This window comes from Paenibacillus farraposensis (assembly GCF_020736845.1).
Taxonomy (GTDB): Bacteria; Bacillota; Bacilli; order Paenibacillales; family Paenibacillaceae; genus Paenibacillus; species Paenibacillus farraposensis.
This window is the reverse complement of the sequence record NZ_JAFFQR010000015.1, coordinates 66,240-123,910: the sequence shown is the minus strand read 5'-3', so window position 1 is coordinate 123,910 and position 57,671 is coordinate 66,240. Positions and strand designations below refer to the sequence as shown.

53 protein-coding genes, 3 pseudogenes and 2 riboswitches are annotated in these 57,671 nt (G+C 47.1%); of the genes and pseudogenes, 17 read left to right on the top strand and 39 right to left on the bottom strand.

The annotated features are described in order from the left end of the window. Nucleotides 1-222 precede the first annotated feature (222 nt). Nucleotides 223-1,083 carry a methyl-accepting chemotaxis protein gene (locus JO375_RS24695; protein ID WP_322098689.1) on the top strand — a complete coding sequence of 287 codons (861 nt, stop codon included), beginning with the start codon at nt 223-225 and terminating at the stop codon, nt 1,081-1,083. Between the two features lie 187 nt (nt 1,084-1,270). Next, entirely contained in the window at nt 1,271-2,569 is a 1,299-nt protein-coding gene (locus tag JO375_RS03505) for an aminotransferase class I/II-fold pyridoxal phosphate-dependent enzyme (protein ID WP_229523155.1), read from the top strand. Nucleotides 2,570-2,659: 90 nt separating this feature from the next. On the opposite strand, the gene JO375_RS03500 is transcribed toward JO375_RS03505, so the two are convergent. The 6 genes from JO375_RS03500 to JO375_RS03475 form a co-directional block, all read right to left on the bottom strand. Continuing rightward, nucleotides 2,660-3,943, bottom strand: coding sequence for an ATP-binding protein (locus JO375_RS03500; protein ID WP_322098693.1), 1,284 nt, complete (start codon nt 3,941-3,943; stop codon nt 2,660-2,662). 194 nt (nt 3,944-4,137) lie between these two features. Then, entirely contained in the window at nt 4,138-5,361 is a 1,224-nt protein-coding gene (locus JO375_RS03495; protein ID WP_229523153.1) for an ABC transporter permease, read from the bottom strand. A 2-nt stretch (nt 5,362-5,363) separates the two neighbouring features. Continuing rightward, complete coding sequence (locus tag JO375_RS03490; RefSeq protein WP_229523152.1) at nt 5,364-6,110, bottom strand: ABC transporter ATP-binding protein; 747 nt, start codon at nt 6,108-6,110, stop codon at nt 5,364-5,366. A gap of 18 nt (nt 6,111-6,128) precedes the next feature. Continuing rightward, nucleotides 6,129-7,514: a DEAD/DEAH box helicase gene (locus JO375_RS03485; protein ID WP_229523151.1), complete on the bottom strand. Its 1,386-nt coding sequence runs from the start codon at nt 7,512-7,514 to the stop codon at nt 6,129-6,131. 121 nt (nt 7,515-7,635) lie between these two features. Then, nucleotides 7,636-8,415, bottom strand: coding sequence for an SDR family NAD(P)-dependent oxidoreductase (locus JO375_RS03480; RefSeq protein ID WP_229523150.1), 780 nt, complete (start codon nt 8,413-8,415; stop codon nt 7,636-7,638). Between the two features lie 40 nt (nt 8,416-8,455). After that, nucleotides 8,456-8,914 carry a chemotaxis protein CheX gene (locus JO375_RS03475; RefSeq protein WP_229523149.1) on the bottom strand — a complete coding sequence of 153 codons (459 nt, stop codon included), beginning with the start codon at nt 8,912-8,914 and terminating at the stop codon, nt 8,456-8,458. Between the two features lie 429 nt (nt 8,915-9,343). Here JO375_RS03475 and JO375_RS03470 point away from each other — a divergent pair, with 429 nt between their 5' ends. Both JO375_RS03470 and JO375_RS03465 read left to right on the top strand, forming a co-directional pair. Further along, on the top strand, nt 9,344-10,246 hold the full coding sequence (locus JO375_RS03470; protein WP_229523148.1) for a LysR family transcriptional regulator: 903 nt from the start codon (nt 9,344-9,346) through the stop codon (nt 10,244-10,246). Nucleotides 10,247-10,307: 61 nt separating this feature from the next. After that, nucleotides 10,308-11,117, top strand: coding sequence for a histidinol-phosphatase (locus JO375_RS03465; protein ID WP_229523147.1), 810 nt, complete (start codon nt 10,308-10,310; stop codon nt 11,115-11,117). A gap of 346 nt (nt 11,118-11,463) precedes the next feature. On the opposite strand, the gene JO375_RS03460 is transcribed toward JO375_RS03465, so the two are convergent. The 9 genes from JO375_RS03460 to JO375_RS03420 form a co-directional block, all read right to left on the bottom strand. Next, entirely contained in the window at nt 11,464-12,273 is an 810-nt protein-coding gene (locus JO375_RS03460; RefSeq protein ID WP_229523146.1) for a Cof-type HAD-IIB family hydrolase, read from the bottom strand. A 1-nt stretch (nt 12,274) separates the two neighbouring features. Then, nucleotides 12,275-13,075 carry a DeoR/GlpR family DNA-binding transcription regulator gene (locus JO375_RS03455; protein ID WP_267497662.1) on the bottom strand — a complete coding sequence of 267 codons (801 nt, stop codon included), beginning with the start codon at nt 13,073-13,075 and terminating at the stop codon, nt 12,275-12,277. Nucleotides 13,076-13,493: 418 nt separating this feature from the next. Continuing rightward, entirely contained in the window at nt 13,494-14,114 is a 621-nt protein-coding gene (locus JO375_RS03450) for a GNAT family N-acetyltransferase (protein WP_229523145.1), read from the bottom strand. Between the two features lie 51 nt (nt 14,115-14,165). Further along, nucleotides 14,166-14,909 (bottom strand): metallophosphoesterase family protein, encoded by a 744-nt coding sequence (locus tag JO375_RS03445; protein WP_229523144.1) that lies wholly within the window; start codon nt 14,907-14,909, stop codon nt 14,166-14,168. Nucleotides 14,910-15,013: 104 nt separating this feature from the next. Continuing rightward, entirely contained in the window at nt 15,014-15,958 is a 945-nt protein-coding gene (locus tag JO375_RS03440; RefSeq protein WP_229523143.1) for a metallophosphoesterase, read from the bottom strand. Between the two features lie 65 nt (nt 15,959-16,023). Then, the gene (locus JO375_RS03435; protein ID WP_229523142.1) at nt 16,024-16,833 is read right to left on the bottom strand and encodes an aminoglycoside N(3)-acetyltransferase; all 810 of its coding nucleotides are present in this window, start codon (nt 16,831-16,833) and stop codon (nt 16,024-16,026) included. A 175-nt stretch (nt 16,834-17,008) separates the two neighbouring features. Next, nucleotides 17,009-17,776 (bottom strand): succinate dehydrogenase iron-sulfur subunit, encoded by a 768-nt coding sequence (gene sdhB, locus JO375_RS03430; RefSeq protein WP_229523141.1) that lies wholly within the window; start codon nt 17,774-17,776, stop codon nt 17,009-17,011. An 18-nt stretch (nt 17,777-17,794) separates the two neighbouring features. Further along, on the bottom strand, nt 17,795-19,540 hold the full coding sequence (gene sdhA, locus JO375_RS03425; protein ID WP_229523140.1) for a succinate dehydrogenase flavoprotein subunit: 1,746 nt from the start codon (nt 19,538-19,540) through the stop codon (nt 17,795-17,797). A gap of 89 nt (nt 19,541-19,629) precedes the next feature. Further along, nucleotides 19,630-20,304, bottom strand: a complete 675-nt coding sequence (locus tag JO375_RS03420; protein ID WP_229523139.1) for a succinate dehydrogenase cytochrome b558 subunit — start codon at nt 20,302-20,304, stop codon at nt 19,630-19,632. A 331-nt stretch (nt 20,305-20,635) separates the two neighbouring features. On the opposite strand from JO375_RS03420, the gene JO375_RS03415 reads away from it, so the two are divergent. Then, nucleotides 20,636-21,541: a LysR family transcriptional regulator gene (locus JO375_RS03415; protein ID WP_229523138.1), complete on the top strand. Its 906-nt coding sequence runs from the start codon at nt 20,636-20,638 to the stop codon at nt 21,539-21,541. A 6-nt stretch (nt 21,542-21,547) separates the two neighbouring features. Here JO375_RS03415 and JO375_RS03410 read toward each other — a convergent pair. Beyond that, nucleotides 21,548-21,770 (bottom strand): annotated as a pseudogene (locus tag JO375_RS03410) (TrkA family potassium uptake protein); the annotation flags it as partial. An 88-nt stretch (nt 21,771-21,858) separates the two neighbouring features. Next, nucleotides 21,859-23,199, bottom strand: a complete 1,341-nt coding sequence (locus tag JO375_RS03405; protein WP_229523137.1) for a TrkH family potassium uptake protein — start codon at nt 23,197-23,199, stop codon at nt 21,859-21,861. Between the two features lie 51 nt (nt 23,200-23,250). Between JO375_RS03405 and JO375_RS03400 the strand changes: the two genes are divergently transcribed. After that, nucleotides 23,251-23,508, top strand: a complete 258-nt coding sequence (locus JO375_RS03400) for a hypothetical protein (RefSeq protein WP_229523136.1) — start codon at nt 23,251-23,253, stop codon at nt 23,506-23,508. Between the two features lie 25 nt (nt 23,509-23,533). Beyond that, nucleotides 23,534-23,680: riboswitch (cyclic di-AMP (ydaO/yuaA leader) on the bottom strand. A gap of 262 nt (nt 23,681-23,942) precedes the next feature. Continuing rightward, the gene (locus JO375_RS03395; RefSeq protein ID WP_229523135.1) at nt 23,943-25,670 is read left to right on the top strand and encodes a CPBP family intramembrane glutamic endopeptidase; all 1,728 of its coding nucleotides are present in this window, start codon (nt 23,943-23,945) and stop codon (nt 25,668-25,670) included. An 86-nt stretch (nt 25,671-25,756) separates the two neighbouring features. Here the strand turns inward: JO375_RS03395 and uvrC are convergent, their stop codons facing one another. The 4 genes from uvrC to JO375_RS03375 form a co-directional block, all read right to left on the bottom strand. Further along, complete coding sequence (gene uvrC, locus JO375_RS03390) at nt 25,757-27,769, bottom strand: excinuclease ABC subunit UvrC (protein WP_229523134.1); 2,013 nt, start codon at nt 27,767-27,769, stop codon at nt 25,757-25,759. A gap of 162 nt (nt 27,770-27,931) precedes the next feature. Further along, nucleotides 27,932-28,249, bottom strand: a complete 318-nt coding sequence (gene trxA / locus JO375_RS03385) for a thioredoxin (protein ID WP_229523133.1) — start codon at nt 28,247-28,249, stop codon at nt 27,932-27,934. 121 nt (nt 28,250-28,370) lie between these two features. Then, nucleotides 28,371-29,318, bottom strand: a complete 948-nt coding sequence (gene dnaI, locus JO375_RS03380) for a primosomal protein DnaI (RefSeq protein WP_229523132.1) — start codon at nt 29,316-29,318, stop codon at nt 28,371-28,373. 266 nt (nt 29,319-29,584) lie between these two features. Continuing rightward, entirely contained in the window at nt 29,585-31,102 is a 1,518-nt protein-coding gene (locus JO375_RS03375) for a replication initiation and membrane attachment family protein (RefSeq protein ID WP_229523131.1), read from the bottom strand. A 347-nt stretch (nt 31,103-31,449) separates the two neighbouring features. Here JO375_RS03375 and hemQ point away from each other — a divergent pair, with 347 nt between their 5' ends. After that, nucleotides 31,450-32,229, top strand: a complete 780-nt coding sequence (gene hemQ, locus JO375_RS03370; protein ID WP_229523130.1) for a hydrogen peroxide-dependent heme synthase — start codon at nt 31,450-31,452, stop codon at nt 32,227-32,229. 119 nt (nt 32,230-32,348) lie between these two features. Here the strand turns inward: hemQ and JO375_RS03365 are convergent, their stop codons facing one another. The 4 genes from JO375_RS03365 to JO375_RS03350 form a co-directional block, all read right to left on the bottom strand. Then, nucleotides 32,349-33,515 (bottom strand): ABC transporter permease, encoded by a 1,167-nt coding sequence (locus tag JO375_RS03365; protein ID WP_229523129.1) that lies wholly within the window; start codon nt 33,513-33,515, stop codon nt 32,349-32,351. Continuing rightward, nucleotides 33,512-34,849 carry an HlyD family secretion protein gene (locus JO375_RS03360; RefSeq protein WP_229523128.1) on the bottom strand — a complete coding sequence of 446 codons (1,338 nt, stop codon included), beginning with the start codon at nt 34,847-34,849 and terminating at the stop codon, nt 33,512-33,514. Before JO375_RS03360 ends, JO375_RS03365 begins: the two co-directional genes overlap by 4 nt. A 117-nt stretch (nt 34,850-34,966) precedes the next feature. Further along, the gene (locus JO375_RS03355; RefSeq protein WP_377532079.1) at nt 34,967-35,425 is read right to left on the bottom strand and encodes a MarR family winged helix-turn-helix transcriptional regulator; all 459 of its coding nucleotides are present in this window, start codon (nt 35,423-35,425) and stop codon (nt 34,967-34,969) included. 180 nt (nt 35,426-35,605) lie between these two features. Continuing rightward, entirely contained in the window at nt 35,606-36,796 is a 1,191-nt protein-coding gene (locus JO375_RS03350) for an NAD(P)/FAD-dependent oxidoreductase (RefSeq protein ID WP_229523126.1), read from the bottom strand. A 234-nt stretch (nt 36,797-37,030) separates the two neighbouring features. Between JO375_RS03350 and JO375_RS03345 the strand changes: the two genes are divergently transcribed. Further along, a complete protein-coding gene (locus JO375_RS03345; protein WP_229523125.1) occupies nt 37,031-38,035 on the top strand; it encodes an NAD(P)/FAD-dependent oxidoreductase in 1,005 nt (334 codons plus the stop codon). A 160-nt stretch (nt 38,036-38,195) separates the two neighbouring features. Here the strand turns inward: JO375_RS03345 and sda are convergent, their stop codons facing one another. Both sda and JO375_RS03335 read right to left on the bottom strand, forming a co-directional pair. Continuing rightward, nucleotides 38,196-38,339: a sporulation histidine kinase inhibitor Sda gene (gene sda, locus JO375_RS03340; protein ID WP_023990158.1), complete on the bottom strand. Its 144-nt coding sequence runs from the start codon at nt 38,337-38,339 to the stop codon at nt 38,196-38,198. A 282-nt stretch (nt 38,340-38,621) separates the two neighbouring features. Then, nucleotides 38,622-39,278, bottom strand: a complete 657-nt coding sequence (locus tag JO375_RS03335; protein WP_229523124.1) for a YheC/YheD family protein — start codon at nt 39,276-39,278, stop codon at nt 38,622-38,624. A gap of 222 nt (nt 39,279-39,500) precedes the next feature. Between JO375_RS03335 and JO375_RS03330 the strand changes: the two genes are divergently transcribed. Next, nucleotides 39,501-41,033, top strand: coding sequence for a Ppx/GppA phosphatase family protein (locus tag JO375_RS03330; RefSeq protein WP_229523123.1), 1,533 nt, complete (start codon nt 39,501-39,503; stop codon nt 41,031-41,033). Here JO375_RS03330 and ppk1 read toward each other — a convergent pair. Beyond that, nucleotides 40,993-43,101: a polyphosphate kinase 1 gene (gene ppk1, locus JO375_RS03325; RefSeq protein WP_229523122.1), complete on the bottom strand. Its 2,109-nt coding sequence runs from the start codon at nt 43,099-43,101 to the stop codon at nt 40,993-40,995. The genes JO375_RS03330 and ppk1 overlap by 41 nt on opposite strands. A gap of 236 nt (nt 43,102-43,337) precedes the next feature. On the opposite strand from ppk1, the gene JO375_RS03320 reads away from it, so the two are divergent. The 3 genes from JO375_RS03320 to JO375_RS03310 all read left to right on the top strand — a co-directional run bounded on the left by JO375_RS03320 (nt 43,338) and on the right by JO375_RS03310 (nt 45,317). Next, nucleotides 43,338-43,583 (top strand): hypothetical protein, encoded by a 246-nt coding sequence (locus tag JO375_RS03320; protein WP_229523121.1) that lies wholly within the window; start codon nt 43,338-43,340, stop codon nt 43,581-43,583. 219 nt (nt 43,584-43,802) lie between these two features. After that, entirely contained in the window at nt 43,803-44,462 is a 660-nt protein-coding gene (locus tag JO375_RS03315; protein WP_229523120.1) for a futalosine hydrolase, read from the top strand. Beyond that, complete coding sequence (locus tag JO375_RS03310) at nt 44,463-45,317, top strand: 1,4-dihydroxy-6-naphthoate synthase (RefSeq protein ID WP_229523119.1); 855 nt, start codon at nt 44,463-44,465, stop codon at nt 45,315-45,317. It begins immediately after the preceding gene. Between the two features lie 174 nt (nt 45,318-45,491). Here JO375_RS03310 and JO375_RS03305 read toward each other — a convergent pair whose 3' ends face one another. From JO375_RS03305 to JO375_RS03295, 3 genes and pseudogenes are all read right to left on the bottom strand, one after another. Beyond that, a complete protein-coding gene (locus JO375_RS03305) occupies nt 45,492-45,812 on the bottom strand; it encodes a hypothetical protein (protein WP_229523118.1) in 321 nt (106 codons plus the stop codon). A gap of 326 nt (nt 45,813-46,138) precedes the next feature. Next, nucleotides 46,139-46,599 (bottom strand): annotated as a pseudogene (locus tag JO375_RS03300) (IS30 family transposase); the annotation flags it as partial. 16 nt (nt 46,600-46,615) lie between these two features. Next, entirely contained in the window at nt 46,616-46,870 is a 255-nt protein-coding gene (locus tag JO375_RS03295; protein WP_229523117.1) for a hypothetical protein, read from the bottom strand. 656 nt (nt 46,871-47,526) lie between these two features. On the opposite strand from JO375_RS03295, the gene JO375_RS03290 reads away from it, so the two are divergent. After that, entirely contained in the window at nt 47,527-48,375 is an 849-nt protein-coding gene (locus JO375_RS03290; protein WP_229523116.1) for a lytic polysaccharide monooxygenase, read from the top strand. Between the two features lie 307 nt (nt 48,376-48,682). On the opposite strand, the gene JO375_RS03285 is transcribed toward JO375_RS03290, so the two are convergent. Continuing rightward, nucleotides 48,683-49,042, bottom strand: coding sequence for a HesB/IscA family protein (locus JO375_RS03285; protein ID WP_007431955.1), 360 nt, complete (start codon nt 49,040-49,042; stop codon nt 48,683-48,685). A gap of 378 nt (nt 49,043-49,420) precedes the next feature. Here JO375_RS03285 and mqnE point away from each other — a divergent pair, with 378 nt between their 5' ends. Together mqnE and JO375_RS03275 are read left to right on the top strand one after the other, a co-directional pair. Beyond that, nucleotides 49,421-50,527 (top strand): aminofutalosine synthase MqnE, encoded by a 1,107-nt coding sequence (gene mqnE / locus JO375_RS03280; RefSeq protein ID WP_229523115.1) that lies wholly within the window; start codon nt 49,421-49,423, stop codon nt 50,525-50,527. A gap of 288 nt (nt 50,528-50,815) precedes the next feature. Further along, nucleotides 50,816-51,883 carry an NAD(P)/FAD-dependent oxidoreductase gene (locus JO375_RS03275; protein ID WP_229523114.1) on the top strand — a complete coding sequence of 356 codons (1,068 nt, stop codon included), beginning with the start codon at nt 50,816-50,818 and terminating at the stop codon, nt 51,881-51,883. A gap of 106 nt (nt 51,884-51,989) precedes the next feature. Here JO375_RS03275 and JO375_RS03270 read toward each other — a convergent pair whose 3' ends face one another. Beyond that, nucleotides 51,990-52,247: a YuzB family protein gene (locus JO375_RS03270; protein ID WP_229523113.1), complete on the bottom strand. Its 258-nt coding sequence runs from the start codon at nt 52,245-52,247 to the stop codon at nt 51,990-51,992. A gap of 86 nt (nt 52,248-52,333) precedes the next feature. Here JO375_RS03270 and JO375_RS03265 point away from each other — a divergent pair, with 86 nt between their 5' ends. After that, entirely contained in the window at nt 52,334-52,579 is a 246-nt protein-coding gene (locus JO375_RS03265) for a NifU family protein (RefSeq protein ID WP_229523112.1), read from the top strand. 87 nt (nt 52,580-52,666) lie between these two features. Here the strand turns inward: JO375_RS03265 and JO375_RS03260 are convergent, their stop codons facing one another. The 6 genes and pseudogenes from JO375_RS03260 to JO375_RS03235 form a co-directional block, all read right to left on the bottom strand. Next, entirely contained in the window at nt 52,667-53,431 is a 765-nt protein-coding gene (locus JO375_RS03260; RefSeq protein ID WP_229523111.1) for an SDR family oxidoreductase, read from the bottom strand. Nucleotides 53,432-53,574: 143 nt separating this feature from the next. Next, a complete protein-coding gene (locus JO375_RS03255) occupies nt 53,575-54,414 on the bottom strand; it encodes a MetQ/NlpA family ABC transporter substrate-binding protein (protein WP_229523110.1) in 840 nt (279 codons plus the stop codon). Nucleotides 54,415-54,489: 75 nt separating this feature from the next. Then, the gene (locus tag JO375_RS03250; protein ID WP_229523109.1) at nt 54,490-55,158 is read right to left on the bottom strand and encodes a methionine ABC transporter permease; all 669 of its coding nucleotides are present in this window, start codon (nt 55,156-55,158) and stop codon (nt 54,490-54,492) included. Then, the gene (locus JO375_RS03245; RefSeq protein ID WP_229523108.1) at nt 55,155-56,177 is read right to left on the bottom strand and encodes a methionine ABC transporter ATP-binding protein; all 1,023 of its coding nucleotides are present in this window, start codon (nt 56,175-56,177) and stop codon (nt 55,155-55,157) included. The genes JO375_RS03250 and JO375_RS03245 overlap by 4 nt, the downstream gene beginning before the upstream one ends. Before the next feature lie 151 nt (nt 56,178-56,328). After that, nucleotides 56,329-56,468, bottom strand: a riboswitch (SAM riboswitch). A 142-nt stretch (nt 56,469-56,610) separates the two neighbouring features. Continuing rightward, nucleotides 56,611-57,315, bottom strand: coding sequence for a Cthe_2314 family HEPN domain-containing protein (locus tag JO375_RS03240; protein ID WP_229523107.1), 705 nt, complete (start codon nt 57,313-57,315; stop codon nt 56,611-56,613). 50 nt (nt 57,316-57,365) lie between these two features. Further along, a pseudogene (locus JO375_RS03235) lies at nt 57,366-57,671 on the bottom strand (4-hydroxybenzoate decarboxylase); the annotation flags it as partial.

Genomic DNA, 57,671 nt, shown 5'->3' with positions numbered 1-57,671 from the left:
GATAGACATTAGCTGTACAAAAGGGACTTGCCGAACTGTAGGAGGACTTGGTAAAATATAACGGTCGTAAATGCTTTTTAAATAAACACAGCATCCTTTACGCCTCCCCGAAGCAGACGTGAAGAAGCGATTTGTTCAAAGTTGTCATCAAAAAAGAATAATTCGCAGACAAAATTGGTTATCAATATCGGGTACTGGTACCTCAAGGAGAGTGTGGTATTCATGCTAGACAAAGACACAACTGATCAACGATTAGCTGTTTTATCAACCATTCAAAACAATTTAGGTATGATCATGTTTGACAAGCAAGGACAAGTCACCTGGTCCAATGAACTTTTCGCTAATACAATGGGATATAAGGTTGATGAAATCGTTGGTATTCATCATAGGAAGCTTTGCTTGCATGAATTTGTATCCAGTCAAGCGTATGTCGACTTATGGGATAGTTTGCGTCAAGGAAAGGCCTTTCAAGATAAAATTGTACGGGTTACAAAGGATGGAAGAAAGTTGACACTAGAAGCGACTTATATGCCTATCCTTAAAGAAGATCATGTCCAAGCAATTATCAAAATAGCAACCGACATCACGAAACGCGAAACCATTCTTCAAGAAAGTACGGTGGAGCTGATGACCATGGTGGAAGAGATGACTGCTAACACAGATGTCGTATTGGAAGCTTCGAAGCTGATTGCACATCATATGACGAAGTTGAATACGGAATCTGCAGTAGTTAGAGACCAGCTCAAAATTATCCAGACAGTCACTACGGTTGTCAAGGATATTGCTTCTCAATCTCATTTGCTAGGTTTGAATGCCGCCATTGAAGCTGCCCGTGCCGGTGAACATGGACGTGGCTTTGAAGTGGTTGCCAATGAAGTTAGAAAAATGGCGGCCTCCAGTAAACAATCTGCAGAAGACATCTTCATCCAGATTAATGAAATAGCCAAAGCAATGTCGTCGATGATGCAAAAAATTGAAGATATCACGGATCGGATTTCGAACAATTCGAATGCTATGAGTGAATTAAAAAAAGCCTATGACCATATCGCTTCTACCACAGAAAATTTGACATCCTCAATTTAAGTCGGTGTGTCCAGAAGAAGCACTTGCAGGGGAATGCAGGAGCTTCTTTTTTTTGTAAGAAGTTCTCCATGACCTTAACGGTAGGAACCTCCCGGTTGTTTTACATTCCTTTAATGCTTTTACGTGACGCTTACCGTGTGTAATGCTATAATATGTAATCAAAATGACTTGGAAGGATGAAACGGGAATGAATCCACTGGTAGCGCAGTTAAACCAAAATATTCAGACAGGCAACGAGCATGTATATCAAATGTTATCCCTTTTAGGTAAAGAAATATATTTTCCAAAAGAGGGGATTTTGAGCCAATCTGCCGAAGCCGGAAAACTGGCCAAAAAATATAATGCGACGATCGGTATTGCTACTGAAGGCAGTGGTCCTATGCATTTGCAGGTTATTCAGGAGAAGTTGTCTGCTTACAGTCCCAAGGACTTATACCCTTATGCTCCCCCTGCGGGCAAGCCAGAACTACGCAGCGTATGGCGTGAAAAGATGCTGAGGGAAAATCCTTCACTGGCTGGAAAAGGCTTCGGACTACCTGTAGTTACGAACGCGCTGACCCACGGTTTGAGCATCGTGGCCGACCTGTTTACAGATGAAGGCGATGCTGTTATTTACCCGGACAAAAACTGGGAAAATTATGAGCTGACATTCGGCATTCGCCGTCATGGACGCTTGGTGAATTACCCGTTGTTCACGAAGGACCACCGTTTTAATAGCGAGGGGCTGCGTGAGGCGCTGCTCGCGCAAAAAGAATACGGCAAAGCGATCGTTGTCCTGAATTTCCCGAACAATCCAACTGGCTATACACCGGACGTCGAAGAGGGGAAAGCGATTGTGGCAGCCATCCAGGAAGCTGCAGAGGCAGGCATCAATGTCGTCGTGGTGACGGACGATGCTTATTTTGGCCTGTTCTTCGAAGACTCCTTGCATGAATCGCTGTTTGGTCAGTTAGCCGGACTTCATCCGAGAATTTTACCAGTCAAAGTTGACGGAGCTACCAAAGAAGAGTACGTTTGGGGCTTCCGTGTCGGATTTATTACCTTTGCTTCCGAGAGTCAGGATGTGCTGAGCGCACTGGAACAAAAAACGTTGGGAATTATCCGGGCTACGATTTCGAGCGGCCCTCACCCATCCCAAACCTTCGTACTGGATGCCCTCAAATCACCGGATTTTGAGCAGCAGAAAAAAGAAAAGTTCCAAATTATGAAAGGGCGGGCTAATAAGGTCAAAGCATTGCTGGATAGCGGAAAATACGGAGATGTATGGAGCTATTACCCGTTCAACTCCGGCTATTTCATGTGTCTCAAGCTGAACGGCTTGTCCGCCGAGCGGCTGCGTACACATTTGCTGGAGCAATATGGAGTTGGGACGATTGCACTCGGTGAGCATGATCTTCGAGTCGCGTTCTCCTGCATTGAGGAAGAATATCTGGAAGACTTGTATGATATTATTTACCGCGGTGCACAAGATCTGTTGAACGCCTAACCGTATTCAATGTCATAAAACGGTATGCCGAATGTTGCGGCATACCGTTTTTTGTGGGCTGAGTGCTCGTCAAACACACTTTCGGACAAATTATCCTTCAGCAGTAAGCAACGATTCCTGTGCCAGCGGCAGCAGGATGATAACCACGGTTCCGACTCCCGGTTCACTCTCATAACGTATACTCCCGTTCATTGCTTCAATGATTCGAAAGGAGACAGCTGTTCCCAGTCCCGTTCCTACCTCCTTGGTCGAAAAAAACAGAGTGCCCACTCGATCTAGATGCTCCCGGCTCATGCCTTTCCCATTATCCCTAATACTCAGGCATGCCTTTTGTTCATGAATTATCAGCGTTATGTATACCCTGCCTCCATCCTCGGCTGCCTCAATCGCATTTTTCGTCACATGTACTAACGCCTGCAGCAGTTGGTTACGATCTGTATATACGTATATTTCATTTTTTAGCTCTGTATATAGTCTTACACCTTGCTTGGTCGCCATCGGATTCAGAAGCAGAACAATCTGCTCCACCATACCCGATAAATCCATCAGCTCTGTTTTGCCAATTTGCGGTCTCGACAAGCTCAGATAGTCGCTAATAATTCTTTCAGCCCGATCTGTCTCTGCCAGCGCCAAAGCAATATACCTGTGATTTTTCCCTTCCAGCTCTGACTGAACCATTTGCAGGAACCCTTTAACGACAGTCAACGGATTCCGTACTTCATGGGCCATAGAGGCAGCCAGTTCGCCCAATGTGTTGATACGCTCCGCCTGTCGAATCTTATTCCTCATTTCTTCCCGTTCCAGACTGAACTCCATCCAGAATGAAGACGCCCCAACACTTAGGAATTGGATCATACCAAACCCGATAATGATCTTGATCAGTTCGATTTCCTCCTTATCCAGTCTGCCATTAGCATTAGCCCAGGAATGTATTAAAAGCATACTCAGCATAACCAAGCTGGCCCATATACTCATCAGCATATTGATGCCCGCCCGGAAAAACATGCCTTTGAGCTGCATAAACGTTCTTCTCACCAGGAAAGGGCCCAGATAACACAAGATCATGCTGAGAAGCCCGACATCTATGGAGTCCGGACCTATATACATACGAGCTAACACCATCACTGTTATATTCAGCAATCCTGCCTTCGGGCCAAAATACAGCACGGATAAAATCAAAGGAACATAGCGGAGATCCCAGTATAAGCCATACCAAATGTACGAAAAAGCAATGCACAGAACAGAAGACACACCCAGTACCCCTCCCATAAGCAGTTGGGTATGTTTCATATATCGGTGATCCGACAAAGCGCTATACACCAGTAATGGCACAAACACAAGAAATATGTTCACGAGCAGCTTATCGACCAGCATCTCGTCTTTCCCACTTTCCAATTGATAATGGTTACATACTTTTATTCTCGACATTGGGTGCTTTTCCCTTTCCAAACTTCCATATTAATAAAAAATATAAGGTGATCTGGCAGCAACCGCACAAAAAAGGCTAACCCTGCAAACAGCCCCTGCTGCTTGTGGATTAGCCTATTCTTTATCCATTTAAATTCAGATTACACTTCTTCCTCATCTTGTCCATCCGAACGCCATTTTTTGGCCTGTGTTCCCCGGATCATAAACACCCCAAGAATTCCACCGGCCAGCGTGAGCAGCGTAGACAGTAAATCCTCACTGCCTTTGGTCAGGAAAGGCAGCCACAAGACTACGGCAGCAGGCAACGTCATTCGAACGACAAAGTCGAGAAAAGATGCACGGCGGCTTTGTGCAGGAATCGGATATAGCTGAAGCCACAGCGAATCCTTGTGATACTGCCTGAGCGAAGTTATCTGCACACCTATGAGGAATATAAAAAATAAATATACCGCAATGCCAATCCAGCTCGTATGGGTGATATATATAATCAACAGACCCAGTAACCCTAGCCGAATGACAATACCCGCGGGTTCTGTACGCAAAAACGTCTTAAACAGCAGATAGCGATACGCTCCCTTTCTGTCCCACGGGATGTTCCCTCCCAGCCAGGAGAGCCAGCGGCGAGGAGTCACTCTCTGCGTAAGAGCAGGTACATCGACGAACCAGCCCAAAGTGCGCATCACCCGAGCGGCTTGCATGCTTTCTGTCCGGATCAGCCTTTCCCAAGCTACTAACAGCTTGACCGGAAAACGCAGGACAAGCACGTAGACGACACTGACCAGTACCATAAACGGCAAGCTGCGCAGCGGAGGCTGCCACAGCCATGCGGCCACCATCATTACTGCCAGCACCCATCGAAGCAGCCGATAGCCTAAGCTTGCGCCAGCCGATACCATGCGAAGCTCCTGCCAGCCGCCATAGCTGAACAGCAGCTTCAACAGGACAAATAGCAGCAGGGTTAACAGCAGCGGCTTAGGCGCGGCATCGCTACGAATATACAGCGGCCACGCGATAATAGACAGCAGCAGCAGACCAAATATTTTATACACCACGCCCCGAATGCGGCTGGCCTTAAAATAATGCTGCATCGCATATTCCTGCGGACGCAGGAACACAATGTCCGCTGTATTCAAATACGTACGAAAGCTTGCATGAGCAATCGGAATAGCTGTAATCAGCATGATCCAGCGGATGGGCAAATCCGGCGGAGTATGCATCAGCAGCGACGTGTACCATGCAGCAAAGGCAATCAGCGCAAAGCCGAAGACCACTGCCAGGCCGCTCTGAATGACATAGCCCAGATAGGGTAGTACTTGTCCCCAGAACGCAACACGTCTTTCTTTATGTAAACGCTGCAAGTCCATGCTCATTCCCTGCCTTGTACCAGCTCATAAAATGCATCTTCCAGCGGCATGCCCGGCTTACCCGCCTGTGCTGTTATTTTGTCCAGCGTCCCCTGGGCAATAACAGTACCCTGATGAAGCACAATAAAGCGATCACAATAATTTTCAATCGTGGACAAGATGTGGGAACTGAGCAGAATGGATGAACCTGAACGCTTCATTTCCAGCATAAAGTCCAGCAGAGATCGAATACCTAGCGGGTCCAGGCCCAAAAAAGGCTCATCAATGACATACAACGGTGGTCCCGCGAGAAATGCACACATAATCATGACTTTCTGACGCATCCCTTTGGAAAGATGCATCGACATGCTTCCGCTCTTGTCCCGCATGCGGAACAGGTCCAGCATCTGATTGCTGCGCGTGCGGAAATCCGCTTCACTGACTCCGTACGCCCTGGCAGTGAATTCCATATGCTCCATCACTGTCATTTCAGGATACAGCTCTGGAGATTCGGGTACAAAAGCAATCGCTCCCTGATATTGCTCGGGATTTTCATCCTGCTTATGCCCTTGCACGAGAATTTCTCCGGCCTGCGGTGTCATCAGACCCAAAATATGCTTCATCGTCGTACTTTTCCCGGCCCCGTTCAGACCGATCAATCCCACCATTTCACCCGGCTTCACATCGAGCGAAATCTGATGCAGCACCGGACGCTTGGCACTGTATCCGCCGGTCAGTCCGTTAATTTGCAATACAGGCTGTTGTTCCATAGCTTCCCCTCTTCTCCCTTATCCGTTCGGTTTTGATCCTTTTTCCTTCAGCCATCTTGGCGCACCCTTGTTTTTGCGATCACGCTCGCGATCCGCTTTTCCTGCTTTGGACAAGGCTGCTCCTTTCTTCTTGCCTGGAGCCGAACCGGCCGCAGCCGTTCTGCCGGGACGTCCGTTCTCATTACGCACAGGCGCCTTGCCGTTTTCCGCTCCGTCAGAAGCCGGTCTGGCCTCGGATGGCCTTACAGGCGCACGTTTGGCATCCCCCGGCCTAGGCACGACAACACGCCCCCCGTGCAACGTACGCTCCGTGATATGGATGCCCAGTTCACGAGAGAACTTTCTCATAATGAACGTTTCACGCTCGGTAACAACCGACACCACCAATCCTTTACGTCCCATCCGCCCTGTTCGACCTGCACGGTGAACATAGGCCTGGCTATCCGTAGCCGGATCAAAATGGATGACCATTTCCAGCCCTTCAATGTCTAAGCCACGGGCTGCCACATCGGAAGCGACCAGCACCTTGAGCTTGTCCTCGCGGAATCGCGCCAGTACGTTGCTGCGTGTGACCTTATCCGCTTCCCCATATAAGGAGGCTGTAGTCAGCCCGATATGATTAAGCTTGGCTTCAATTTCTCCGATGGCATTAATGGTATTTACGAATACCAGCGCTTTTCTCGGATTAAAATGACGCACCAGCCGGCGCAGCATATCTACCTTATCCCGCTCCTCGGCTACAAAGTAGTAGTGCTCCAATCCACTGGCCGTCTTCTGATCCGGATCAATCCCGATTTCCGCGTAATCATTCATCTCACGCTTCGCCAGTGCTTGAATCTCGTCATTCAGCGTTGCAGACAAGAATACCAATTGACGATCACGCTGCGCGGCGCTCAATATATTCTTCACATCACCTGCTCCGCCGAGTTGGAACATCTGATCCACCTCATCGATGACGATGGTTGTAATATTGTGCATCTTCAGCTTTCTCGCAGCAATAAGCTCCCGTACACGTCCTGGAGTGCCGACAACAAGCTGCGGATGATCCTTCAGCTTCTCAATCTGGCGTTTGATGGCTGCTCCGCCAATCAGGCCAAGCACGCGGATTCCGCGATGCTCCCCGTAACGCTGACCCTCGCGGACAATTTGCATGGCCAGCTCCTGGCTTGGGGCCAGTATCATCTTTTGAACAGCCTTTTTCTGGGGGGCAATCGCCTGCAACAGCGGCAGCAAATAGGCCAGTGTCTTCCCTGTGCCCGTCTGTGAACGCGCCATTACATGCCTTCCTTTAAGGATTTCGGGTATAGCCTGTGCCTGCACCGGCGAAGGCTGTGTAATTTCATGCTCAGCCAGCTTGGTCAGCAAATCTTGTTCAACGCCGAGCGATTCAAAGTTCAATGTCATGAAAAGGTCCAACCCCTATACGTAAATTCGTTACTCTTCATTATATGCGAAAACAGCCTCGTTACCAAATCACAAAAATAAAAGATGCCCCTCACCATACCCATGGCTTTTGGGACATCTTCTATTTCTTGTTTATGATACCGTGGCCCAGCCTGTCGGTCAGTCTGGGAGCCAATTGATACAGCTTGAGGAAAGGAGATACCCACCGCGGCAGATTCACCTCTTCCCGGCGAAGCTCTATCGCTCTCACAATGTGCTGTGCTACCTTTTCCGGCTTTAGCATAAACCAACCTACATTACGAACATATCCACCTGAAGGATCTGCAAGATCAAAAAAAGGCGTATCAATCGGTCCTGGGTTAATCGTCGTTACAGTCACTCCGCTCCCGCGCAGCTCTTGCCGAAGCGCGTTGCTGAAACCGAGCAGTGCATGCTTGGTCGCTGTGTAGGAAGTCGATTTGGCTGTCCCGATTTTCCCGGCCATAGACGCTACATTGACAATCTGCCCGCTGCGCCGCTCTGTCATTTGCGGCAGGAACGCCTTAATACAGCGAACAGCTCCCATATAATTTACGTCCATCATTCGTTCAAACTCCGTCAGGTTTGTTTCATGAAAATACTCAAACTTTCCGTAACCCGCATTGTTGAGCAAGATATCGACCCGTCCGTACTGCTCCAATACCCGGGTAGCAACGGCCTCTATTTGCTTCTGACGGGTGACATCCAGTGGAATCAACTCATGTCTGCCGCTGATTCCCGCAGACACTTGCTCCAGCCGCTCCTGCGAGCGAGCGGTTAAAATGGGGATGGCACCCTTTTCGCTTAATAACCGTGCACAGAGGGCACCGATCCCGCTGGATGCACCTGTAATTACAACTATCTTGTCTTGTAATACACTCACCGTCATCCCTCCATACTAAAGAAAAACTGCTTCTTTAATATTAAGAGATCATGACCTGAATATCCAGTTCTCCGATTCCTTCCATGGTAAGCGGAATAGAAAGGGCACGCTGAGGCACAAAAGTAGTCAGGTTTGCTGTTTTCATCACCTGCGGAGGAGTGATGTCGACGACGATTCCCTGACTGGACAATATCGTGCTGGCATTTCCGCTAATCATATTGCCCAATTCGGAAATTGCACTTTTTCCCATCTCGTCAATTTCAGTCAAAACAAATCCGCCCATCATTGCTGATACCATACGTAGCGCCACCTGTTCATTGAGGCCGAACACAATATTTCCACTAATCTGCCCGGTCATGCCGATCATGATCCAGATATAGTCATCTACCAGCTCGACATTTTTCATACCGAGACTACCGGGTGAGGGGGAGACTTGGATCAATTGTTCAATGACCCGTCGCGCCGACTCCAAAAAAGGATTTATCACTTCTGCCTTCACGATCATTGCGCCCCTTTGCGATGGGCTTTTAGACACACAACAAAAGTCCCATTTTGATTAGAATTTTAAATTCAAATGATGATCCCAGCGAAATCCATTCTCAACAAAATGCTCTCTTTATCACTTATCGACAGCATCCCGGCAATTATTTATAGCTAAATCACAAAAAAATGTGAAAAATGTCCTATATCCCACTTCCTAATTGAAGTTTAACGGATCATTTTTGATGCATATCAGGACTTTAGTCTCTATTTTCCATTATACCATACTTTACAGTGCTCTGCTTCGGTTCATTGCCCTTCGTGCCCGAATCACCTATAATTTAATGAAATAATTCATAACGACGGTTTTACATATGAAATGGGAATTGGTTAAAAATACTCAGTCTATACCGCTGCGACAGGATGAAGATAAGAAAGGAGGAACTTCATGAACATCAGTCAACTCGAAACGCTTATCATGATTTCCAAAACCATGAGTTTCCGAAAAGCCGGAGAACTTCTCAATTTGACGCAGCCTGCGGTGTCCGCCCAAATCAAAAGTCTTGAGGACGAGTTCAAGACCATTTTGATTGACCGCAACCAACCCGTCACTCTGACCGACCGTGGGGCTGTTTTTTTGGAGCACGCCGAGCGCATACTGGAGGTTGTGGAGGAATTACGGCAGAGATTGTACGATTTAAATGAAACCCCTCAGGGGCATATTGCGCTGGGTACCACCACATCCATCGCCATTCAGATTTTACCGCGCGTGCTTTCCTACTTCCAGGATCAGTTCCCGCTCATCAAAACCTCCATTCAATCCATGGCCTCCTCCATGATCTATCAGCAGGTGGAGAACGGACTTATTGATGTTGGCATCGGCTATCTGATCGAGCGAAATCCGAATTTGAGCACTTCAGTTCTGTATTATGATTTCTTTGAGCTTGTCGTATCTCCTACTCATCCACTGGCCTCCCAACCGCATGCTACCATTGAAGCCCTTCGGGAAATTCCGCTCATCCTGCTCTCTCCCGATACGGTAGGACGAAAATTCGTGGACGATGTATTTAAAAAGCACCAGATCGTGCCGCATGTCGTGATTGAGCTGTCCAGCAGTGAGGAAGTCAAACGGATGGTTGAAATTAATCTGGGTGCTGCCATTATCTCCAGATTGTCGGTCACTTCCGAGCTGCGTACAGGCACATTAAAATTGATCCATATTCCCGAACTGGAGGTAAGTCATCCGGTAGGAGTGATTTATAAATCCGGTCGATATCTTAACTCGGCTATGCAGCAATTTTTAAGTGATCTGAAAGGGATGCCGGAAACGAATTTTACCAGTTCTGAATAATGTAATTGGCGATGAACACCATATGGAATTATGAACCTTGATTACGAAAGGAAGAAAGGCTATGAAATTTGATTTGCACACCCATCATTTCCGTTGCGGTCATGCGGACGGCAACATTCGAGATTATATTGAAGCAGGCATTCAGTCGGGCTTGCAAGCGATTGGCATTTCGGACCACTCCCCTTTCCTGGGCAGCGAGCAGGATCAAGCTTTTCCGAAAATTTATATGGCCAAATCCCAGCTTGCCGAGTACGTCGAAGAGGTTCAACAGCTAAAAAAAGAATACGAAGGCCGCATCGACGTCCTGCTCGGACTGGAAACCGATTATTTTCCTGATTATGCGGAGCTGTATCGTTCTACACTCGCCCCTTATCCGTTTGATTACCTGATCGGGTCGGTTCACAACGTTGAAGGGGACAGCATTTTTAATCGTAACCGTTGGAAAAAATTAAGTGACGCTCGCAAAATCGAGGTCAAACGTGCTTACTATTCACTCATTCAGGAGTCTGCGCGCAGCGGGATGTTCCAAATTTTGGGCCATATTGATGCGATGAAGGGGAATTTCCCGGCTTTTTCAGACATTCCTGCCAATGAGACGATTGATAAAACCTTGCGGGTCATCGCGGAATGCGGTGTGGCTATTGAAATTAACACTTCAGGTAAAACCAAGCTGAGTGGCGGATGGTACCCGTCCGCATCTATTTTAGAAAGAGCTCATCATTTTGGTGTAGAGGTCACATTTGGGTCAGATGCCCACAAGCCTTCACGTGTAGGCGATGATTGGGATGAAGTGAAGGCAATGCTGAAGGATATTGGCTTCCGTGAATGGGTTTATTTTAAAGAAAAACGCAAAATTCCGGTGACGCTTTAAATTGTTTGATATCTTTGGGTGAGGAGAATTACATATGCATGTAGAAGATTCTATAGACAATCTCAAAAAGCTAAAGCATGACATCACGCGCTTTATGCTAATTCTATAAATTCGCACTCGACGAAATGGAAACGAAGATTGAAATATAAAGCAGGAGTTTTGATTAGGCGGTAATCGACTGCTATACGGATGATAAAATCTTATGATGGCTGTTGCAAGGGGATTCTCTGGATTGTATAAGCTCTTTAACAAGTGGAATCCCATTGCAAAGGCGAACGCTCGTGCTTCTTCAGATTCAAATCCTCTGACATCAGTCACCTTTCATACTTATCAACCTCTTTCCGAATTATCTGAAGACGTTCTTTTCTAAACTCAAACTTAATCCCTCTTCATCATTGCCGTATGTGACTTGGTTCGCATGCTTTTTAACTTCGTCAGGCGCATTCCCCATTGCAATGCCCAGCCCCGCAAATTTCAGCATGTCAATATCATTGAAATTGTCACCGATGGCCATAACTTCTTCCTTCTTGAAATGATATTGGTTAAGAATCTGCTGAATCGCTTTGGATTTCGAAGCATCTCCAGGCATAATCTCCAAATACGTATCTTTTGATTTGTAGATGTTTAGAGCGGCGTTATCTTTTTTTAATACTTTTTCAAGCTTGTCGATTTCCTTAGCCGGACCCATACAAAGGATTTTATGCACTTCCGGGCTTGTATTGATGAAGCTTTTAAAGTTGGCCTGAACTGGCTGAGCACCGGTGATATCTTGCTCTTGAACAACCCATTCATCTTGTGGATTTTCGACAACCCATTGATCATGGCTGTAGATGCTCATATGAATATTGGAGAATTTACTTTTTACGGTCTCATGAATGCCAATCACGTTCTCTTGAGGCAAGCCTTTGCTAAAAATAGTTGTGTTGCTCCTGCAGTCTATGACCAGGGAACCACTATAGCAAATAATTGGTGACTCGATTTGCAATTCCCTTTGGAGCGGCAAGATTCCACTTGGCATTCTAGCAGAAACAAGAACAAATGGTACACCCAGGCTTGTTGCTTTTTGGACCGCAAGCTTTGTTTTTTCGGTTATCATGTGACTGGAATTGATCAGAGTCCCGTCTATATCACTGAAAACTGCTTTTATTTTCGTCATGTTAACCCTCCGAGAAATAATCTTTTACTTCCTTCCCTTCATGAATAAGCTTGATTTCAACATTATTTTCCTCAACTATTTTTCTAAAGTTATCTGGTGGCTTTTCATTGGTAATGATTGTATCAATATCACTAAAATCAACCCCCTTATAGGAGCTGAGTTGGTTAAATTTCTGTGAATCCGCCAACAGAATAACCTCTTTTGATCGTTTTGCCACTACATTTTTTATGATTGCATCTTCAATGTTTGAATAATAGATGCCATCTTTTAGAATACCCGCTGCACCAAGGAAAACTTTATCAAAGTAAATATTATTTAACTGAGATGCCATAGTAGCGTCGAAAAAAAATCGATTTTCTTGATTCAACTTTCCTCCTAGCAGGTATACATCCACCTTTTTGTTATTAGACAGTGCTGCTGCATTATCGAGGGAATGCGTATAAACTATAGAACTGGTGTGGAGTTGATCACAGAGAAATTTTACTGTTGTCGAGACGTCCAGAAAGCAAAGGTCACCTTTGCTGATATAAGAAGCAGCTATTTTTCCAATGATATATTTATCTTCAGAAGAAGCATGGATCCTTTCCTTATATGCTTTGATTTTGTCATTAAACTGGGGCAGAGCAATACCTCCATGAGTTCTTATCGCAGCACCTTCATCCACTAATTTAATGAAATCCCGCCGGGCAGTGTCTCTGGAAATACCCAACATATCGCATATTCTCTGATTTGAAACCATCTTTTCCTGATGAAGCTTCTCCAGAATTTTGACTAACCTTTCTTCTTGATAAATAAGGATCACCTCCACATATAATTATAAGTATTATTGCACGATTTGTTAAGTAGTTTTAAGTATTATTCTTTAAGTAAATGTACTTAAGACATACAGTCAGAGGGATAATCGTTTCTTTCTCTCCATGAATGGCTTCCCGAACTGATAGATCGCCTGTACCGCTCTTATTGAATCATAGGTGTGTCTGTAATCGTAGAGAGGGCCAACTGCTATAAAAAAGAGGGACCCGAAGCTTCGGGTCCCTAACATGAAAAATGCCCTGATATCATCGAACAGACTGGCCTCAAAAAAAAAGAAGACCCGAAGCTCCGGGTCTCAGCAACATATATTATTCAAAAGGGGGTCATGTCTGTATTGTACCCGTCCTGTGTTAGAGTTGTTTTGCAGTTATATTTCATCTTTGTAACAAAATATTCCTCTTCGAATTCTATGCATAATCCCCTTGGGTAATTGAGAACACCAATACATTCGGTACCTCGCCTGAATGATCATAGGAACGAATGATGCGGAGCAGCCGCATCCTGTTTTTGACAAGCACACGCACGGAAGCATGATTATCCTCTTGGCAGCGACCTTCAATTCGTCGAAGCTTCAAGGAGCCAAAGCCAAATTTCAGCATCACGTCCACGACCTCCGTAGCCAGCCCCTGCCCCCAGAAGGGTCGATCTAAAATATACCCCAGTTGCGCCTCGCCCGTGCCCTCATTCCATTGCTGAAAAGAAGCAATGCCAAGCAGCTTTGAAGGCAAAAGTTCCCTGGCTTCCTCGTTGAGTTCATCCGTTCCGTTGCCTTGATCTGTATCTGCTTCGCGCCATTCCACTGCAAAATGCAGGGAATCCATGGAAGCAGCAGCTACTTTGATTTGGGCAACCAGACGCTGCATTCGCGCATGGACGGGCTTGCGAATTCGATTCACGTAGCGGATGACTAACGGATCGGACAGCATCCGCTCTAGCGAAGGATAATCCTCCGCTTTTAGCTGGCGCAATCGAACACGCGGGGCATACAGCGCCGGGAGCCCTGAACGAAGCATTTGTTTCGTCAGCACGATGATCCCTCCTGCGGATGGATTGGCTTGTTGAATTGAATGCTCATGATATTAATCCAGATCCTGAATTCCCCGGTAAATGCCTGTGCGCAGCTCCCGAATATAATAGGACAAAGAGGGGACATCTGCTTCTTCTGCTTGCTTCACCGCCAGTTCTATATCGTAAGGCACACGTACAAAATGAATGGAAAAAGGGGCTGCTTGCTCCTCTCCCATGCTTCCTTCCAGAATACAGTAAGAAGCCTGGGTGATATCCAGCGGGTTGCCAACACTCCCGACATTAAAAAGCGTCTTTCCTTGGAAATGCTGAATAAAGGCATTATGTACATCTCCATAGCCTACCACATCCGGGGAAAAAGCGTCTTTTCCGTGCTCCTCAGCTAACGGATCAAACATCGCTAATCTTTTTTCCGGCTCATCCCAAGGTTGTACGCGGTGATGCACACTTTGGGGAGAGGCATGCACCAGACGGATACGACGACCGCTCATTTTAAAATCATAATGAAACGGCAACTGTGCCAGATACTGTACTCGCTCTGTGCCCAAGCGCTCGGCTTGCCAGCTAAAATTGAGCTCATCGGCAATGCTGACCACCAGTTCATCCCAATTCCCCCGCACAACAACCCCACAATGTTGACGGATAGCATCCAGAACCTCGCATGGGCTCGGCCCTTTGCCGATCAGATCCCCCAAACAAAATACATGGCTAATGCCTCGGGAAGCAATATCCTCCAGCACCGCCTCACAGGCTGGCCAATTGCCATGAATATCTGAAATGACAGCAATACGATCCATCAAAACCTCACTCCTTTGTCCGAAACAGCTACATCCCTACACTATATTCAAGCCTTCTTTATGCAGCTCTAGGCGCATGCTGGTGAAGATAAAAATATTATGGCCTATTGGCCAGATTTTAGTGTAATAACACTAAGCTCTGGTCTGCACAGCATACGAATCGGCAGATGTGTCATGCCAATCCCGCGACTGACATAAAGCGGCATCCGGTTTGCCCCTATATGAAACAGCCCCTGAATGTATTTGCGTCCGCCCGGAGGCGGCATCGGTGCTCCAATGACAGGCAAACGTATCTGTCCTCCATGCGTATGCCCCGACAGTTGAAGATCAAAGGACATTCGCGCCGCCACATCCGCATAATCCGGCTCATGCATCAGTAATAGCTTGCACATCTCCTCGGGGAGGCCATGAATGGCACGGCGCGGATTGGGCTTCCCCATAATAGGATCCTCTAAACCAACAATCGCCACACGCTGTCCCGCCCGCTCCACAATGGCATGCTCGTTCCTCAGCAACGTAAATCCGGTCTTCGGGTATAATTCCTGAACTCCGGCCGGTAAGCCCCTATAATCATGATTGCCCAGAATGGCGAATTTGCCAAGCGGCGCGTGCATGGAAGCCATAACCGGAACCGCAGCCTTCATGGATATCGCAAAGTCATCCACAATATCACCTGTAAAACAGAGCAAATCCGGCTCCAGGCCGGCAATCCGGTCCGCAAGCCCACGCAGATCCTGCTCATCCATGTAAAAACCCAGGTGCACATCACTGAAATGTACGACCTTGATCCCGTCAAAAGCAACCGGTAGACGGGGCAGAGATAAGGTGAAGCGTGTAATCTCCAAATGGTTAGGCTCCCATAAGGAAGCGTATCCGCCAGTCAACAGCACAGTTCCCGCTGTGGCTAAAACCGCTTTTTTCAAAAAACGGCGACGGGAAGGGTTCGCTGGGACGTTTGAAGCGGAACGCCGCGAAGATCCAGGTGGGATTGCGGTCTCATTGTTCAGACCATCCTGATTCTCGCGGCGGGTTTGCGGCGTCTTCTCCATATGCCTGCCCCCTTGATATCTATTTCTCAGTTCGCTCTTCGGAAATTCTCACTCTCTCGAAAATTCTAGCGATTGGCAGGCAGCCATTGCACCGCATAGTCTACCAAATTACGTTGTCTTGCCAAAAAGCACGAAGCCTCTCCGATATTGACACGAGTAAAGCAACTAGGACAATCCCGTTCAAAATCATGTCCTAACTGCTCGAAATCATCCGAGTTAATATTAAAATCTTGGAAAGATACCCATACTTTGGACCCATCTACCATCATAGGCGCTTGATGTGTGATTTTTTCACGTCCGTTATACGTCGTTCGATATTCGGCCAGATGCAAAGACGTATTGCTGTCATGTCCGCAGCCCAGCAGCAGCACATAGGCATCTATCTCGTACAGCTTCGCCAGTGGAGAATGTTCCCCCAGTCCAAAGTCGAGCGGATGATCTTCCAGCAAGCCTGAAGCAGCAGGCCCGCGTGCCGCCAGCGACACGTGCGGATGCCCGCTGCGCTCTGTTCCCGGCAGACCGCGGAATGTTTCTACAATGACCCCCATCCCCCCGGTCAGCGTCCAGGCAGGGTCATAAGCGGGCATTTCCTCGCGGACAAGCTCCCACCAAGACTCATCCAAAGGTGGATTCATCCAGTTCGACGGATCGGTCAAGTCATGTGACTGTGTCGGCATGACCAGCGTTCCTTTCGGGCCAATCGCTTCTGTTAATGCCGCAAGAATGGCAGAGGCCCCGCCCAGAACAAAACGTCCGAAGCTGCGCATCGAGGAGTGAACAAGCAGCGTCATTCCGTTCCGAACTCCCAGCTCCTCTAGTCCTTTTATTACATCCGACCTAGTGACAGGCCGATGCGTTATCGGTTGTACAGTCACCTGTCCAGCCTCCTTTTTCTCCAAAAACGATATACAATATCATAATTATACCATAAGTGCTATACGACTCTCTTCCATGCTGCCTTCATCTCCTGTGAACGCAAAAAACAGGCTGTTTCCGATTGGGAAAAAGCCTGTTTTGATATAACATGTCCGCTGGCTGCTGCTAGAGAGGCTAGACAGTCAACCAACGCTTGAACATATGCTTGGTCGTTTGCTTGTTCATTTCGGCGATAGAGGTAGTTAACGGAATTCCTTTTGGGCAAGAGCGTACGCAGTTTTGCGAATTGCCGCAGCCCTCCAGTCCGTCATCCTGCATCAGGGCGTCCAATCGTTCTTCCTGGTTCATCTCTCCTGTCGGATGGCTGTTAAATAGACGAACCTGAGAGATCGCCGCAGGTCCAATGAACGTCGTCTTCTCGTTGACATTCGGGCAAGCTTCCAGGCAGACACCGCAGGTCATGCACTTGGACAGCTCATACGCCATTTGACGCTTTTTCTCCGCCATTCTGGGGCCAGGACCCAGATCATAGGTGCCGTCAATCGGAATCCATGCCTTGACCTTCTTCAGCGCATTAAACATCCGGCTACGGTCGATGACCAAATCCCGCACAACCGGGAAGGTGCTCATCGGCTCAATCGTAATCGGCTGCTCCAGCTTATCAACCAGCGCGGCACATGCCTGACGCGGCTTGCCGTTAATCACCATAGAGCAGGCTCCGCATACTTCCTCTAGACAGTTTGACTCCCAGCAGACCGGTGCCGTTTCTTTACCGTGACTGTCCACCGGGTTGCGCTGAATTTCCATGAGGGCGCTGATGACATTCATCCCTGGCCGATATGGCAATTCGAATTCTTCTTTATATGGAGTGGCATTCGGCTCATCCTGACGCGTCACAATGAACTTCACCGTTTTATCCGATTTCACTGCTTGCTCCGACATCTACATACACTCCTTTCATTATTTGCTTTTGGAATAATCCCGTACGCGCGGCTTGATCAGCGAAACGTCGACTGCTTCATATGAAATTTGCGGTCCTTCCGGTGTCCAGTCTGCAATGGTTGTTTTCAGAAACTCCTCATCGTTGCGATCCGGGAAGTCCGGCTTGTAATGGGCCCCGCGGCTTTCGTTGCGCAGCAGCGCCCCCTTGGTCATCGCTTCAGCCAGCTCCATCATATTCCACAGCTGGCGTGTAAACGCCGCACCGGCATTGTTCCAGCGTGAAGCATCATTAATGTTAATGTTGGCATAACGCTCCTTCAGCTCTTTGATTTTGTCGATCGTAGCTTCCAGTTTGTCATTATACCGAACGACGGTCATATTGTTCGTCATCCACTCGCCCAGCTCTTTATGAAGTACATAGGCATTTTCTTTGCCGTTCATGTGCAAAATACGCTCATACTTCTCTGTTTGCTGTTTTACCGCTGCATCGAACACGGAGGAAGCTACATCCTGTGCTGATTTTTTGATCCCCTTAATGTATTCCACAGCCTTCGGTCCAGCCACCATTCCGCCATAAATAGCTGATAGAAGCGAGTTCGCACCCAGACGGTTCGCTCCATGATACTGGAATTCACATTCCCCGGCAGCGAACAGCCCCGGTATATTCGTCATCTGATTGTAATCCACCCACATGCCGCCCATTGAATAATGGACAGCCGGGAAAATTTTCATCGGAATTTTACGCGGATCATCACCTACAAATTTTTCATAGATTTCAATAATCCCGCCCAGCTTTACATCCAGCTCTTTCGGGTCCTTGTGGGACAGATCAAGGTACACCATGTTCTCACCGTTAATGCCAAGCCCTTCATCGACGCATACACTGAATATTTCACGTGTCGCAATATCGCGCGGGACCAAATTTCCGTAAGCAGGATACTTTTCCTCGAGGAAATACCACGGCTTGCCGTCCTTGTACGTCCAAATCCGGCCCCCCTCGCCCCGTGCCGACTCGGACATGAGACGCAGCTTATCATCACCTGGTATAGCCGTCGGGTGAATCTGGATAAACTCACCATTCGCATAGCGTACGCCTTGCTGATAAACTGCACCGGCAGCAGTACCGGTATTAATAACGGAATTTGTCGTTTTGCCGAAAATAATGCCAGGACCGCCCGTTGCCAAAATAACGGCATCCGCTACAAACGTTTTCACTTCCATTGTACGTAAATCCTGCCCGCAGATCCCACGACAGATGCCTTCCTCATCCAGCACCGCCTGTAAAAACTCCCAGTTTTCGTATTTGGTCACCAAACCATCGGATTCCCAGCGCCGAACCTGCTCATCCAAAGCATACAGGAGCTGCTGTCCTGTGGTCGCTCCAGCAAAGGCTGTCCGATGATGCTGGGTACCCCCAAACCGGCGGAAATCCAGCAATCCTTCCGGTGTCCGGTTAAACATAACCCCCATGCGGTCCATGAGATGGATAATTCCTGGAGCTGCTTCGCACATTGCTTTTACCGGGGGTTGATTGGCCAGAAAGTCCCCGCCATAAACCGAATCATCAAAGTGAATCCAAGGCGAGTCTCCTTCACCCTTGGTGTTTACCGCACCGTTGATGCCGCCTTGAGCACAAACGGAGTGGGATCTTTTTACCGGAACCAAAGAAAATAAATGAACGTGAACCCCTGCTTCTGCTGCCTTGATCGTAGCCATCAAGCCCGCCAGACCGCCGCCCACGACAATAATGTTGGATGCTGCCATTTCTGCTCACTCCTTTTTTCCAGGATTTATAAAATCCTCTTGTCCGTTGGATATAAAATTTAAAAGCGATATTATCGTATGAATTACGTTTACAGTAGCTGCTGAATCGCGCTGCATTGTATCATTGCGGTAGCCGTTTCCTGGAATTCCGCGCCGCGGAATGCAATCAAAGAAGCGATAAAGCCCAAGGACACCACCACGAACAGGGTCATGCAGATATAAGAGGATACCTTTTGTGCACGCGGTCCCACGGTAATGCCCCAGCTGACCATAAATGCCCATAGTCCGTTGGCAAAGTGGAAAGAAGCCGATACTACGCTGATTAAATACAGAATAAAATAGACTGGATTCGTCACAATCCCGTGCATTACACCGCCCAGTTCCTCATGCGTTACATTACCCAGAGCAACCTGAATGCGCGTGTCAAAGACGTGCCAAATAATGAACACGAACGTAATGACGCCGGTAATGCGTTGGAACAGAAAGCGCCAGTTGCGCGAATAGCCGAACCTTTTGACATTCGGATCAGCCTGATAAGCAATATACAAGCCATAGATTCCATGGAACAGCAATGGCAAGTAAATGAACAGCGTTTCAAGTACAATCACCAACGGCAAACCATTCAGAAAGGCTACGCTGCGATTGAATCCTTCCTTCCCACCCTCTACTGCAGTGAAGTTGGTCACCAAATGCTCAACAAAAAATAGAGCCAGCGGGATGACGCCAAGAAGCGAATGCAGCTTTCTGGAGTAAAATCCTTTCATATAAATAATGCCCCCTTCTCCTAATAATAGCGTTTTCAATAGTAATATAAAATATGAGAAAAACGTCTATCGACGTACTTTCACAGAAGCCAGACCGTATTTAGCGGAAGTTTTTCTTGCGATTATAGAATGGCTCAGCTTCACTAAATATTCTATAATCTTGAAATGGCGCTTTCACAGAAAATGTCCAACAAGGTATCCCTTAAAGGGAAAAACAAAAGTGTGAACATCTTGTGTCGCTTTTATGTTACTCCTTTTCGACTTATAATGGAATTGCAATATACGTATTAATTATTATGTTTTTTTTGCATATAGAAAGGAAGTGGATGATTTGTTTGAGGATTTAAACGCCTTTGCTGTTATTGTCGAGCAATCGAGCCTGAATAAAGCCTCCAAGCTGCTGAATCTGTCCCAACCTGCCTTGTCCCGCAAAATCGCCAAGCTGGAGGAAGAACTAGGTGTACATCTCTTTGATCGGCGGGGCAAGCGGCTTGAAATCACGTCAACAGGGCGATTTGTATATACTTTCGCGCTGGAGCAGCGGCAACGACAGGTCCGCTTTTTACAGAAGCTGTCCCAGCACAAAAACGAAGCCCAAAGCATGCTCACGCTGGGCGCAAGTCTCACGACACTACAAACGACGCTGCCTACCCTTGTCGAAGCCTTTATGGGCAAGCATCCTCAAACTGAGTTAAAACTACTCACAGGCAAAACCCATGAAATCGTCGCCTTTGTACGCGACAAAAAAGCAGACGCCGGTGTTGTCGGATCTGCCATTCATGAGGCTGGATTGCGCTGCATTCCGTTATTTGACGATCATTTGGAGCTGGTCGTTCCGATCGGACATGAATTGACGGTCAAAGCAGGGACCGCCTCCATGAAAGACCTGCAAGGGCTGCCCATGATTATTTTCTCCAAAGGAACCTGGTATCGCAGCTTGACGGATGACTTGTTCCAGCGTAGCGGTATTATGCCGGATATCCGCATGGAAATCGACTCCTTCGAAGCGATTGTACGTCTGCTTACGATCTGCAAGGCCTCGGCACTACTGCCCAAATCCTATTTGCGCAGCGAGCTGTTGCGGGATAATGGACTTACTGCGCTGTACTTGCCTGATCTGAAGGAGACACGCCGAACGACCTCTCTTATTTATTCGGAGACGGCTGATCTCAGCCCGACCGCTCGCCAGTGGATTAGTGAGACACGGGCTTCTTTTGCAGGCTATCGTATGGTGTAGTAGAGGTCAGCCTTCTTGATTAATGTTCACAACCTCATGCTCGAAGCGGGCGATATTGTCATTGGAGCCGATAATAACCATGATATCGTCCGCTTTTAGCCGATCCATAGCCGTTGGTGCAATCAGAATACGGTACATTTAGTTCCACAATACTGTATTCTTTGGATAGCTCCAAATAGTCGAGCAAATTAGGTGTGACCAGTTGATGAGCCACCCGTATGCCCATATCCATCAATTGCAAAGCAGGCTTGAGCCAAATCGCCCCAATCCAATAACTACAAACTGCTGCTGCGTTTTCATATCTACCGAAAGCTCCCCTACCCTATAATCATCTTACCTTCAGGATACCGATATAATTCCTTCCCCTTTTTGGGACCCAGAGCATAAGCGAGCGTGAGCGGACCCAGTCTGCCTGCAAACATCGTCAAGGTAATTACCAGCTTGCCAACGACTGTCAAATCAGGTGTAAGCCCCATCGATAGTCCGACTGTCCCAAAGGCGGACACCGTTTCGAACAAGATCATCAGAAAATGATGATCCTCGATTGCCGACAAGATCATCGTTACCCCGATTACGAATAACAATCCCAGCAGTGTAATGGTCAGAGCCTTGTAAATTCGTCCTTGTGCAAGCCGATATTTGAACAGTACAATGTCTTCCCGGCCTCGCAGCATTGACATCACCGCTCCAATGAGCAGCGCGAATGTGGTTGTTTTAATTCCGCCTCCAGTAGAACCGGGGGAAGCCCCTATGAACATCAATATAATGATAAAAAATTGTGTTGCCTGCCGTAAACTGGCGATATCCAATGTATTGGCACCAGCAGTACGGGGTGTGACCGACTGGAACAGTGATCCCAGCAGCTTTCCTCCCCAATCGAGCGAGCCCAGTGTTTTCGGATTCGTAAATTCAAACACAAAAATGACGAGCGTACCGACCACAATCAGGGCCGCCGTCATGCTAAGTACGACCTTGGTATGCAAGGCCAGTTGCTGACGCTTGCGATATTCTGTCAGATCTGACATCACCACAAAGCCGATGCCTCCCGAGATAATCAAAAACATAGCTGTAAAATTGACAATGGGATCATATACATAGCGTGTCAGGCTGCTAAATTCTCCGAATAAATCAAACCCGGCATTGTTAAACATGGAGATCGCATGCCAGATTCCAAAATAAATCGCCCTGCCTACAGGCATATCTAAGGACCATCGAACCGCAAATATTACAGCACACACGCCCTCAATGACCAGCGAATACAATAACACTTTGCGGATCAAGCCGACGATTCCCTCTATAGAGGTCTGATTCATTGCTTCCTGCAAAATGAGGCGTTCCCGTAAGGAAATCCGACGCTTGAATACCAGCGCAATCAGTGTTGCCATCGTCATAAAACCGAGACCGCCGACCTGAATGAGCGCTGCGATCACTACCTGACCAAAGGTTGTAAAAAAGGTACCCGTGTCCTTAACGACAAGTCCTGTGACACAGGTCGCGGAGGCCGCTGTAAACAAAGCGTCTATAAACGCAAGTGGCTTCCCGGTTGTATTGGCAATCGGCAGCATTAACAATAAACTACCAATTAGAATGATTATGGCAAAGCCCGCAACAAATATCTGCGGTGGAGAAAACCGAAACCAGCTGGCATTGGGATTCATGAAATCATCACTTCCCTACTTGGTGAATTATGACCATGGAGATCGCTCCGGGTGCAGATTATTCTTCCGATTGCTGTTACCCCCAGATTGTTTTCTGATTTTATAAGCCCTTTAATGGTAAAAACCAGTAATAAAGGAAAACGCTTTCACTTCTCCAGAACAATTCTGCCCCCTCCGCTACTGCCAGCCCATAAAATCACCAATCTCTTTTTAGTTCCCTTTCAGTTACTCACCATACCTCATGGAACGTTTGATGGCTTTAAGGCGGGCACCAGCGAAGCGGTCCATTTGAATCTGGAGAAGCGGTAGCACTCGCCTTTGCCTCTGAATTTTAACCTTATCAAGGTAAAGACACGAGGTTAGCTGACGGATTCGGGTAGTACCATTATGCTATCTACACGTCCGGTGCGAGACCGGCAGTAAATTTCACCCCAGTAACATGGTTCCCCGTTTTCCTATGGAAATTCGGCTCAAATGTAAAGCGTTACCTATTAATTTTATAGGCATATATTTCAAAATTATAATACTTATGTACCCAGATCACAAAATCAATTTCCTCGAAAAAACGTTAATTTAACCTTATTTTGCGAATAGGCATGGTTTAATCGCTGGTTATCTTATTTTATTGAAACTTTAGGGTGTTTTCACTTCATTTTCATGAATATCTGAGGTGTGTTGGCGGTAACCTGTGCAGTATGATATCTTTAATGGATGCACTTATTTATAAATGAAGGAGGAAGTTCATGAATCCTATCGGGAAACCGGTCGTGCTCTCGGTTAACTTCAAAAAATTAGGCTTGCTGGCCGGGATTGGCCTGATTTGCTTTTTTATTTTTCAATTGCTGATTCCCTCGCTTAGCAACCCAAATCCGGAATCATTGATGAACACATCTACCATCAGCAAGCAAGAAGCGGTTATGCACGCACTGGACTTTGCCCGCTCCGAGCTGGGCTATACTGATACGCTACCAGAAAAACCCGTCGTCACCTATCAGGCAGAAACGGATTTGTACGGCTATTTGTCCAGAGAAAAACTGCTTCCACAGTACGACCGTACATGGAAAAAAAGCTACCCTTATGAAACTTTTCGGGTTGATCTCCCTGAGACTTCTACGAAGAGCAAATGGCAAATTCACGTTGATTTATCCACCGGCAAGGTCGTCAGCTTTAAGCGCCTGACCTCCAGCATCAATTATACGCAGGCCGATATTTCTACGGATAAACAAGAACGCAGCAGACTTGTACGCGCGGCCGAGGGCGACATGACACTCCAGGCCAAAGAGCAAGCGGCAGCTGTATGGATCAAACGTTTTGGCTTTAAGCCTTCGGATCTGAAGCTTGTGACCAGCGAAGGGGAGGGTGGATTAAAGTACACCGTTAATGGTAAACAAATCGGCTCCTCAGTGCTTACACTGATGTTTACTTTTGAAGATGGGGATGTTCGCTCGTTTGCGCAAAGCTTTTCTGTCCCATCGTCTTATACCGATTATGTCAATAAGCAAACTTACTGGGCCAACTGGATGACTTATGCCGGTTATGCCTTGTTTAGCTTTGTATTGGGTGTACTCGCGATTGTATATGCCTCACTCACACGACGCCATACATCCTTTGTACGCGGCATTGCACTGTCAGTTGTGTATTTTGTTGCCAATATGGTTGGCACACTAAACATGCTGCCATTGCTACAGGCAGAAGCAGGCAGTAAAGGCGCGTTTCTATTTCTCATGGTTTTACAGATTGTCATTTCCTTGGCTATGACCGTAGCACTCTACTTCTCACTGGTCGGCGGTGACGGGCTTATGCGTCAAGTTGGACTCAATGTATGGCCACGTGCCAAAGAGCCGGGCTACGGGCTGTATGTGCTTCGCAGTATGTATGTTGGCTACCTGTGGGCCTTTATTTTACTTGGAGTACAATCCATTTTGTTCTTTATATTGGAGCGAACATTTCACACGTTCTCCACCACAGATGCCACCCAATCACCATACAATATGGCTTATCCATGGCTACTGCCGATTATGGCCTGGATGGCAGGTATTGGGGAGGAAGCCGTATATCGTCTGTTCGGTATTCCGATGGTGAAAAAAATAGTGAGGAGTACTTTCGTCGCTTCACTGATCACCACGCTCATATGGGCTCTGGGGCATACCCTGTATCCGATCTATCCGGTCTTTTCCAGACCTATTGAGCTGACCTTCCTCGGCTTGCTGTTCAGTTTTGTGTTCCTGCGCTACGGTTTTATCGCCGCTATGTTCAGCCACGTTATTTTTGACAGCATCCTCATGAGCTTTAGTGTAATGAGCCTAGGAAATACCGTGAACCTGATCGCAGGTTTGTTCTGGATTGTACTTCCGGCCCTTGTGGGTTACATGTTTTACTGGTTTAGTCCCAAAAAACCGAATCGAATCATGTTTGAGCCCTTAGGAAAAACGCCTAACGACGTACTTTCACAGAAGCCAGACCGCCTTTAGCGGAATTTTTTCTTGCGATTATAGAATCGTTCAGCTCCACTGAAAATTTACAAATTCTATAATCATAAGAAAAGAGGAGCCGTATTCTACGACTCCTCCTCCCGAAGGGCAGTTATAATCTGACGAGCAAGCTTATCACCAATCGAAAGAGGCCGGAAGTCTTCGACGCTGGCCTCTCTTATTTTTTTGAGAGACCCAAAGTGCTTCAGCAGTAGCTTGCGCCGCTTCTCGCCGATGCCTGGAATGGAATCGAGACGGGATGTTACCATGGATTTGCCGCGCTGTTCCCGGTGGAATGTAATGGCAAAACGGTGAACCTCGTCCTGAATCCGCTGTAATAAATAAAATTCTTCGCTATTGCGTGCCAGCTTCACAACCTCAAAAGATTCTCCCACTAATAGCTGGGAAGTTCTATGCTTGGCATCCTTTACAAGGCCGCACACAGGAATGCACAAGCCCAGTTCATTTTCCAGTACATCGATTGCTGCCTTCATTTGCCCGCGTCCACCATCGACAATAATCAGGTCGGGGCGCTCCAGATCTTCCTTCAGCACACGCTCATATCGACGCCGAATAACCTCACGCATCGTTTCATAATCGTCCGGCCCCTGTACAGAGCGGATTTTATATTTGCGGTATTCCTTTTTGGCAGGCTTGCCGTCAATGAATACAATCATGGCGGAAACAGGGTCAGAACCTTGTATGTTGGAGTTATCAAATGCTTCGACCCGATGCAACTGCTCCAGTCCAATAGCACGCCCCAGATTGCTGGCGGCCTTGGATGTCCGCTCCTCGTCCCGCTCGATCAACTTAAACTTCTCATCCAAAGCGACACGTGCATTTTCCGTCGCCATTCCGGTCATTTGTTTCTTCAGCCCGCGCTGAGGCACAAGTACCTTCACTTCCAGCCATTCAGCCAGAGCAAGGGCCGCCGCAGCAGGCTCCACCAGTCCACCGGCAAGTTTGGCGCCTGTCTCCTTAATCCCGGTCTCCTGATCTGCAATCTGCTCTGTGTTTGTTGTCTTCGCATAAGAAGCTGGTTCTTCACCCACCAGTAATACGTCAGCAGGCCGCTCAGCGTTATATTCTACATTCTGTGCGTCCGTTTCTGCCTGCTGTACCAGCTTGGGGGTATCCGGCAGCAAAATTTCCTGTGGGACTGCCGGGTTGTCACTGTAATATTGCGTCACATAGGACATAAAATCACTGTACGCCTCGCCGTAGAAAGGAAAAGTCGACATATGCCGCTCGATCATTTTACCTTTGCGAACATATAAGATCTGTACACACATCCAGCCTTTGTCTACCGAAAAACCGAATACATCCCGATCCTTGGCATCCGATGTTGTGATTTTCTGTTTTTCCATCATGGCGTCAATGCTGATAATTTGATCCCGCAGCTCCTTGGCACGCTCAAAGTACAGTTCCTCTGCGGCCTCCTGCATTTTACGCTGAAGATCTTTTTTAATTTCCTCATGTCCCCCGCTCAAAAAAGAAGCAATCTCCTGACCAATCTGGTCATATGTTTCCTTATCGACCTTTTTTACACAGGGCCCCAAACATTGGTGCATGTGGTAGTACAGGCATACTTCCTTTGGCATCACACCGCACTTGCGCAGCGGATACATGCGATCCAGCAGCTTCTTCGTCTGATGTGCAGCATAGGAATTAGGATAAGGTCCAAAATATTTTGCTTTATCTTTGAGAACGCGCCGGGTCACCTCCAGCTTGGGGTGGGCCTCGTTCGTAATTTTTAAATATGGAAAGGTTTTGTCATCCTTCAACAACACGTTATAGCGCGGCTGATACTTTTTGATCAAATTGCACTCCAGAATGAGTGCCTCCATATTGCTGGCTGTAACGATATATTCAAAATCACGGATGTCGGCTACCAGTCGCTGCGTCTTTCCGTTATGGCTACCTGTAAAATAGGAACGGACCCGGTTTTTCAACACTTTGGCCTTGCCGACATAAATAATGGTGCCCTGGCCGTTCTTCATCAGATAACAGCCCGATGCGTCCGGCAGCAACGCTAACTTGTGCCGTATGTTTTCCAGCGCCTTCTCCTGTTCCTGCAAGTCCTCCGCATAAGATTTCATCTGACCCGGTTCCCCCTTCCATTCTTAAATGACTATTTAACTATGATATATTATACAGGAATAGTACACAAAAACGCCCCCGGTATATACAACCGGAGGCATTGACCATTCATTCATGGCCGCTCCCCAGGCCCCTGCGGGAGCATGGGTCACATGCGATGATTATTGGTGCTTGTTAAGCATATTTTTCAGCGCTTCTTTCGAGTTCAGGCCCACCACTTTATCAACAGGCTGCCCGTCTTTGAAGACGATCAGGGTAGGAATACTCATAACGCCGAAACGGGAAGCAGACTCTGGATTTTCATCCACGTTTACTTTCGCAATTTTGACGCTGTCACCAACCTCAGCAGACAGATCCTCCAGAATAGGAGCGATCATTTTGCAAGGACCGCACCATGGCGCCCAAAAATCAACCAAAACGGTTCCTGTGCCTTCGACTTCTGTGTTGAAGGATTGATCGGACACGTTAACAATTGCCATTGTATGTTCCTCCTTTATAGAAAAGTCAAGATTATTATAACCTGTAATGTCTTTTTCGACACCTATTGATTATATCACAATAGTTTTTTAATTGTAAGATATCAAAATAGCAGACAGATGCTTACCCCCGCTGGTTTTTCCCCTTCACCGTAATCACATCTACAAAAGGACGAATGCGGTCCAACAAACGTTGTCCCTTGTAGATTTCTTCTCCATCCTTGCTCGTAAAGCTGAGATGCTTCTCCAGCCCTTCCAACGTGTAATTGGAGGTATAGAAGGTCGGTTTGCGGTTCATGCGGTAATTCAAAATGGAGCCCATCACATGATCCCGTACCCATGGGCTTAAATTTTCGGCCCCTATATCATCAAATACGAGCAGATCACAGTTTTTTAGCATTTCGGTCGTTTCTTTCAATTTCTGCCCATCCTGAATCATGGACTTTAAGTCCTCTACAAAATCAGGCATATACACGATCACACCGCTCATCCCGAACAAAGCCAGCTCATGCAGCAGGTATCCCATTAAGAAAGTTTTTCCCGTACCAAACGTGCCTTCCAGATACAGTCCTTTTTTTAATAAGCCTTGATTTTTGGTCTCTTCAATATAACGGAATACCTGATTCACTGCGGGTACCCGCTGCAAATCCTTACGTGCAATTTCAACGGCATTATATCCTTCCAAAAGCGCCCGCTCATCCACATAAAAGCTTTTGATTCGCTGACGTACCCGCTGTTCATGCTGGGAAGCTACCAGCTTGGCGCAAGGAGTCCGAATATCCACCATTTCTGCCGTTCCATTCGGATATTCCACACCCAGCTTGCAAAAGTGGCCCTTAAAATCGTTAGGACACTGTTCCAGCCCCGGGCAATTGTCACAATTTCGACGATCCCGGGCATACTGAAAGAGCATGCTCATATTGAGCCGCAATTGCGTTTCGTTCACATCCGGATGCGCAGCGCAAAATTCCTTTACCAGCGGATCATTCAGTACCTGGTCGGCTACATTGCGCGTGCGCTGGTGGAACGACGGGTTCTTCATCTGCTGCAGCAAATCGCCCAGTGATTCCAAAACGCTCCTCCTTTCTAAAATGTGCAGAGTTATGGGGCAGGAGAACGCTTCGCGGATGGATCATTCTTACGATCGCTGTTGCCACCGGATTTTTTCCTAATTGAAATAAGGATTTAAAGGTTAAAATCCGGGGATAGCTTATGCTTACGATGCCATCTTTCCTTTGGAAAGCTTTCAGGCGAACGCTATCGCTTCTCCAGAACGATTCCATCCGCTCCTACCAATCGCCATAAAGTCGACACATATTTGAATTGGCTTAAAATCCACTACACCTTTTTTTGCTTGCCCGATTGCATTCGTTCGGCCAGGCGCAGCAGCTCATCCAGTTCTTCCTCGGATACGGGTTCCTCGGAAGGCTGACCTTGCACAATCGGAATCGCTGGCTTGGCAGAGCCATTATTTTTGGCATACGAGCGGGAACGGCCGCCAGAAGGAGAAGCAGCGGACTGCTTTCCCTTTACCTTGGCCTGGTCCCGTATATATTGAACAGCCTTTTCGTATGTGTTTACCTGCTTAAGCAGCATATTGGAAGCCACGGCCTCGACAAAGTTGCGGTTGATCCGTTGGTCACTCCCCGACACGAGTAGAGACATTAAGTAATGGATAAGCACATTGATGACTTCACCCGGCAGCTTATAGCTGATATCAATTTTTTCGAATATGTCCAGCAAGTTGCCAGGAACTGTGCCGGGGAAAAAAGTTTGCAGCAACCGACGATAAGGCTCGTTGCGCAGCATCATATTATACTGGTGAATGTCACACTTGGCCGTGAACTGAGGTGGCACCTCTACATAAAATTCCATCTCCACCGCCTGCTCTGCGGGCGGCTCATCAGGAGTAGAAGCTTCCCTCTGGCGCAAAGCGACCACCTTGGCAGCCTGCACCTGCTGTTCTTCCTGACGCTTTCGCTCCTGTCTAGACTGCTGGCTTGCCCGGAACTGAAGCTCGTCGAGCAGTAAATCGCCTGCTTCGGTAAAAATCCCGTCCTCATCCAGCAAGCGGCTGATGTCCTGTACAGATAACCCGAATTTGCGAACGACGTAATTCACCATGCCCAACTGCTCATGTTCAAAACGCAGACGCTCCACGTGCTTGCGATTGACGGATTCGCGCGGAAAACGGAGAATGATGTCTGCATAGTTCAGCGCTTCCTCCGACTCCGGTCTTAACGCACCAGTCTGCCGGCCGGTGGACACTTCGGACAGTGCCTGCTCCAGCTCATAATCTATAACATGGGTATTGAGCTCAAACAGTTCATAAAACGGAACCGAAATGTTCTCTTTATTATAGGAAGATTGCGACCACTCAGCAGATTCTCTGCTCCATAACGATTCTCTCAGAGAGAGAACCGCAAACTTGCCGATTTTGTCTCTGAGCAAAAGGGTGAGATGCTGCGTTCTAAAAAATTCGACAGGTGCAAGTGGCGGCTGCAGCTCATATTCATACACATAGTCGTCCGTTTCGGGTGCATACAGCCTGGACGTCTGCAACAGACCGACAGCCTCCAGTTTGGAGGTTTGTTCAATCAAATACTTTCGTCCCCTCTCGCTCGGCTCCAGTCCCAGTGTCAGAAAAAGTCGACGCTGCTGTTCCAGCGGCGAATAACCAATTTGTCCGACCGGCACATGCTGGAACAACAGTCGATATAGACTGACCGCAAATGCGCCTATCATCGGCTGATAGACGCTTCCCAGCATCAATTCATCCAGTGCGCTCAAACCAAATTCCCGATAAACGCAGTAGCGGTGGTTCTCAGTATAGTGCAGCAGGTTTTTCATCCGCATTCCAACATTCTTCCTTTCCTGACATAACGGTCTCCAAGATGTTTTTCTATTCTATCATACTTGTCCTTTGCTGGAACCAACAAAATAAGGGCAATTGTCCTCCATTTTGGCAGTCCTATTCGTCTGTGTTCTCCTTTTTTCGCGAATGCTAACGATTTTATGACTTTTGTGACCTCCATCATGGAAAAATATAATTCTTCACACTACTTTCATTGGAGAAAAATTTTATTTTGAGCTACAATATAATGGTTAAGCATACCGTATTAGGTACAGAAATGACATATTGAATCACAAATCATTTCGGCTATGCCGATTATCATTTACCTGATTGCAAAGGAGTGTAGTTCGTGAATCAACATCAACCTCAACAACCATCGGCAACGCCCAACGAAGCAACCTCCACACTAGAGGGCTGGTATGCCCTTCACGATTTCCGGTCCATCAATTGGACGGCATGGAAAACGGCAGACGATGAAGAGCGCGCCGGAGCATTGGACGAGCTTCAGGAGTTTATGAAGGAATGGGGCGCCACTGAAGAAGCGGGTCTGGGAAGCTCTGCTGCCTATACAATCGTTGGGCAAAAAGCTGATTTTGTCATGATGCACCTGCGTGAAACGCTGGAGGATCTCAATAAGCTGGAAACCGCTTTTAACAAAACGACCTTCGCCAAATATACAACTAAAGCCTACTCTTATGTAAGTGTGGTAGAACTGAGTAACTATTTGAGCAAGGAAGAAGATCCAATGCAAAATCCGCAAATTGTCGCTCGCTTGAAGCCAGTGTTGAACAAGGCTCGTTATATTTGTTTCTATCCGATGAACAAAAAACGGGATCTGGACGACAACTGGTACATGCTTTCAATGGACGAGCGCCGCACCCTGATGCGTAGCCACGGTTTGATCGGACGCAGTTACGCCGGCAAAGTGAAGCAAATCATTTCCGGCTCCGTCGGCTTTGACGATTGGGAATGGGGCGTAACACTGTTCTCCGATGATGCACTGCAATTCAAGAAGCTGATCTACGAAATGCGTTTTGACGAAGTTAGTGCCCGTTATGGTGAATTCGGCTCCTTCTATGTCGGCAGCGTATTGAACGAAGAAACATTCGAAGATATGCTGAAGCTGTAAAGCACAAACGTCAGCACCATATTCCAACATACAATCAAGGATTCCGTGAACTCCCGCTTTCGGGGCACGGAATCCTTTTTTTATAGCCTCAAAAAATCCAAAAAAGAGAAGGAGCCCCCTTATTGTGGCATAGGCTCCACTACTGCAGATGTGTCCTCGCTTTTTGCCAGCTTTCTTTTCTCCAACGCGATCTGAATAAAAATAAGAAGCAACAAACCACTTAACAAGATCAAAAAGCCGCCAAGCTGAGGAATAAAATATTTCAGGCTTCCCCCTTTAAATCCTAGTCCTCTCAAAAACTTGAAATGCCAGGTCAATGGGAGAATATTACTAACATATTGCAGCGATGTAGGCAGCATAGCTACTGGCAATTGAGCACCGCTGAGCAAGAACGAAGGCATTAAAATCAGTATGAGACGCGAAGAGGCTTTTCCCGGATTCGCTGCACTCCACCCCAAAGCCATCGCAAACAAGCTCAGACTAATCGTGTACAGTAGAAACGGAATACTGATCTGCCATACATTCGCTTCAAACCGAAGTCCGCCAATCTGCTTGAGCAAACCAATGGACAAGTAAAAGGACACACATGCTACTAACGCATATGGTAGCACCCTTAGAATCAAACCAGATGAATGCTGTAGCTCTTCTTTTAATCTGCCTTGCTCCCGTAAACGCGGGACAATGGTCAGTGCAGCAGAACCAATCAGTGAAATCATGACCGTATTGATGAACCCCATAACCGAAGTCATTAAAGTAGCATTGGTGGGATTATACAGCAGACGCTGCTGGAGTAGCATGTTGGAAGTAAGACCTGTTACCTGGCTGTCACTCATCCCCATGCCCTTCAAACCACCACCAGCCAGTGTTGCATTCTCCGTGGCAATGATCTCTGTGACCGCCGAACGCAGATTCCCTGTGGCCTGACCTACTGTGTTATCTACATAAAAGCCGATGTTGCTCTGAACTCCTTTAATCCTGTTTTCCTCTAGCCCTGCCGGAAGATAAATCACTGCAAGAAACCTCTCATTATATAGAAGTAAATTCGGATCGGTTTCATTCTCTTGCACATAGCGTACGTCAATATACTGGGATGCATCCAATTTATTAATAAGCTGTCGGCTATAATTGCTATGATCTAAATCAACTACAGCGACAGAGGCGTCATTCAGCTGATTATTTTTAAATACAAATCCAAAGGCTACCGCTACGACAATTGGGACGAGCAGCATGACGAATACCATCTTGCCGCTGATCAGTAGCTTCCATTCTTCTATAAACGCCTTCATTTCGTCACAACCTCTACCGTCATTCCAGGTAATAATTCAGTTGTTCGAGGGACATCAACCCGTACTTGGAAGGAGCTGATATCTGATAAACCTTTATCCCGACTCATTCTCATGTTGGTATACTGCGGAGCAGAGGTAATATATCTCACCTTGCCCTGGATATCTTTGTCTAAAGCAACGACGTGCGAAGTCACTTTTCCCCCTGCTTTAAACTGCGAGATAGAATCCTCATCCACATAAATATCGTAGTATAGCTGGTTGTTTTCAATAACGACGCCAGTTGCCCCCGTAGCAACGATTTCTCCCATCTTGGGTACAATACGGGATACTTTACCGTCTGTAGATGCCTTCAGCACCATACGTCCGCGCTGCAATTCCAAGGTTTTGAGTTGAACAATTAATGCCTGCTTTTGTTGAGCCAGAAGATCTACATTGTATTCACTATTCTTAACATCTTTTCGCGTTTGCGAGGTTTGGTTCAGGGCTTCCTTGGCCTTTTCTGTTTTGATACGAGCCTGCTGACGCTCCTCAGCAGTTGCGCCAGCTTCCATTTTATCCAAAGCGGTTTGCTGCTGAGCGATCCCATTTTTAGTAATGTCCGATTGTTTGCTAGCCGCTGTAATCTGATTATTGGCAATTTCAACCTGATCTTTAGCTGTATCTAACGCGATTTGAGCATTATCCAGTTGGTTTTTGGCGTTATCCAGCTCAGCTTTAGTTCCGGCACCAGCATTGTACAACGTTTGGACACGGTTGTAATTCACTTTGGCCAAGTCCAGAGCCTCTTGCCTGGATGCTACTGTTTTTTGTGCGATCTCCGCATTTGTTTTGGCTGTCTCCACCCCTGTCAAAGCTGCATCCAGTGATTGCTGTGCTGCTTCAATCGCCAGTCTTTGTCTTTGAATGTCCTCTGCACGTGTACCTTGGTTTAACAAGGATTCTCCTGCTTGCGCAGCCTGAATATCCAGTTCCCCCTGCTTTTCTGAAGCCGTAATCTTGTCTGACTGATTTTGCAGCCCGTCTTTAGCCTGCTTTATTTTTACATCAGCCTGCGCGATATCTGTTTTTAATTTCTCAATCTGCAGGTTCAGGTCCACAGGATCCAGGGTCATGAGCACATCCCCTTTTTTCACCTGTTGTTCCTCCTTCACCTCAATGGTATTCACTCTTCCCCCTACGCCCTGAAAAGCGACATTTACGGTATCTGCGGCAAGCAGTGTGTTTTTTTGTTGGGCTGCCACACTCACAGCGTCCTTGCCGCTCATTGCCATCAGCGTACCCCCAGTACCTAATGCGACAACAAGTAGAATGTACACGATGATCTTTTTATTCATTGCAACAAACTCTCCTTCATGATGATTTAGCCAATAATCGCTGAGAAATGATAGTTTAAAAAAACTAATAAGCAATCTGATAGTACGACGTCTAACTATTGCTGCTGGGAGAGTTAATTATTCCTTTATCCGTTCAAGACCTGAGGAAAGCTTCTGTAATAACGTAGTAAAATAAATATGATCTTCCTGCGTAAATTCACTCATTAAATCAGCAAATAGCAGAGTAAACTTCGGAATTTTTTCCGTCATTAACTGTTTTCCTTCATCAGTCAAGGAGATCGCGGTCATACGTCGATCCGTCAGCGTACTTCGCCGGACCAGACCGTCCCGTTCCAGCTTATCAATTACACTCGTTATCGTTGATCGTGTAACCCCGGAATACTCAGCCAACTCTGACGGAGTCAACGAACGGTCATACAAAAACAAATAAATTAAAATTTTCAGGTTTCCGACAGATAATCCGTATTCGCACAACAGGGAGGATACACCATTGTAAATCTCATGAGATGTCTGCATAAAAAGGACGAGCGTGCTCAAGGATTGAGGGTCCAGATTGGGAAATTTGTCAGACAACATTTTTACTTTATTAGGGTCATGCTTGAAATTAAATTCAGAATCCAATGTTAAGGACCTCCTATGTATTTCGCAACCATACTATAAGACGCCGTATAGTTATAAGTCAATACTTTTTTTCTATTGATCTAGACTAAAAAGGTCTCCAAGCTCCTGTACAGAAGCCATGGAAACCTTTCTGCCTTAGAAAAACCGTCCCTTTCTCAGTACCAGCGGAATCCCGCCAATGATGAAGAGATAGCGGAGATCAACGATTTTTTTCAACTGTGCTGCGACCCACCCTTTTATTTTGCGTTTGCCTACCACCGCAACAGCCTCACCTTTTCCAAGCGAGGCAACCGTCCCTTTGTTGGAAAATACGAATTTGTGCAGCTCTTTTTTGCGGAGCGTAGCCGCCAGATTTTTGGCACAAACAACTCCTTGCTGCATCGCAATTTGGGCGGTCGGTGGGTAAGGACGTCCTTCAGGATTCAACATCAAGGAGCTGTCCCCGATAATGAAAATGTCATCATGACCCGGAGCACGTAGAAAATCGTCGATTTTCACCCTGCCACGCATCACTTCGAATCCAGCCTTTTCAATCAATCCGTTTCCACGGATACCTCCCGTCCAGACCACCGTGCAGGCTTCGATTTTTTCATCCTCACCGACAATTACACCGTCCTGCAGGCATTCCTTGATCGGTATGCCGATGCGGAAGGTAACCCCCTTGCGCTTAAGGACATCCATTGCATACTCTACCAGCTCAGGATCGAACCCGGGCAATGCTGTAGGAGCCGCCTCGACGTTAATAATTTGAATCCGGTTAAAATCGATATCATAAGCTTTAGCCAGCTGTGGCAGGCGATCTGCCAGTTCAGCAATGAACTCGATGCCACTGAACCCGGCACCACCTACAACAAAGTTTAGCCGGCTAGGATTACCATCATTTTTGTACAAAGCCAACTGGTATTCAATATGCTCGCGAATCAAGCGAACGGAATTAATGCTTCGGATCGTAAGCGCGAACTTATCCATCCCTGGAATGCCGAATGTTTCCGGCTCCCCGCCTAGTCCAATCACCAAATAATCGTAGGATAACGAACCATCCTCCAGCACGATTTTTTTCTCGCCTGGTATAATTTCTTTAACCGTGCCTTTGACTAAATCCACTTTGAACTCATCAATCAGCTGCGCTATCGGAATCCGCGAATGCTCAATCGTATCCGTACCTGCCGCAGGCATATGGAGATGTGTCGTAATGTAGTGATAATCATGACGATTAATCAGTGTGACGTTCGCCTCATTGTGCTTGAGCTCTTTTTGCAATTGCTGAGCCGTCAATATACCGCCATATCCTGCTCCAACAATCACAATTTTAGGAATATTGCTCATGTGCCTACCCCTTCCGGTAATAATCATTTAATATTCACGGCTTTTCTCTTGAAACGGTATTTTCTACACACGGAAGTGTTCACTAAATGTTAATTGCTTTACCTTTGCAAGTGGAATCCGGGAGTTTATAATAAGAAGCAGTGAATCATGCATCCGATGGCTGCTTAAACCTCTATATGGCTGATTCAATATCCATAATTCATTACAATAATCCCTTTCGGAGGTGTTTTTAGAGTGACAGTTCAATCCACAGGTACGGAGCTCCGCGACCTGATCATTATTGGCGGCGGACCAGCCGGTATTTTCACCGCTTTTTACGGGGGGATGCGTCAGGCATCCGTCACCTTAATTGAAAGTATGCCCCAACTTGGCGGCCAGCTTGCAGCCCTTTATCCTGAAAAATATATTTATGACGTTGCCGGCTTTCCTAAAGTGACCGCACAGGAACTGGTTAACAATCTGGTCCAGCAAATGAATCACTTTAATCCAGAGGTACGGCTGGAAGAAAAAGTCGTTTCGTTGGAGAAAAAGGGTGAACGCCACTTTATTATAAAAACAGACAAAGGCGGCGAGTATCATGGTAAAGCGGTTATCATTACCGCCGGTGTAGGCGCTTTTGAGCCACGCAGACTGGAACTGCCGGATGCGAATCGTTTTGAAAAAACGAATTTGCACTACTTTGTCAGCGACCTGAGCAAATTTGCCGGCCGAAAAGTGCTGATTAGCGGTGGCGGCGATTCTGCGGTTGACTGGGCGCTCATGCTGGAACCAATTGCGGAACAGGTTACATTGATTCACCGCCGCGACAAATTCCGTGCGCATGAACACAGTGTAGAAAACCTCCTCGCTTCCAAAGTAAATGTCATTACACCAACCGAAATTACAGAACTGCATGGAGACGATGCCATTACCAGGGTAACGATCGCGCATGTCAAAACCAAAGAAACGCAGGAAATTGAAGTAGACGATGTCATCGTTAACTTTGGTTTTGTGTCCACGCTTGGCCCGATTGCCGAGTGGGGCATCGAGATCGAAAATAACTCCATTGTGGTCGATTCCCGTCAGGAAACCAATATTCCCGGCATTTTCGCCGCAGGGGATATTACGACCTACCCAGGCAAGCTCAAGCTGATCGCTGTCGGCTTTGGTGAAGCACCTACAGCAGTCAATAACGCCAAGGTGTACGTAGATCCAGACGCCAAGCTGTCCCCAGGTCACAGCAGTAACATGAAATTATAGTTTATTATAGACTATGACAAAAAAGGGTATTTTACTCCAAATTTGAATCTTTGGAGTAAAGTACCCTTTTTTACGGTGTGCCTGTTCGTTACAATGATTGTCTGTAAAGTCATTCGAACCCTAAATGGCTTTACAATCGCAGTACGAGAGCTTGTCCGGTCTAATGAAGGACTACGGCTGTATTCATCTCTAGCTTTCTTTTGTGAATTTCAGCCAGCAACAGTGCAATGAAGTCACATTCAAGTTTAAGCTCGATTGCCATCTGATAGGAATCCAAAAGCATTTCATCCGTCAGCATAGCCATCCTCGACACAACCTTTCCTTTTATTTCAAAATCTATTCTATCAAAATACTAAAAACGGAACAAGCGTTCTGTTATCCACAGTCATTTGTGGAAATCCTGTGTATAAATTGTTGGTAAGTGTCGTTAACCCATGTATGTGACAGGGGATAATGTGGACAATATTTATACACAGGATTTTGACGTTAAAATACAAAAAAAATATTTTTATAATTTAGACAAATTTATTATATTTTTGTTTACTAATAAGGTTTATATTAGGAATTCAATTAAAAAATTAGCGTTTTATTGAGGTCTTGTATTTACCTCCAGAATCCATATCCGTCCATTTGGATCAAGCCCGTAATCAAAACCTAATTGCCCGATCCCCGGAAACCTTTTTTCCAGTACCGGAATACAGCGTAGGGTGAGATTCACGATTTCCCGCCGTTTTCGCGCAGCCAACTGCCGGGGATATATCATCCGAAGTGCCGTTGCTGCCTTTAATAGCTTTCCGCCTTTGCACAAATTCGTAATGACCAGTCCGGGGCGGGCATGACGTGCGACCACTGCGCGAAAAGCCCACTTTTGCCCTGCTTTTACCACTTTGACCCGATAGTCGACAGGTCTGCCTTGAATGCTTGCCAATGGAATGCCTTGCTGAATGAGATACGGACGCTGAAGCCGGAGGTTGCTGATTCCAGCCGCAAGTGCTCTAAAATGTCTGTACCGATACGTCTTCTCCATGCGTGTGCAGGTGTATTCCCTACGCTCCTTTGCTACACGCATGACCCCGTTTCCTCCGCCTCCCTTCACGGGCTTTATGAATACAAAAGCATGCCGCCGCAGCATCATGCGTAGTTCTTCTTCGCTATACAAACACGTTTCGGGTACATAAACGGCGGTATGTGGATGCTTGAGCAGCGCCTTCGTCTTTAACCACTTGCTTGCAAGTTGTCTCATCAATTCTCTCTCCTTTCGCCGCCAGTTATACCTTATACATACTCAAAAGAGGACGATATTCTTGGATGGATTCCCCGAGGCACATATCCATTTCGACAAGATGGCTGCAAACGGTAGCACACACCGGGTATCACTGGTACAATGACAATAATCTGACTTATATTTGCACGGAGTAACGAATTTTACCGGCAAATTGCTTTTTTTCAACAAGGAGGTCGACTCATGAACAGCAAAATTGGCATTATGGACATTGGCTCCAACTCCATACGTCTTGTGATCTATGAAATGACAGAGACCGGCGCCTACCGCATTGTCCAGGAATGCAAAGAAGCTGCCCGACTGAGTGAAAAGGTCGGCGCCAACGGTCGTATGGAACGGGATGCGATCCGAAGCATCGCTCCATTACTGCGTCAATTTATGACTGTATGCCGTATGCACGAGGTTGCTCGTTTGCGTGCAGCAGCGACAGCGGCGATCCGCAATGCAGCGAATCCGGACGAAATTGTTCAATGGATTGCGGAGGAAACAGGTTTAACGCTGGAAATATTGAGCGGTGAACAGGAGGGGTATGCCGGGTTTCTGGGTGTGGTCAATACAATGGATGTTAGCGACGGCATCATTATTGACATCGGGGGCGGCAGTACCGAAATTACACTGTTTCGTGAGCGGAAGCGGCTACATACGGTTTCATTTCCCTTTGGCGCGGTCAATATGAATTGGCGCTTTGGACGGGAGGTCAAGAATGGCGAATGGTCCCTTCAGCAGATTGAGGAAATGGAAACCTTTGTCCGTTCTTCACTGCAAAACCATGACTGGATATTTTCCAATCCAGGCCTGCCTTTTATCGGTCTGGGCGGCACCCTGCGTACCTTGGCTAAAATCAATCAAAAACGGCTGGATTACTCACTGCCCGTCACACATCATTACGAAATGGCGATAGAAGATGTCGATTATTTCTATACAACTTTGCCTTACCTTTCCTATGAAAAACGTAAAAAAACAGCCGGCTTGTCCAAAGACAGAGCCGACATCATTGTTCCGGGACTCATTATATTGAAAACGATATTCGAGGCCGCTCAAGGCATCGCGTATTTGGTCAGTGGAGCGGGACTGCGGGACGGTCTGTTTCACGAACTGGTCCATTCCGCACAGCCTGTGGCCGCTAACCCACTCGTCACATCTATTCGCAATATCCTTTCGTTTGGCGTCCCGGTTAGCGAAGCACACGTCAAGCGGGTTCACGGTTACGCTGTACAGCTATATGATGCATTGGCCAAAACATCCACAGCGATGGACAAACGCCTGCTCTTGACAGCAGCAACTCTTTACAAAACGGGAGCTGTCCTGAATTATTATCATTTCCGGCAGCACTCCGTATTCTGGATCTTGCACGCAGGCATAGGTGGTTTATCCCACCGTGAAACGGTATTGTCCGCGCTTATTGCTGATTACCATCCAAAAAACCGGACATCTCGCCTGCTGCGTATCCATGCTGACATTTTGGAACCTTCCGACGAAGAGCGCGTGCATAAGCTAGGCTCCCTGCTCCAGCTCGCCATCGGCATGGATCGGAGTGAATCCGGGATGATCACCAGCATCCATCCCACCAATGGTGACGATGCACTGCACATTCGTCTGGAAAGTGAAAGTGAACCGATTCTGGAACAACGGGAACTGGTAGCTGCCGCAAAAGATTTTCAAAAAGCCTGGAATCTTACGTTGTCGTGGTCCATTCTTCCTTCTTCCAATTTTTAACCTTCATCGCTTCGAACTGGCTCCTGATCGGGGCCTCTTTGTCGTTTCTGGTTACAAACTGATAGCTGCCATTAGGCAAAAGCTGACGCGCCTTCACATTGTCGGACAAGGATAAATGCAAAATGTCGGCCAGCATCCCTTTGATGCGGTCATCATAAATCGGGCACATCAGCTCAATCCGGCGGGACAAATTGCGGGTCATCCAATCCGCGCTGGACAGGAATAGCTCCGAGTTGCCTGCATTTTCGAAATAGAACAGTCTGGAATGCTCCAGAAAACGATCAACAATGCTGATCACCCGGATGTTCTCGCTGAAATCCTGTACACCGGGGCGCAAGCAGCAAACTCCTCTAACAATTAAATCAATCTTCACCCCTGCCTGAGAAGCGGCATATAGCTCATCAATCATTTCCTGATTGGATAAAGAATTGATTTTGGCAATGATACGCGCTGGCTTGCCTGTGCGGGCGTGCTCCGCTTCCCTGCGAATCAGCTCGAACAGCTTGTTTTTCATCCCCGTCGGGGCTACCGTAAAGGCTTGCAGGGTCTTAAGCGCAGAGAAGCCCGTAATTTCATTAAACAGCTCGGAGGCATCCTCACCCACCACCGGGTCTGATGTAAATAACCCGATATCCGTATATACACGTGCTGTGCTTTCATTGTAATTGCCAGTTCCCACATGCACGTATCGTTTGAGTACATTCCGCTCGTGGCGTACTACGAGAATGATTTTGGCATGTGTCTTCAAGCCGACCAGTCCATACACCACATGGCAGCCCGCCTTTTCAAGCGTGCGCGCCCAGGCAATATTGCGTTCCTCGTCAAAACGGGCTTTCAGCTCCACGACCACCGTCACCTGCTTGCCAGATTCGGCCGCACGCGCCAATGCCGGAATCAGCCTGGACTCCCCATTAACACGGTACAGGGTCATTTTGATGGCCATCACATCCGGGTCCTCTGACGCTTCAATGATAAAATCCGTCACCGCATCGAACGATTCATACGGATGATATACCAGCACATCCCGTTTGCGCAGTACGTTGAAAATATCCTCTTGCGGAGGCAGCTCTTCCGGGTATACCGGTTTGATCGCCGGAAATTTCAGATGTGAATACCCCTCCAGATGATCGGCAAAGGAAGACAAAAACGTCAAATCCAGCGGCCCGTCCATCTCAAACACATGGTCGTACAGCTTAAATTCACGCTGGAGCTCCATGAGGGCAAAGGAATGAATTCCTTTTTCCACTTCAAGCCTTACCGGCGCGCCTCGTCTTCTTCGACGCAGCTCTTTTTCAATCTCTTCGAGCAAATCTTCGATCTCTTCTTCATTAATGGATAGATCGGCGTTGCGGGTCACGCGAAAGGCATGAACCGACTCCGGAATATACCCGCTGAAGAGCGTCTGTATATGATGCTTGATCAGTTCTTCAATTAAAATAAACGATTTTTTCTTGCTGTTGGAACGCAGCGGCACTGTTACAATACGTGGAATATTGGAAGGCACCTGTACAATGGCAAAAAGCGGTTTATCCTCCTCCGTATCCCCCGGACGTCTCAAGACGACCGCTAAATATACATATTTATTGTGAACCAATGGAAACGGACGGCTTTGATCAACCGCCATCGGTGTAAGCACCGGAAATATAATTTCATGAAAATACGCATCCAGCGACTTGCGCTGTGTCGTATTCAAGTCTTCATATTCAAGCAATAAAAGCCCTTTTTTCGTTAAAAGGCGAGAAATCTCACGATAAGTCCGATATTGTTCGGATACCATCGAGTCAGTGCGCTTGATCAAGCGTTTGTACAAACCGGAGGGGGTATATCCGGTAAAATCCTTTTGCATAAAACCAGCCTTAATCTTCTCTCTCGTCTCTGCCACCCGAACAGCCATAAACTCATCCAAATTGCTGGACACAATCGCCAAAAATTTGGCTCTCTCCAGCAACGGTGTATCTGCATCCTGAGCTTCCTGAAGCACACGGCGATTAAATTCAATCCAGCTTAAATCCCGATTAAAATAACGCTCCGACCCGGCTTTATCCTTTTTCTGACTCTCTATCAACATATGGCCTCCATCAATTCATGCAGTATAGTTAACCTTCATTGTACTATTAGATGAAACGCGCTAGCATCACAGCAGTGTAAACGCAATGTAAAATGTGTGTAAACACAACCGGATGTTGAAAAGGTCAATCGGAGGCTTTACAAAAATAGCATTACAGGGTACAGTGTTTACGTCTGTTTCATAGAGTAGAATTGACGCTGATTTCCACATGGCATCATATAGGGAGGATATTCGTTATGGAATCCAAGAAATCACCGCGCATACTGCAAAAAAATATCGAATTCTTCACCGCAGCGCTGTCTCAGCACCTCGTCTCAGTCTGGCAAGAGGACCCGACAGGTGTATACTGTGAGATTGGCTGTGGATATATCGAGTTGTTCAGCAGCGAGGTCATTCGAGTACGCAATCAGGATGGGACCCCAAGCCATTATGACCGCAATATTACGATGTTTCAGTTGATCGCGAAGGATCAGCCGATATAATGATTATATGCTATCCGCGCGCTGTTCTTCTAGATTAGAATTGTTCCATTTTTAAAACCAACGCGATTTACAGAATACTTGTGATTGTCCAAGTATCGCATATTGAAGCTTTACTTAAAAAGCGCCATAGAGCGCTTTTTTTGTCGATTTTTTTGAACATCGTTACAAAAAGCAGTATGATAAGGGAGCATATTAGCGAATTTAAAGGGGAATCAACCGATGGAGCACATAACATCAGATGGACGCATCCTGATCATGACCGCGGTTGAAAGCGAACGGGAAGCCGTGCTGCGCGGCCTGAAAGGCGATACCCGCTTTGCGGTTGAGCTGGCTGGCGTAGGCGCTCCGTCCGCAGCGGCTTCAACCGCGCTAATGCTGGCTGCTGGCGACGTTCGCCTGGTCATCAGCGCCGGGATTGGCGGCGGCTTTGCCGAGGCCGCCGGGCTGGAGAGCGTCGTCGTTGCGGACGCGATCATCGCCGCCGACCTGGGGTCCGAGACGGCAGACGGCTTTAGCAGCGTGGACGAGCTGGGCTTTGGCTGCAGCCGAATCACGGTTAACACTGCCATCAGCCAGCGAATCGTACAGGCATTGCGCGCCGCTGGACAAACGGCTGTAGCAGGTCCGATCCTGACCGTTACAACAGCCACAGGCACGTCGGCAACTGCGGAGCAGCTGGCCAAGCGGGTGCCTGGAGCGGCTGCCGAAGCCATGGAAGGCTATGGCGTAGCCGTGGCAGCGAACAAGCTGGGGCTGCCTGTGATGGAAATCCGCACGATTTCCAATGCTGTCGGCCCGCGTGATCGTGCGGCCTGGCGGATCAAAGAGGCTTTGCAGGCACTCGAAGCCGCATTTTCTACAATAACGGAGGTTATATAGATGCAAATTGCTTTTTCGCCTTGTCCTAATGACACTTTTGTCTTTCATGCCCTGGCGCACGGATTGATTCCAGGCGCACCCCCACTAGACATTACCTATGCCGATATCGACATCACCAACAACCTTGCGGTTACGCTAGATGGCCTGGATATGATGAAAATATCGTATGCCGCCCTCCCTTGGGTGCTGGATGAATATGCTCTTCTGCCTTGTGGCGGCGCACTGGGCCGGGGTTGTGGACCGCTCGTGCTAACCAAGGAAGACTCTACAGCGGAAGACCCGGAAGCCTTGTCCGGCAAGCGTGTAGCCGTACCAAGTGAACGCTCTACCGCCTACCTGCTGTTCCGCCTGTGGGCAGCCAAGCACGTCCCGGGGGGTGTTGGCGAAATTGTTGTGATGCCGTTTGACCAGATCATGCCTGCGGTTCGCGACGGACATATGGATGCCGGACTGGTGATTCATGAGGCACGATTTACATATCCGTCCTACGGACTCAGCAAGCAAGTCGATCTGGGCAACTGGTGGGAGGAAGATACAGGGCTCCCGATCCCGCTCGGAGCGATTATTGCCCGTCGCCACCTGGATCTGGATGCGATCACAGACTGGGTACGCGCCTCTGTTGAGTACGCATGGAAGCATCCTGAGGCTTCCCGCGAGTATGTATTGTCTCATGCACAGGAGCTTTCACTCGCAGTCGCCCAGTCGCATATCGATCTGTACGTGAACGATTTTACCGCCAATCTGGGCGACAGTGGTTATGCTGCCATCGAAGCCTTGCTTGGACGTGCCGCACAGGAAGGACTGGTGCCTTCGTTTGACTTGGCCAAGCTGCGCCTTGCGTCCAAAACACGCTAATCGTGACAAACGTCCCGTATGATCTTGCGTGCGCGGTATGAACCAACCTCTAGAAATCAACAAAACCTCCCTAGCGAGCACATGACTATCCATGCGCCCGGTTCGGGAGGTTTTACCTTTTCTTCGTATTTCGTATAACGAACTCTCATGATAGACTCCGCCTATATGCTGTATTTAGTCCTCTTCTCGCTCCACGACCTCGGTCTTAAATACATTATCCAGCTTGGTCCCCAATCTTTTCACCAGTGGCACCTTGATATCCCGGCTCAGTTCCTTGAAAAAAGCATCCATGTCACAATTAATTCGACCCAATACAACCTTGACGGTACCCTCTGCCAGAATCTGCTCATTCAGTTCTTCCGGTACCGTAACCGAAATATCATACTTTTTACTTAACGTCTTGATGTAACGGGTAAAGATTTCAATCAGCTCTTCATTGTTAAAGTTCTCAACAGCTACCTGCCCTTTGTTCGTAAACTTTAAATTCACTCTCACGTCAGCATATCCCCTTTTCCTTTTGACCATTTATTTTGGATAAACGTTGAACCTTATAACGGCCCTTCAAACGAAAGGGTCTTACCGGTCATTTAGACTCTTGTCCTTTGATACATTAAGTATAACACATTAAGTCCGTTTTCATTTCCCATCTTATCGTTTTGTGATAAAAAATGATACATTTCGCACATTTTCAGCATATATTCTCTCTTTTCATTCCAGCCATTGGAAGTAATAGGTCGTGGGATTGAGAGAGGTGCTAAGCAAAGAAGCCGATCTGGAAGCGCACCATTCAGAGGATCAAACAAACAATAGAATAAGCGTGCTTATGTTATGTGACAGACGGTTTTCCACCCCAAACATTTTCGGGGTCTATGATTAATCAGGTGGAGAGCTTTCCACAAGGCTTCATCTGTAATTTGGGCCAAATCTGTACCTTTCGGGAAGAACTCTCGCAGCAAGCCATTCGCGTTTTCATTAGAGCCCCGTTGCCAGGAGGAATACGGATCAGCAAAATAGATTTGTACATCATGAGTAGCTTCCAAATTGGCATAGCAGGCAAACTCTTTGCCACGGTCACCGGTTGCCGTTTGGAATGAGCAGTAGAGTACTGGGAAGAAGCTGCACCAAACGCAATCTCCATGGACAACGCCGTGCGATCCGGCATCTGAATGGCGGTGTACTGACGGGTTTTGCGTTCCACAAATGTGGCCACGCAGCCCTTGCTTTTTCCACGGCCTGAGACGACGGTATCCAGTTCCCTATGGCCAGACGTTTCCCGAGAGCGTCAATGCATATCCCCACTAGTACCAATTGTCGTATATAATCGTACCTATCTCTTTGTAGTCAGGATTTGCGACAAGTTCACCATTTTTTATTTGCAGAATCCCATTTTTAAGTTGCTCATTTACAGAGTCAACCGCTTTAGTGTAGTTATCAAAAATTTTCTTGCTTACAACCTCTTTTGCGGCAGGATCAAGCTTGTACCGATCCCCATCCAGTTTTATGAATTTTTCAATATCTGTGATAGCGTTAAAGTTCAGATTCCATATCCTCATCTGTTATTATCATACAATCCTCATTTCCAAGCACCCTATGAATCAATTATCAAATCTATCAGCTACACCATTACTCTATTCAAACAATAGGCTCCACGCACCAACAGGTTTTGACCCTCATGTGAGACCTTCAAAATATTCTACTTCAAAATTGGGAATTGATAGGAATGACTTTATATTCTTTTTAAGGGCAAAACGCTAAACCATAAACTCTCTTAAGTAAAAAAATGTTGTTTTTTAATATGTTCTCGCTATAACAGATACCTGATGTCTACTTAGTGAGGTGAGCATTCTTGAAAGAATCGACGCTAAAAATGTTTTGAATTTCGACATACGTTCTCATATATATCCAAAATTTATTGGTATATTCCATTGAAAATATTGACAATTACACAATTTCAATGTATTGTATAGAAAATAAATACATTTTTTCTTGAATCATTTATCATTTGGAATCATTTTCCGGGAAGCCGCTGCTGCTTATTTATTCTCATCTAAGAATGGACAGGCCTTTTTGGAATGGATTCATAATAATTTTTCGAAAGGAGGAACCCCTAAAGCCGCTTGATGATGACGTCTCATTTTTGAAAGCGTTATCAAAGCTAGATTAGAAACCCCTGCAAGACCTATTAAAAAATGTAAGGAGGAGTAAAAACATGACAATCCGGACTTTTGTGAATTATCGTAAGTTATCTATGAAATGGTTTATTTTCTCGATAGGAGCTCTGTTCCTAATGCTGGCGGGTTCGTTTGTTTTTGCGGAAAATGCTTCCGCTCATGGGTATTTGACGGACAGCCGCGCTCATCTATGTTCCACGGGCCAAAACACCAATTGCGGGCCAGTGAGATGGGAGCCTTTTAGTGTGGAAGGGCGAGGGGATTTCCCTGAATTCGGCGTTCCTGACGGCAAGATCGCCAGCGGCGCGAAATTTTTAGAACTCGACGAGCAAACAGCCGATCGCTGGACCAAGGTAGATATGGTAGGCGGGGAGCATACGTTTCATTGGAAACTTACAGCTAATCACAGCACGAATACATGGGATTACTATATTACGAAAAAAGGCTGGGACCCCAATTCCCCGTTAAAACGAGAGGATCTTGAGTTATTTTGCCGTTATATAGATGACGGTGCGATTCCGCCAATCGACACTTATAACGATTGCTTTGTTCCGAATGACCGGGAAGGATATCACGTTATCGTTGGCGTTTGGGATATCGCGGATACAGAGAATGCCTTCTACCAAGCGATGGATGTTAATCTCAGCATCAATCCATCGGCACCGACCACGCCCGACAAGGGTTTCCCGGGAGATCCCAACCGTTTCGGAAAGTACCTCGTCTGGAATACCGTCAGGATCTACACCGAAGGTGAAATCGTTCTACACAATGGGCAATTGTGGAAAGCTCTGTGGTGGACCCGTGGACAGGAACCGGGAACGACAGGACAGTGGGGTCCGTGGAAGTTGATCGGCGACGTGCCACCAGATGAGGAAGACAGCGCGTAAGGGTGGAATTTTTTTTCAAAAACGAAGAGGCAGTTGTCGAGTCAAGTTTAAACTTTCAGACATACCCCAAAGAGCCAGAGAGGAAAATTCTCTCTGGCTCTTTGTTCGTATGCCCGGCGTGGGCGTCATCTACACGGTGGCCTGTTCAGACAAGCACGCCTTATTCCGCCCGTTGAAGGTGATTACTAGCAATCCAATAAGCAGCTGTTCGTTCTGCAATTTTTACAAAATAAAATCCTTTTGAAGCTATGTTTGGTATCACACATAGCTTCAAAAGGGTTGGACTACAAGCAGCCTAAAAATATTATTAGCAAGGCTCTTCGCTCGGCTTACCAGCATCGTCACGCGTACGGAAGCTTGAACCACAGCCGCATGTAGCTACGGCATTCGGATTATGAATCGTAAAGCCGCCTGACATTCCGGACTCTTCAAAGTCGATTTCCAGACCGTCCAGATAGCGGATGCTTTCTTTCTCCACTACGACTTTCATATCCTGTACGTTCATATATATATCCTGATCTGTCTCATTGTCGTCAAAGCCCATGGCATACGAGAATCCGGTGCAACCGCCCGGCGTAACACCCAGTCGCAAAAACATATTTGGTGTTTCCTGCTGCTCCAGCATTTCCTTCAAACGCTCAGCAGCGGAATCGGTGATGTTAATCATGGCTTCATCCTCCTTTTTCACTTCATACTCCCCTTCAGTATACTCCACTATTGGCAGGTGCTCAAGTCATGGAATGTCCATGCCTTACGGCTTAAAAGACCTGAATTTTACACTCATTTGTATTGATCACCTGTGTGGTGAGGTTTATAATAGATAAAGAGTGTGTAAAAGAAACTGTCGGAAAATTGTCAATTAAATGGCTTTGTTTTGAGACATTCGTCATTGTTGTAGCTTGGCATTGTAATTTTTTTCACATATTCTTGCATCCGCGCTGCCGGGTTCGCACCGACGGAACGGGACATCCTGTGTGCATCAAGCGCTTGGGCCGTAGATCACAGCGGACAGCCTCGCACAGAGCAACTTGGAGGAGGAATGGGCATGTCCACATTAGTTACACCTTTTACAGACCGCAAAATGGCGGAAATTGTAGAAAAGGTACAGAACGGTATTCGTTTGAGCCTTGAAGACGGTATATATTTGTATGAAACTGACGATATCCTCACACTGGGTCAGTTGGCTAACGAAGCTAATTTACGCAAAAATGGAAAAAAGGTTTATTTTATCGAAAATATGAGCCTGTACTTTACCAATGTATGTGAAGCTCGCTGCGCTTTCTGTAATTTCCGTAAGGATCAAGGGGAAGAAGGCTCTTATACGTTGTCAGGACAGGAAATGATTGATTACATTGAACAACATATCCATCCTGGTGTAAGAGAATTCCATATCGTTGGCGGTCATAATAATCACGTGCCTTTCCAATACTATGTAGACTCATTGAAGGCGCTGAATGAAAAGTATCCCAATGTTACACTGAAAGCTTATACTGCAGCAGAAATTGACTTTTTTACACGCATTAGCGGCTTGAGCATCAAAGAAGTGCTTCAGGAGCTGCAAAAGGCCGGACTGCGAACTCTGACAGGCGGTGGCGCAGAAATTTTGTCCGACGAATATCGCAAGAAAATGCATGTTTCCAAGGCCAATGTGGATCGCTACCTTGAAGTACATCGTACGGCTCACAATCTCGGCATGAGAACTCATACGACCATGCTATACGGTTCAGTCGAATCGTACCAGGATCGCATTGAACATATGCTGCAAATTCGTGAATTGCAGGACGAAACAAACGGGTTCATGGTATTCATTCCATTGTCCATGCAGCCCAAGAGCAAAAACGCCAGCATCATGCGCCGCAATTCCGCTTACGAGGATCTCAAAACCATTGCGATCAGCCGTCTGATGCTGGACAATATCAAACATGTCAAAGCATACTTCATTAATATCGGTCCGCAATTAACACAGGTCGCTCTCACGTTTGGCGCATCTGACGTTCACGGCACGATTGTGCGCGAGCAGATCAGTCATGCTGCAGGCGCATTGACCCCGGCCGGATTGACCCGCAAAGAGCTGATCTGGCTGGTCAAAGGTGCAGGACGCATTCCCGTTGAACGGGACACCTTCTATAACGAAATCGAAGTTTTTGACTAAACGTAATTCAGATTTCCCGCGTGCATTTTATCCCCATTACTCACACCAAGCAGTTTCAGGCTGCCCCGGAATACTCCGGTCTGTCTGCCATAGGCAGGCCGGACACCGGGTACTATTATAACAATAAACTTGTGTCTGATCGGAGCATCAAATTCGCATGTCGCCGGAAAAGACGTTCATTGAACCTTTAAATAACACATCTTTATACGGCGAGTAGACGAAAGGATTTCCCGATAAGGCAGCAGACCATTTGCCGGGGACACGGCAGCGAAAGGACGGCGAATTTTGATGAAAAACTTCGTTATTCTGGGGGGCGGCTACGGAGGCCTTACCATTGCCAAAGAATTACTGAATAAATACATTCCCGACGATGTTCAAGTTATTTTAGTGGACCGGATGCCTTTTCAAGGATTAAAAACAGAATACTATGCCCTCGCAGCAGGAACAGTATCTGATTTTGATTTGCGGGTGCATTTTCCCGATGAACAGCGCCTGATTCGCAAATACGGAGAGGCCACTTCGCTGGATTTGGAGAACAAGATCGTCCATTTTCAAGATGGCGAACCTCTGCTCTATGATCAGCTTGTGATTGCCCTCGGCTGTACAGATCGTTTTCACAATACACCTGGAGCCGAAGAGTATAGCTGCACGATCCAGTCGTTTAACCATACCCGTCAAACGTATCTGCGCTTGAATGAAATCAAGCCTTATGGAGATGTACATATTGTAGGCGGTGGTCTGAGTGGGGTTGAAATTACAGCGGAGTTACGTGAAAGCCGTCCAGATTTAAATATTACTATTATGGATCGCGGCGAGCGAGTGCTGTCAGCATTCCCGCAGCGTTTGTCTGCCTATGTACATGCCTGGTTCAAGGAGCACCAGGTTCATGTACTGAATCATGCAGCGGTATCCCGTGTTGAACCGAACGCTATTTATAACCATGACGAGCAGATTGTTACAGATGCGGTTGTGTGGACAGCCGGGATTCAACCGGTAAAAATGGTGCAGGATCTAGCCGTCCCCAAAGACCCGCAGGGCCGTATCGTGCTCAATGAATATTATCAAATACCGGATCATCCCGAGGTGTACGTGGTTGGGGACTGTGCCAGTCTTCCATACTCGCCAAGCGCCCAGGCAGCAGAGGTACAAGGGGAACAGATCGCTCACATTGTACGCGACCTGTGGAAGGGCCAGACGCCTCACCCGCATCCTTTGAAGCTGCGCGGTACACTAGGCGCGCTCGGCAAGAAGGCGGGCTTTGGCTATGGCTTTATGGGCAGCACCTCGCTGCGTGGACGAGTACCACGTCTGCTTAAAAGCGGTGTGCTCTGGAAGTCCAAACGGCATTTTGGCTGATTGATTGGTTTACTAGTCAAAGAAGACCCGCTCCTGGGAGCAGGTCTTCTTCTTTGGTTATGTGGCTTATAGAAGTGGTTTGAAGCTCACCAGGGATCACTGCACCTTAATCCAGATCAAGCTGTTCCCATGCCTCGGCTTCCTTAATTTTGTTTATAATCACTTCATACAGCAGCTCTGCTGAATCTGCGGATACAATCTCGCCGTTGACCATCGCATAGGGTTCGGCATTACACTGACCGCAATTACTGAGACAGCCGTATTCGATTACATCATAATCCGGATTTTGCTCCAATCTGGACATCACTTCATCGGTGCCAAAATGCATATTACTGGTACAAAATTCAATGATGGGTCTTAACATTTTTTCACCTGCTTGGATGACGGGCATTTTAATTTGGCCCGCTTTGTAATATAATAAATAAGGTATAGGAAAGGAGTTGAATTCTAATGAGCGATACACAAAGCATTTCCATGTATGATGAAGTGGCCGAAGTATTGGATAAACTTCGTCCGTTCCTGCAACGTGACGGCGGCGACGTTGAGCTGGTTGACGTAGAAGACGGCATCGTTAAGTTGAAGCTAGTAGGTGCTTGCGGCAGTTGTCCAAGTTCCACAATCACGCTGAAAGCAGGGATTGAACGCGCTCTTCTCGAAGAAGTCGACGGCGTCCAAGAAGTGGTACAAGTATTCTAATGCTTGTTGCATAATGATCATGAGAGTCTTGACTTCGATATCGAAGCTCAAGACTCTTTTTTGTGTGAAACATTTACCTATTCAGGCTCAAATCGTCGGTCGAATCGGGTCCAGTCCTCCCGATACATCCATAATATTGCCTGTAATAAAATCTGAATGCTCTTCACACAAAAAGGCGATCACTCGCGCAATGTCCTCTCCACTCCCCGGTCGCCCGCGTGGTGTTTCTTTATCCTGCATGCCGATCACGTCGGCGATAGACATCTCCTTATTTGCCCCCCGGATATCCCCGGGACAAATCATATTCACCGTGATGCCATACGGGGCTTCCTCCACAGCCAGTGACTTCGTAAAAGACACCAGCCCCACCTTGGCGGCAGCATAGGCAGCACGATGCGGCCAAGCCCTCGCTTCTCCAGCATGACCAAAGCCAAAATGAATAATACGTCCCCACTGCCGACTTCGCATATGAGGCAATACCAGATGATCCAGCAGCATGGTACCGACCAGATTCCCCTGTATCATGGCATGAATCTCGGCCACACTGTAGTCCGCAAACAACCGCCGCTCCCGGATGAAAGGCCCGGCATTGTTTACCATAATATCTACACCGCCCAGCCGATCCTCAATCTCCCCAATCAGCCTCGTGATATCGTCCTGAATGGAGATATCTCCTTGTAAAGAAAGGCAGCGTACTCCTTTAGACTCGATCACACGCTTCAGTTCCTCAGCCTCAGCCTGGCTATGCACATAATTCAGTCCAATATCACAGCCTTCATCGGCCAGACGTAAAGCGGTCATTTTGCCTAATCCCTTGGCACTGCCGGTTATGAGTGCGACTTTGTCTCTCAACAGTTTTCCTCCTCTTCACAGAGAACGGTCACCCTCAAGTATAAAATATTTAGGCTTCGTCTACAACTCCAGACAAAAAGAAACCCCAGGCCTCTTGTTGAAGAGATCTGGGGGTTGTGTTTCAACGCAATTTCGCTCCCTACTTAAAATGCCGGGATAATTGCGCCTTGGTATTTATCTTCAATGAATTTTTTAACTTCCGGAGATTGCAGAGCTTTCATCAGCTTTTGAATCGCTTCGGAATCTTTGTTGTCAGAACGTGCAACCAACACGTTAGCATATGGAGAATTCTTGTCTTCCAGTGCCAATGCATCCTTGGTCGGGTTTAGATTTGCTTCCAGAGCATAGTTTGTGTTGATCAATGCAATATCCACTTCAGGCAACTGACGTGGCAGCATTGCCGCTTCCAGCTCCTTGAATTTCAGATTTTTCTTGTTTTCCGTAATGTCTTTTACTGTAGCTTCGATGTTGCTTTCATCTTTCAGCTTGATCAAACCTTGCTTGGCCAACAACAGCAGTGAGCGACCACCGTTGGTTGCATCGTTCGGAATGGCTACTGTCGCACCATCTGGAAGCTCATCAAGCTTTTTATATTTTTGGGAGTAGATACCGAATGGCTCCAAATGAACTGCACCTACAGAAACCAGGTTCATATTGCGCTCTTTGTTCATCACATTCAGGTAAGGCACATGTTGATAGAAGTTAGCATCCAGCTGCTTGTCGAACAATTGTACGTTGGGCTGTACATAGTCGTTGAATTGAACGACTTGAAGACGAATCCCCTCTTTTTCCAGCTGAGGCTTGATGGATTCCAAAATTTCGGCATGCGGCACAGGAGAAGCGCCCACTTTCAGCACAACTTCGCGTGGTGTACCGCCCGTATTTCCATTTTTTGATGCATCAGATGTCGTGCTCTTCGTGCCGCAAGCAGCCAGCACCGTAATTAATGTTAAGCTTAATACGGCCAATACCCATTTCTTCATGTTATTACCCCTCCAATAATTTGTAATGTTCAGGATTCAGATGCCCTGATCAATAAGGATATCTATATCGTTTCCCTATTTCCGAGTATAATGCCGCACCAGACGATCCCCTGCCATTTGCAGCAGTTGTACCAGTACGACCATCAGCACGACTGCAACGATCATGACAGCCGTTTCATAACGGTAATAACCGTAGTTGATAGCCAATGTCCCCAGACCACCGCCCCCGATCATACCGGACATGGCCGTATACGATACAAGGGTAACGACGGTAATGGTTAATGCAGCGAGCAGACCCGGCAGTGCCTCACGCAACAGCACCCTACGGATGATTTGCCCAGTCGAGGCTCCCATCGCTTGCGCGGCCTCAATGACCCCTTTGTCCACTTCACGCAGAGACGTTTCGACAAGACGTGCGAAGAAAGGGGCAGCCCCGATCACCAGCGGCGGAATCGTTCCCAGCACCCCGGTAGAGGTACCTACCAACGATCGTGTAAAAGGAATCAGCGCGACGATCAAAATGATAAATGGCACCGAACGCAAAATATTAACGATAAACGAAAGTATGATGTATATCACTTTCATCAGAGTCAGCGAAGAGCGGCTTGCCAGAAACAATATGATGCCAAGCGGCAAACCGATAATAAGGGTGAACAGCGCGGATGCCCCCAGCATCTGAAGGGTCTCCACCGTAGAATTCCATAGTTCATCCCAGCTCACTTGCGAAAAATCAAGTTCGCTCATTGTCCGATCACCTCCACATCAAGTCCTTGCCCGGACACTTCGCGCAACGTATGCTCAATATCCTCCTGATTCCCTTCAAAACGAACGATGAGCTGTCCATACGGTACGTTTTTGATAGTGGAGATCGTTCCCTGCAAAATCGCAAAATCAACGCCGGTATTGCGGGCTGTACGCGACAGAATCGCATCGTATGTTTTGCTGCCCAGGAAGGAAATTCGTACCACCTGCGCCGATTCATTGGCACCTGAGGCCGCAATTGCTGCTTGCAGCTCCTCAGCATGCTCGGATTCCCGTTGGATAAAGTCTTTTGTAACCTGGTGCTGTGGCTTCAAAAACACTTCCGCCACCGGCCCCTGCTCCACAATGTCCCCCTGATGAATCACACCAACTCGATCACATATGCTTTGAATGACATGCATTTCATGTGTAATCAGCACGATGGTCAAATTAAAGCGCTGGTTAATATCCATTAGCAATTTCAGAATGGCCCCTGTCGTTTGCGGATCAAGCGCCGAGGTAGCCTCGTCGCACAGCAATACATGAGGATCACTGGCAAGCGCCCGCGCAATACCTACACGCTGCTTCTGTCCCCCTGAGAGCTGTGATGGATATTTGCCACTGTGTTCTTCCAGACCCACCAGCTCCAGCAATTCTCGTACTTTCTTGTCCATCTGCTGCTTGGGTGTATTCACCAGGCGCAAGGGAAATGCAATATTGTCGTATACCGTCGCAGACGATAACAAATTAAAATGCTGAAAAATCATTCCGATTTTTCGGCGCTGCTTCTGCAACTGAGCCTGACTCACAGTAGTGAGATTCACGCCGTCCACCCATACTTCACCTGAAGTGGGCCGTTCCAATAAATTAATACAGCGGATTAGCGTGCTTTTCCCCGCCCCGGAGTGACCAATGACTCCAAAAATTTCTCCACGCTCTATAGATAGATTCAACCCGGACAGCGCACTAACGCGTCGGTTCCCTTTGCCATAATGCTTGGTTAACTGCTTAAGCTCTATCAACGTGCTGCGCCCCCTTCATTATTCCTTACCCTTTTAATCGGCTTTTCAGCTCTGGAATTGTATGATCGCTCTATTTGTTTATGCAAAAAGAGTTATTTATACAAAAAGAGCCCCTTTCACAGAATGAAAAGGGCCCCGCTATGCGAACCTTTTCTCATCTGCCAAAACCGCTATAACTCTAGCGATTTTGTAGGAATTAGCACCATCTTGTTCCCTCCCGGTGTATTACACCGGGAGGGAACTGGTTGCCGGGCTTCATCGGGCCAGTCCCTCCGCCTCTCTGGATAAGAAAAATATGTTAAACTCCAGCCTTAGCTGTCCGTTTAGTTTATAAAATCATAATTCAAACATTTTTCTGAAACTAGGTTTTAGTATAGATAGTTTACATAGCTTTGTCAAAGGATATTTTCCAACATAATTATGGGTGAATTGTCTAGTTCTTCCATATCTTCACCGTATACGAAAAAGCATTGAACAGAGATCGGCACACCATTTCCAGCCCTTGCTGCAGATCCTCCAGATGATGATCCAAATCTTCCAGCTGGATCTTGCCATACAAAGCACGATGGCGCTGCCAAAGATCATCCTGCATTTCCGTATTCATATAATGAATTTCTGTATTTCGCCGCTTGCGCAGTCGATTGATAGCATCGGCATATGATACCTTAATATCATTCAGGTTATCGGTCATTACAGGATGCATCTTCAGATACTTCAGCTGCCGCAGCACTGTAAAATACGAATAATGGGCCTTATATTGCCCTGTTTTTAAATCATACAGATCATTCAGCCAATTCCCCAGCTTATCCAGAATGGAAAATACCCGCACAAATCCATCCTTATAAAAGAAAACATACAATGCATAATCGGATTTTTCATCCTCACTCATATCCTCGACGCATCCTGCCTTTATTTTCGTACGAAAAAAGGCGGCCGCATGGTGGCTCTGCTCCAGCTCATCCAATGAGGACATCAGACCGCGGGTCAAAATATCCACTTTACGCAAATTATGGGCTGGATCACCACTGGCCTGAATTTGCCGCTCCAGCACGTTTAACATGTCTGACATGCTATTCATAGCATCCAGCAAAGCGCCTCTGTTCACACGTGGCGACTCACCCAGCAGCTTACGTATCATGCTCACGCCTCCTTATGACTGCTCAATCTGACTGTTAATTTATTAAGGCGTCAAGCAAAATAACTCGTCCACCGTTGGTCTACAAGCTCTACAATGTCCTCGCGCGGCAGCACTTCATCCGGGTATCCCGGCTTCATGCGAGCATCTACTACAATCGGCAGCTTGTAGTTCAGATGATGCAGACGCACCTCGCTGTCCGCATACATATCCGTAGCCGGGTTAAAACGTGTAAATACCGTCCACAGGAACGAGGCTTGTGAACGAACAACTTCCTTGGCATCATCCACAATAAAGACGAGCGGCCATTCTTGCTCACCCGCAGCCAGTCGCTCCAATACACGTGCTGCCAGCTCAGG

Excerpts from the sequence above, each read along its gene's own strand:
- JO375_RS03310 (WP_229523119.1), top strand. The coding sequence starts at position 44,463 with ATGCAAATTGCTTTTTCGCCTTGTCCTAATGACACTTTTGTCTTTCAT.
- JO375_RS03490 (WP_229523152.1), bottom strand. The coding sequence starts at position 6,110 with ATGGAACAACAGCCTGTATTGCAAATTAACGGACTGACCGGCGGATAC.
- trxA (WP_229523133.1), bottom strand. The coding sequence starts at position 28,249 with ATGGCAATTGTTAACGTGTCCGATCAATCCTTCAACACAGAAGTCGAA.
- JO375_RS03495 (WP_229523153.1), bottom strand. The coding sequence starts at position 5,361 with ATGGACTTGCAGCGTTTACATAAAGAAAGACGTGTTGCGTTCTGGGGA.
- sdhB (WP_229523141.1), bottom strand. The coding sequence starts at position 17,776 with ATGTCGGAGCAAGCAGTGAAATCGGATAAAACGGTGAAGTTCATTGTG.
- JO375_RS03250 (WP_229523109.1), bottom strand. The coding sequence starts at position 55,158 with ATGAGCGAACTTGATTTTTCGCAAGTGAGCTGGGATGAACTATGGAAT.
- JO375_RS03330 (WP_229523123.1), top strand. The coding sequence starts at position 39,501 with ATGAACAGCAAAATTGGCATTATGGACATTGGCTCCAACTCCATACGT.
- JO375_RS03275 (WP_229523114.1), top strand. The coding sequence starts at position 50,816 with ATGAAAAACTTCGTTATTCTGGGGGGCGGCTACGGAGGCCTTACCATT.
- JO375_RS03355 (WP_377532079.1), bottom strand. The coding sequence starts at position 35,425 with ATGTTGTCTGACAAATTTCCCAATCTGGACCCTCAATCCTTGAGCACG.
- JO375_RS03445 (WP_229523144.1), bottom strand. The coding sequence starts at position 14,909 with ATGGATCGTATTGCTGTCATTTCAGATATTCATGGCAATTGGCCAGCC.
- JO375_RS03270 (WP_229523113.1), bottom strand. The coding sequence starts at position 52,247 with ATGTTAAGACCCATCATTGAATTTTGTACCAGTAATATGCATTTTGGC.
- sda (WP_023990158.1), bottom strand. The coding sequence starts at position 38,339 with ATGGCTATGCTGACGGATGAAATGCTTTTGGATTCCTATCAGATGGCA.
- JO375_RS03360 (WP_229523128.1), bottom strand. The coding sequence starts at position 34,849 with ATGAATAAAAAGATCATCGTGTACATTCTACTTGTTGTCGCATTAGGT.
- JO375_RS03460 (WP_229523146.1), bottom strand. The coding sequence starts at position 12,273 with ATGACGAAAATAAAAGCAGTTTTCAGTGATATAGACGGGACTCTGATC.
- JO375_RS03315 (WP_229523120.1), top strand. The coding sequence starts at position 43,803 with ATGGAGCACATAACATCAGATGGACGCATCCTGATCATGACCGCGGTT.
- uvrC (WP_229523134.1), bottom strand. The coding sequence starts at position 27,769 with ATGAAATCTTATGCGGAGGACTTGCAGGAACAGGAGAAGGCGCTGGAA.
- JO375_RS03320 (WP_229523121.1), top strand. The coding sequence starts at position 43,338 with ATGGAATCCAAGAAATCACCGCGCATACTGCAAAAAAATATCGAATTC.
- JO375_RS03485 (WP_229523151.1), bottom strand. The coding sequence starts at position 7,514 with ATGACATTGAACTTTGAATCGCTCGGCGTTGAACAAGATTTGCTGACC.
- ppk1 (WP_229523122.1), bottom strand. The coding sequence starts at position 43,101 with ATGTTGATAGAGAGTCAGAAAAAGGATAAAGCCGGGTCGGAGCGTTAT.
- JO375_RS03295 (WP_229523117.1), bottom strand. The coding sequence starts at position 46,870 with ATGAGGATATGGAATCTGAACTTTAACGCTATCACAGATATTGAAAAA.
- JO375_RS03365 (WP_229523129.1), bottom strand. The coding sequence starts at position 33,515 with ATGAAGGCGTTTATAGAAGAATGGAAGCTACTGATCAGCGGCAAGATG.
- JO375_RS03350 (WP_229523126.1), bottom strand. The coding sequence starts at position 36,796 with ATGAGCAATATTCCTAAAATTGTGATTGTTGGAGCAGGATATGGCGGT.
- JO375_RS03505 (WP_229523155.1), top strand. The coding sequence starts at position 1,271 with ATGAATCCACTGGTAGCGCAGTTAAACCAAAATATTCAGACAGGCAAC.
- mqnE (WP_229523115.1), top strand. The coding sequence starts at position 49,421 with ATGTCCACATTAGTTACACCTTTTACAGACCGCAAAATGGCGGAAATT.
- JO375_RS03375 (WP_229523131.1), bottom strand. The coding sequence starts at position 31,102 with ATGCGGATGAAAAACCTGCTGCACTATACTGAGAACCACCGCTACTGC.
- JO375_RS03470 (WP_229523148.1), top strand. The coding sequence starts at position 9,344 with ATGAACATCAGTCAACTCGAAACGCTTATCATGATTTCCAAAACCATG.
- JO375_RS03500 (WP_322098693.1), bottom strand. The coding sequence starts at position 3,943 with ATGCTGGTCGATAAGCTGCTCGTGAACATATTTCTTGTGTTTGTGCCA.
- JO375_RS03240 (WP_229523107.1), bottom strand. The coding sequence starts at position 57,315 with ATGATACGTAAGCTGCTGGGTGAGTCGCCACGTGTGAACAGAGGCGCT.
- sdhA (WP_229523140.1), bottom strand. The coding sequence starts at position 19,540 with ATGGCAGCATCCAACATTATTGTCGTGGGCGGCGGTCTGGCGGGCTTG.
- JO375_RS03420 (WP_229523139.1), bottom strand. The coding sequence starts at position 20,304 with ATGAAAGGATTTTACTCCAGAAAGCTGCATTCGCTTCTTGGCGTCATC.
- JO375_RS03405 (WP_229523137.1), bottom strand. The coding sequence starts at position 23,199 with ATGAATCCCAATGCCAGCTGGTTTCGGTTTTCTCCACCGCAGATATTT.
- JO375_RS03335 (WP_229523124.1), bottom strand. The coding sequence starts at position 39,278 with ATGAGACAACTTGCAAGCAAGTGGTTAAAGACGAAGGCGCTGCTCAAG.
- JO375_RS03265 (WP_229523112.1), top strand. The coding sequence starts at position 52,334 with ATGAGCGATACACAAAGCATTTCCATGTATGATGAAGTGGCCGAAGTA.
- JO375_RS03285 (WP_007431955.1), bottom strand. The coding sequence starts at position 49,042 with ATGATTAACATCACCGATTCCGCTGCTGAGCGTTTGAAGGAAATGCTG.
- JO375_RS03255 (WP_229523110.1), bottom strand. The coding sequence starts at position 54,414 with ATGAAGAAATGGGTATTGGCCGTATTAAGCTTAACATTAATTACGGTG.
- JO375_RS03465 (WP_229523147.1), top strand. The coding sequence starts at position 10,308 with ATGAAATTTGATTTGCACACCCATCATTTCCGTTGCGGTCATGCGGAC.
- JO375_RS03395 (WP_229523135.1), top strand. The coding sequence starts at position 23,943 with ATGAATCCTATCGGGAAACCGGTCGTGCTCTCGGTTAACTTCAAAAAA.
- JO375_RS03440 (WP_229523143.1), bottom strand. The coding sequence starts at position 15,958 with ATGGAGAAGACGCCGCAAACCCGCCGCGAGAATCAGGATGGTCTGAAC.
- JO375_RS24695 (WP_322098689.1), top strand. The coding sequence starts at position 223 with ATGCTAGACAAAGACACAACTGATCAACGATTAGCTGTTTTATCAACC.
- JO375_RS03290 (WP_229523116.1), top strand. The coding sequence starts at position 47,527 with ATGACAATCCGGACTTTTGTGAATTATCGTAAGTTATCTATGAAATGG.